The following is a 55,749-nucleotide window of genomic DNA, read 5'->3' on the forward strand; positions in this document are numbered from 1 at the left end:
CCCCGGGCGCCCCCCGCTAAGCGGTGTTTGTGGCCCCCTGGGCCAACCGGGGGGGGATCCGAGGATCCTTTGGGGGGGTGGGGGGGGGCGGGGCGGGGGGGGGGGGGGGCCCCCGGGGGGGGGCGCCCCACACCGGCAGGCTGGGTGGTTGGCTCAGTGAAGGGTGGAGCTCGCGAGGTGCTCGAGGGTGCTGAGGAAGTGCTCGCCGATGCTGAGGGTGCCCAGGGCGACGACGTGGATGGCGATGGTGTGGGCGACCTCGGTGGAGGGGCGGGTGATGTAGCGGGTGGCGAGGCGGTGCAGGCGGCCGTGGGTGGTGGGGTTCTCGTTGGTGCCGTCGTCGGTGGTGCGGTTCATGGCGTTGCCTCCGGGGTGGTGCGGTGGTGCGGCGTGTGCGCCGGGTTCGTTGTCCGGGGCTGCCGCGGTGACGGGGCCATGAGGGGACGGGCGCGGCGGCGGCGGGCAAGCCAGAATTTCGGGTCAAAAGATATTGGAAGCGCGGCAGTCCGAAGCGTTCGTGGTGGGGGTGGCTGTCGCGCTTCCAAGATGTTTTGCCGGCTTGCCGGTCGTGGCCGGGTCGGTCATCTCTGAGAGCTGGCGAACGCGGTGCCCGGATTCGTCACCGCGTTCGCTGGCATGGCCCGTGTGGAGGAGGGCGGGTGCCGCAGCCGGTGGTCGGAGAACCCGAGTGCACACACCGTGTGGACGGTCGCGTCGGCCTACCCCGGGCCGCGGCGGCCGGGCCTTCTGAGTTCCGGATGGGCGTCGACCGCGCGGGTATGACGGTTTAGCGCCTGGACAGGGCGCCTCGGCTGGTGCTGAGGCGCCCTCGCGTTGTGGCGGGTCAGCCGTGGTGGACGAACTCCAGGTCGGTGACGACTTCGGGCCAGGCGGCGGCGTCGATGCGTTCGCCGTGCGGGGTGACGACGGTGTGTCCGTCGCGCTGCCTGGCCGGGGAGAACTCCGGTTCGGCCAGAATCCGGACGAACTGCGGGGTGAGGTTGTACAGGTCCCGGCCGCCGCCGGCGTCGCTGAGGATGTTGAGCCGGTCGGCGGCCACGAGCACCCGCTGTCCTTTGCCGATGCCGCGCAGCGACGGCATGAGGTCCTCGTCGAAACAGGCGACCTCGAACGGCACCCGCTGGGTGTCTTTCCACCGGTTGCGGTTGTCGTAGTAGCCCTGCTGGTGCTCGATGCCGAAGGTGACCATCGGCCGCTGGTCGTTCCCGATCTTCAAGGATCGGGCGGTGGCGGTGACCCAGCCGCTGACCAGGCAGCGCAGCATGTGCGGATCCCTGGAGGTGGACACCGTGTGCACGAGGTCAGGAGTCAGGTCGAAGCGCGGCTCACCGGTGTCGAAGGCCTCCCGGATCTTGAAGCGGGTGGCGTGCACGAGGACCCGCTGGCCCTTGCGGATGTTCGCCAGTGAGGGCATGAGGCGTTTGTCCCAGCAGGTGACGTCGAACGGCACCCGAACCGTGTTCCTGGTGGCGCCGCTGTCGCGGTGGACCTGCTGGTGGTCGAGGCTGAAGGTGACAAATGGCCGGCCGCTCTGGGTGGCGCGCGATTCGGCGTCGGTGGTGACGGTGCCTTCGACGAGGAAGTCGAACTGCATCATGATGGATCTGCTCCTTGACAAGGTGTCGGCGGGGAACCGGAAGAGACAGGGGGTGGGGCCGGCAGCGACCTGCCGGCCCCACCTGCGGGAGTCAGCCGGCCATGGCCAGCTCGCGCTCCTGGTCTTGGTCCCGCGGTTCCTCGTCGTCGAAGCTCCACTTGTCCGGGTCCGGGGTCTGCTTGGGCAGTGCCTTGGCCCCGGTGAAGCGCATGGACAGCGCGACGTTGCTGGCGTTGGCCTGCAAAATGGCGCCGGGGGTGCCGTCCTGGCGCAGGAAGGGCCACACGTCGACGTCGCGGGCGTCGATGTTGACGGTGTTGCCCTTCTCGAGCTCGGCGCACCGTTCGGCCAGGTCGCCCCAGGCGGACACGGCGACGAACATGGGCGCCGCGTCCTCCCACTGGCCCTCGGCGTTGCGGCGGCGCCGGTTGTGTACGACCCGCAGGCGGCAGACCGCCTTGCCGGACTTCGTGAAGTCCAGCTCGGGGTCGAACGCGAGGTTGCCCTCGAACTGGAAGATGAACTGAGACATAGCAGTGGCTCCGATCAGCCTGGATGCTGATGCGGCACCGGCCGGAGCCGGGGATCGGGTGACCCGGGCGCCGTGGTGCCGCGCTGACGGGCCGGTCAGAGCCCGCCCATGGGCCGGGGCGCCCAACCCTGTCTGAGTCAGGAGATCTTGGCGTTGAGCGCAGCGAGACACGGGCGCCAAGATGTTCTGCCGGGGTTGGGCAGGCCCGGCCCGGGTGGGCTGACCTTCGGGTCCTCAGCAGCGGCTCCCACGGCCGTCCTGGGCCACCAGCCCACGCTCGGGTGGCGCCGTCACCAATTCAGGCCGAGACCGCCGCTGGCGGGCGTCCCGGTTCGACCGGACGCCCCGCGAAAACGGGAACCGGCAGCGACGATGTCCACCGCCGCCGGAAATCGGCCGCACCACCTCACCGGGGCAGGGAAGCGGACGGCGGCTGGGAACGACCGCGAACCCATCAATACCGGACGGTCGCCGCCGGCAACCAACCGAACGTCGACGGTGGACGAGGCTCTGGCGTTTCGGCCTAAGCGGCGCGCCGAGTGGTGCCGCCCGCCGGTGCCGGACGGGGCCGCGCGAGTCCAGCGCGCCAGCCGGAATCGATGGTGCGGCGCGTCTCGGTCCGGCCGAGCCCGGCAGCGTGCGAAGCCTCGGCGAGCTGCCGGCGGACTGCGGCTTCGTCAACACCGCCGCGAGCGGCGAGCTGCCCCAGCCGAAAGGCCGCGCGGTTGAGAGCGTCGTTGCGGCCGCCACCGGCCACGCGTTCACCGGCATGGAACACCGGCCGTGGCGCCTGCAGAATGCGCTGCACCTCGCCGGCGAGCGCGGCCCGGGTGTACCGGTCCAGGTCGACGACCCCACGTGGGGCGGGCGGTAGTGCGGCGGCCGGTAGGACCAGGCGGCGCAGCACGTCCGGGCACGCGGGCAGGACCGACTGCGGTGTCCAGGGCTGCTGGAAGCGGTAGCGGGCACCGCTGGCGTGCAGTGAGGGCGCCGCGACCACCAGGCCGCCGCGGCCGCGCCAGTCGACGCCGGGAAGCAGGCCGACGCGGCTGGGTAGATCGCCGGCGGCGAACCACAGATGCCAGCCGGACCCGGTACGCGCGAGCGGCCCGGCCGGGCGTATCACGTCGAGCAGGCCGAGCACGGCGCGCAGCCCGGCGTCGGTGTCGATGTCGCAGACGTCGAGGACCGTGCCGGTGGCCAGGCCGATGTTCGCGTGCGGCCACCGCCGCCACCAGGCCCGCACCACCGGCAGCCGGGTGGAGGCATCGTGCAGGCCGTGCCGCAGCCGCGGATGTTTGCCCGGCGACTCGCAGGCCACGCTGCTGCGGCAGCTGCACCTGCCGTCCGGTCCCGGAGTGTGCAGCGGGATCACGGGGATTCCTGCCTTGGCGTAGCGCAACGCGGCGGCGAGCAGAGCCGCCCGCAGCGGCGGGCCGTCCGGCCGCAGGCCCGGCGCGGTCGGCGCCTGATGCTCATGGGGGCGGTCCGGCTCGGAAGTTAAGACGGCTGTGTGGTGGCCGGCGGGGCCGGTGTCTGCCACGTTGGAGCGGCTGATCGCGGCAGCGGCTGGACGAGCAGACGACGGCGCCGTTGCGGGATCACAGATGCCAGGGCTGCGTGCGCTGGGAGAACGGTCGGACATCGAGACCTCCTGGACAGGTGGCGCACCGGCGGTGCGCAGACAGCGTGATGCGGGCGGCAAGACGTGGCAGCGGTGCCGTCGCTGCGGGTTGTGCGTAGGTCACGGTCACGGTTCCGGTGGTGGCCTCGAAACGAGGTGCACGGTCCGGGCCACGCCGGGGCCACGGGGTATGGCCCCGGCGTGGCGGTCACAGCTGCGGTGACCGGTCGGGCGGTTGGCCGGTAGAAGGCCGCTGGTATGCCTGGACGCCAGCGGCCTTCTACCGGGTAGGACGCTTTCCTGCGAGCTCAGGCGGCCTTCTGCTTGCTGGCGAGGCGCCGGTCCGGCTGGCTGAGCTTCGCGCGGAGCTCTCGTTCCGCGTCGTCGATGCCGCCGCCTTCGATCGCCTCGTAGTGAGCGCTTGCATCGGCGAGTTCGGTCGTGGGAAGACCGGCGGTCTTCCACATGCGGGCGTACAGGCCGGCGGCTGTGGTGTTCAGCGGTACACGCAGGCTGGTTTCGCAGAGGGCGACGCAGCATTCGGCGGCGGTTGCGGGGCGCGTGTCAGCGCCGGCGGCGACGCGGTCGAGAAGCTCGCGGCAGTGCGAGCGATACGTCAGCTCGTTTTTGATCAGCAGGCTGGTCGACGGGAGCAGCAGCATGAAGCTGCGCCAGATCTGGTCCTTGGCGCTGGGGTGGCGGTTTTGAGCGGCGCTGATCTCTTCTTCAGCGATTTGCATCGCCTCGAAGTACGGCGTGAGCTCATTCTTGGTCTCGGTGTACAGGTCGGTCGGGTTCACGGCGTCGGAACTCCTTGTCAGACGGTGGGCCGCCGGCCGCTGCGCGGGAAGCGGCGACCGGGGCCGCGGTGCCGGACCAGTCGGGTCACGGCAGCCGGAAAAGGGCACAAAAAGGCCCGGCCCTCAAGGGCCGGGCCGGGCTGGTGGCTCTGCTCCGCGGCGGCCGATTCGGGGCCGAGGCGAGCGGGGCGGTGGGCTAGGGGTGCGGTGGCGGAATCGAGTCCGCAGTTCAGCCGTCGAGTTCGACCTCGAAATCGTCGCTGTCGTCGGGCCAGGCCGTGACGCCCTCCATAGCGTCGAGAGTGCCTTCGGCGGCTTTGACACAGTCTCGGCCCAGCTCGCGGGCGTGACTGTCGCTGATAGCGCTCACGGTGATCTCGAGCCGGACCATGGCGCTCACCTTGAAGGCGCGTTCGCGTAGCGGCAGCGGGATCTGCAGATAGCGGTTCAGGTCGTCGACGAAGTCGTCGAAGTCCTTGCACCATTGCCGGTCGTTGGCCTCGTCGAGCAGCTGCCCGCCGATCATGGCGATGTCGTGGTGATGCTCCGCCTTGATCCGAGTGGCACGCTGCCGCTGTCGGTCGGCGTCATCGCGCGCTGCGGACAGCTGCGCGCGCATCGCGCGCATCTGCTCGGCCTGGGCCTCGCTGTAGGCGGCGATCATGAGGGTCATGACAGGTCGGTGGCCTTTCGTGAAGGGAACACGCGCGGGCAGAACCGGCGTGCACCACGGGAGGAGGTGGCAGAGGCCGGTGAACGTCGCGACCGGTCGATCGGCAGGTCTGTCGAGGGATCCGGCCGGATCGGCCTGCGTAGATGTGGCGGTGCGACGGCCGGTTTCATCACCGGCGCGGCAGCGTGCGGCGGCGCTGGTGCCGTCCGCGGGGGAACGCGGTCGTGGGAGCAGGCCGCGTGGCGAGTTGGGGCAGCGGCTGCAGGTCCGGTGCCGGCACGGCCGGGTCTTCGTAGGATCCCGGCAGCAAGGCGGCCAGATCCATGCCGACCGGGACGGCGGCGTCCCAGACGTGGGCGCGGCCGGTTACCGCGGCGGCGATCACGACCCACTGACTGTTCGGGATGGCGTACCGGCCGCGTTCAAAGCTGCCATCGCCGGCGCGGGCGTCGTAGGTTTCGCCGAGGTCGGCCAGAAGCGCGGTGAAGACGGCGGCGACCACAGTGTCGACCAGCTCGCGCGGGCCCGCGGCGTCGGCGTGGATCCGGTCGCGGATGACACCCAGTTCGCCGGCCGTCAGCGCACGGCGGACGAGATAGGCGCCGGAACTGGGCGCGGCGGGAAAGTAGATGCTCAAGCGGATGCCTCCAAACACACAAACAAGGGCCGGCTCCAGCGACTCGGTGGTGTCGCAGGAGCCGGCCGGGGCGGGAGATTGAGACGAGGAGAGCTGCTGCGGCCGCAGGTCAGGGCTGGGCGCGGCGGAAGACCGCTACCCGGCTGTCGGGCAGGGTGAGACTGCGAACGTGGTCGGTGAACAGATCCGCGGTGAACCGGGTCAGGTCGAACAACCGCAGCGGAATCCCGGCCTGGTCGAACACGTGGGCCCATCCGCGCTGGTCGCGTTCCTGTTCGGCGAAGGCCCGCCGATGCGGATGCACGCCGAGATAGCTTCGGGTGAACCCGTCGGTGACCTGCTTCGCGTCGGGGCGGGTCCGGGGCGCGCCTTCCGCGTCGAGCCAGTCCCCGATCACCGACGCCGGCAGGTCATGACCGGCGGCGAGCGCCTCGATTGCGCACAGCACTGGCACTGTCAATGGGTGGCTGCCGCGCTGGAAGGTGCCGTAGCCGTAGGCCTCGACGACCAGCGCCTCGCCGGGGCCGCGGGTCAGGGCGGCCAGATGGGCCCGGCTCGCGGGCAGGTCACCGCTGATCGTGGTCCACCAGGTCAAAGTCGGATCATGCGGGTTGGCCACCAGCACCCGGGTTGCTGGGTCACGCACGTCCGGTGGGGTCCCGGGACTGCGGCCTTCGCGCAGGTCCCGCAGCCGGGCCAGGCGTCCGATCGCCCCGCGGGTCAGGTCCGACAGGGCCGTGACCGCCTGGCGCTGATGGTTGAGCTGGTACTCGGTCAGCTCGGCGGGAGGAACGATGACCTGCGCGTGGTAGGTCAGCCACGCGATGCTGGTCCGATCGCTGCAGACCACGTAGCAGATGCTGTTGCTGTGCGGCTCGGTTCCCGGCTCCGGGTACAGGTTGGCGTACAGGACCGCTGCCGCGTCCGAGTCCAGCGTCCCGGCGGGGATGTGCGGCACGTGGTCGATGAGGCTGTGCGCGCTGAGGCGGCCGGCGTCGACCGGGCCGAGCGCGCGGATCAACCGCCACGCCTGTTCCTGCGTGCGATGGCTCACCAGAGGTTCTCCTTCCCCAGGTAGGGGTACGCGGAGCCGGCTGGTGCCGGCCCGAGAGGTGATCGGTGACATCCGGCGCCGCGAAGCTTCGTGCGGGTTGAGCGCCGCCGGAGTTCGGCAACGGCAAACGGCGCAGAACCCGGCCACGCTGGGTCCTGCGCCGTGCCGGTCATCACGGCTGAGACGCCGGCTCAGGACAGCGCGGGCTCCGGCGCCGTGTCCTGAGCGCCGTGACCGGCGGCCTCGTCGCCGCCGGGCTCGGAGGTCAGCCCACCGTTGTCCGAGTCGGCCTGCGGGGCCGGTCCGTCATCGCTGCCCAGGGCGTCCGCCTCGTCAGGAACCCGGGTCGGCTCCTCGGCGGCGGCGTCCACCTCACTGGTGGCGGCGTCCGCTTCGTCGTCGTCCCAGTCCACCTCGTCGTCCTCGTCCTCGTCGGCGGAGTCGGACTCGGGCTCGGCGGTGAGGGCCTCGTAATTGGCGGCCTCGGCGTCGGTGAGGGGGTAGCCGGCGCCGGTCAGCATGTCGTAGAAAGCGACCGCCCGCGGCTTGTCGAGGCTCCACGAGTATTCCTCGGCCGCGAGTTCCAGGTTGTACTCCATGGCGCAGAGCCAGCGAGCGACCACAGTGCGGCGCAGCTTGTCCTCACCGGCGGTGAGCAGGGCGTCGTTGTCGGCGCCACCGAGCGCGGTGAACAGGTCGCCGAGCTTCATGCCGCGGCTCATGCTCTGCCCGAGCAGGCTCGCCCGAAGGGCCGGCTGGAACAGCGTCCGTGCCGCCTTGGCGGTGCCCCAGGTGGCCCGGATGAAGTCGCGGCGCACCTCGAAAGCCAGGCGCAGCTGCTCCCGGGCTTCGGCCTGAGCACGCTTTTCCGCCTCGCGGGCCGCGGCCTGTTCGCTGTTACCAGATCCGGTGCGGCGGGTGTAGCCGTACTTGTCGGGGTCCGCGCAGTAGACGACCGTGTTGGCGTCATCGCCGTTGCGTTCGATGAACGCGGCGATCCCGGGCAGCGTGGTGGCCTGCTCGGGGTCGAGCGGGTTGCCGTCGGCGTCGGCCAGATTCCGCACGTCGACGGCCTGGCCGCCGTAGCCGAACTCCTTCGGCCGGGGGGTGACCTTCACCCCGGCGATGACCAGGTTCGCCTTCGCCAGGTCCTTCGCGGCGGTGTACTTGCGGCTGGCGCGGGCGTTGGTCAGCATCTGCCGGAAGCGCCACTCGTTCCCGATCTCAGCCACGAGCTTGTTATATACGCTCGGGGTTTCCTCGAACTCGGCCAGGGCCTGGGCCTGGTCGAAGGTGATGGAACCCGCGTCGATGGCCTGCTTGGCCTCTGCGGGCAGGGTGCGGACCTGCATGGTCTTGCGGACCTTGTTGGCGGAGATCGCGCGCACCTGGCCGATCTGCTCGGCAGTCCAGCCCTCGAGGGTCAGCTGGTGGAAGCTGTCGGCCTCCTCGCTGACCGTCAAACCGCGGCGGTGGGTGTTTTCCAGCAGTTGGGCGAGGATGTGGTGCGCGTTGCCGTAGTCGTCGATGACCCAGCACGGCACCTGCGGCAGGCCGACCTCGATGGCGGCGTACTTACGCCGGTGCCCCATGAGCAGCATGAACTTATAGACCGTTTCGGTGCCGTCGTCGTCCTTGACGGTCACAGGGCCGTCGAGCGCGACGATGACCAGCGGTTCGAGCGCACCGACCAACGGCATCGAGTGGGTCAGATCGGACAGGTCACCGATGGCGCTGCGCGGGTTACGCGGGTTGTCCATCAGCTCGTTCGGGTCGAGCAGTTCCATGCGCACCGACGGCGGCTGCTCGACGACCGCCAACGGCAGCGACGGCGGGACCGGCTCGTCGTCATCGACGATCTCGCCCTGGACAACGTCCTCATAGACGATCTCGCCCTCGACGACACCCTCGTCGACGTGCGGCGCGGCCAGTTCAAGCTCGGTGGTAGGCGTGGCGAGATCCTCGGCGAGGTCCTCCGGGGTGGACACGACAGCGGTCACGACAGGCACTCCTAAACAGAGAAAGACAGACGGCGGGCGATGCCCGCCATCCCGCCCGGACGGGGTGACGCCCCGTGGGCGGTGCTGGCCCGGTCCGCCCGGCCGGCCGATCGGCGCGGGCCCGCCAAGACCCGCTCGGACCAGGCAATCGACGCCCGGCGGCAGGTGCCAGCCGGGCGGGTCCTGGCGGGGCAAGCCGCGGACGGCCAGGATCCGGTGGCCAGCACCCACACCGGGGCGGCCCCGCCGGTGGCCAGCCCGACCACACGACACAGCAACCGCGCAGCAGAAGCGCGTGTAGGAATCGGTTACGCGCTCAGCGCTGGCACCGGCTGCCAGTGCTGGTAGGCACGCAGCAACGCTTGTCCGTGGCTGTCGCTGGAGTTGGCACAGGCCAGGCACAAGCCCACCCGCGGGCCGTGCATCTCGTACTCCTCGGCGACCAGGCTCAGGCCCGCGCTGAACGCGCTCAGCGGGCCTCCCGGGTCGTTCTGCCGGTCGTCGAAGCCCCACAGCAGCCAGCCACACAGCACGCACCGGCCGTGGTAGCGCACTACCCGCTGCCCGCCATGCCACCCGCCGGAAACGCTCTGGGCCGGCAGGCGGAGCACGGCCGCCCCGGTCAACACCAGCGCCGGCATCGGCACCGGCCGCAGAGCCCGGTCGGGCGCGAGCAGATACTCGGTGCCGACGACGCCGATCGGTTTGGTCATCCGGACCACCCGCCCTGCCACCGGCACACCGGATTCGGTGAACGCGTCATCCGGCAAAGCCACGTGGGTGCCGTGATGCTCCACGAACGCGCGCGCGTCGGCCTGCACACCGGCGCTGCGATAGGCGAACCCGTTCGGGATGACCGCGACCAGCCGGCCGCCGGGCCGCAGCAGATGCCACGCGGCGCGCAGATGATCGAGCCACACATCGGCCTGCCCGGCGACCGCGAACGGCGGATTCATCACCACCGCGTCGAAGCGCACCTGCTCGCGGCCGGCGGTCGCGGCATACCGCTCGAACGTCGTGGCGTGCACGGTGACGCCGGAATGGCCCCTGTGCCGTTCGGCGCAGGCCGCGGCCCGCACCGGATCCCGCTCGACGGCGCTCACCCGCAGACCTGGGTTGGCCCGCAGGATCGCCGCGACCAGCGCGCCGTCGCCGGCCGACGGCTCCAGCACCCGCGCCCCGGCCGGCAGCCAGCGCAGATCGTGGTGCGGCCACGCGCACAACTGGTCGGCGAGCCAGTCGGGGGTGCGCACGAACCCGGCGCGCTGCCGTACCGGAATCACCATCGGGCCGCTGCGCAGCTGCGTAGGTCGTTGGTTCCTGTCGGCCGGGTCGGTGGCTGGGCGGCCAGGCGCAGCGACGATGCCACCTGGACGAGGCGAAGACGTGAATGCGAACAAATTGCCCTCCTAAGGCGAAAGGCCGCCCGCCGTGCGGGCCGGTGAGGGCAGCGGCGCGGCGGGTGGCGCGAGAATCGAGGAAAAGGGGTTCGTGCTGTCGGCCGGCCGGAGAGGATGAGGTGGCCGCGAGCCGGGTTGGTTATGGCTGTTCCCGGCGCCGGTTCGCGTGCAGCCTTGCGACGAAGGACGGCAGGAGCCGGCGGTAGTTGAAGCTGACGCCGTAGCCGTCATGCACGGGTTCGACGCCCAGGTCGTCGGCGGTGGCCCACCACAGGTCTTCGCCGACGCTGTTGTCGAGCGTGTCGAACAGCCGCCGCGTGTCGTCGTCGAGCAGCGCCCGGACGGTGGCGGCGACCCCGTGCTCCCAGCTCACGCCGACGTCGTCGTCTTCCAACGCGCTGTGGTCGTCGGCGTCCAGCAGCGGATCGCCGTTGAGGGCGAGCAGCTGGTAGATGGCGGCCGGGGGTAGGTGAGCGGCGAAGGCCCCGAGCACGGTCACGATGCTGTGCACCGTGTTGGTCCACACGCCGGGGAAGCGGCGGTGCGCGACGCGGAAGTTGCTGCGCTGGGCGCTGCTGGACTGCCCAGGGACCCCGTCGTCGCGGGCGGCCGTGCCGAATGACAGGTACGACGCGTTCGCTCTCATGTGCGGTTGGTCGCTGATTTGCGCGGCGGTGAGGTAGCCGGGATCAGCGGCGGTGCGCGGATCGGCGTAGCCGAGGTGATAGCCGGCATCGGCGAGCCGGCCCAGCGTCACGCGGGCGGCCGAGGCGAGCCGGGCGATCAACCAGCCCGCCCCGGTACTGACGGGCACGATCTTCTCGGGCTCGAGCCGGTCCGCACCGGCGGTTCGCATCCACCCGTCGGTGAGCACCACCAGCGTGGCCGGGCGGGGCAGGCGCAGGCGGCCGGCAGCAGGTCGGCACCGAGCAAGATCAGCGGCACCCGATTCCAGCGCCGCTGCGCCGCAGCGGTGAAACGCTGATGTTCGTCGAGCCAGACACCGGCACACACCGCACATCGCTGGGCCTGCGCCCGTAGGCCGGCGTCGCTGGTGAGCAGCAGCACCATGACGATCACCGCCGGCCGCGGCCGGAATCGCCGGCGGCCGGGCTCCTGCCGGTGTCGCCCGACGGCCGCGCGCTGCGGGTGCGCAGCGTGATCAGGCCGTGGGTTTCCTCGGCGGTCAATGGCCACGGCAGGCCGGCCGGGTCGATGCGGGCGGTGACCAGCGTACTGACGATCAGCGTGAGGGTGATCGGCGCGCTGTGGGTGAAGACGCGTACCAGGGCCTGCCGGGCGTGCATGTCGTGCCCGGTGCGCCAGCACCACCAAGCGGCGAGCGTGGCCACCGCCGCGACGTGGGCGTCGGGAACCCTGCGGGTCAGGTCGAACCACAACTGCCGCTGCCACGGCTGGTCATTGGTGGCCCGCCAGGCCTGCTCGCGGACCTGCGGCGTGCGTAGGGCGATGACCAGCGCCGCGACCTGCGCGTCGGTCAGGCGCTGGCCCTTTTCGGCCAGGCGCAGCGCGTCGTCCAGGGTGAACACGATGCGCGTGTCCTGGTGCTCCAGTAGTGCTTGAACGCGCTGCTGGGCGGCCGGATCGGGCACCAGTTCGGCGAGAAGTTCTCCGCGCGAGGCCAGCGCGACGTTGCCCTGTGCGGTGAGCGTGGCCGCGGACACGGTGGCGCGCGGCTCGAAGCGGACACCGTGGCGTGCCGAGCAGTCGCAACCGTCGGTGACGCAGTAGTACTCGTCGGCGGTGACCCACCAGCCGTCGGCGACCACGACATCGCGGCGCAGCGCACGGATGAGCTCGTTGAGCCGCTCCGGATCCGGCACGTGGCCGTAGCCCAGCACCATGACGGCGTGGGTGCCCGGCCCGCATTGCTTGCGCAGCCCGGCCGCCAGCTCGCCGATCGGGGTGTCCAAGTCGGCGCGGGCACCGGCGTACAGGCCGCCCTGAGCGTCGAGCAGGAGCACGACGAACGAGTCCTCGGGGTGAAAGCCGAGCACGTACGGTACGGCCCCAAGCAGGTCCTCGGGAGATCTGATGGAGCAACGGAACTCGTTGGTACTCAAGGGGATGTGTCCCTTCGCGGCAGGGCCTCGCCGCCGCGGAATTGCGGGCGGCGAGGTCACCGCGACCCCGGTCTGCCGGCGCCCGCGAGACTCGCAGGTCTCAGTGCCGGGTGCCGGCGCGCACCGAGCCGCGCTGACACCCCCGCGCGCACCGGCCGTGCCGAGGCGACGGGCAAGGGACCCGATCGGACCCGGCACCATCACCATGTGCTCGCCGTGATCAGGTGCGAGGGTGCCCGGGGTCGGACGGCATGCCCTTGCCGCCGACTGGGCAGGCCGGTACCTGGGCGCCGGGGCAGCGCGCCGGTGCGTGACCGCCCCGCCGAGAGGCATCCGATCCGGGGCATCAGCAGGGACCTGCGGAAGGGACGGCTAGCGGCGCAGGAAACCGCGCACTACCAGCACCGTGGCCGCGCCGGCGCACCGCGGGAACAGGCTCAGCACGTCGCCGAGCTGGGCGCAGCCGGCGGTGTGCGGCAACAACCGGGCCACCAGCAGCGGCACGGCCGGGACGAAGATCCACGCTAAGGCGATCAGCAGGCCCGCGGCTACGACGCGGGCTGTGTCACGGGGCGGGTTACGGGGGTCAGGGTCTGACATGACGGTGGTTCTCCCAAGGCGAGGCGGGACGGGGAGCGGCAGGCGCGACCCGTTTGGCGAGGAGATCGGTGCTCCTACGACGCCGCGTCGCGGGGCTTGTTGTGGCCGGACGCTGCTCCCTGGACCGGTGGGCCCGTCCAGGGAGCAGCGGATGTCAGCCGCGCGGCGTGCCGGGGCGAGGGCCGGGCGGGATGGGCAGCGACGCCCAGATCACGTCCTCGGCGATCTGCCGCCAGCGCAGCAACCTGGTGATCATCACCGAGAGGTCGTTGTCGGGTGCGAGATCGCTGGCTCGGCGGGCGGCGAGGGTGGCCAGCAGCCTTTCGCCGCGTTGCCATGCTGCCCAGGCCAGCAGGCTGGCCGGTGCGGCGAGATGCGCCTGGTCGACGCGCCGGACCATCTCGACCCACAGGTTCCGGTGCCACAGCTCGTCGCGGGTGGCCATCCAGGCCCTCTTCTGCAGGCTCGGGTCGAGCAAAGCGACGGCCAGCCGCGCCGCATCGACGTCGGATAGCGGCAGCCCGGCCCGCGCCTCGCGCATAACGCGTACGAGCAACCCGAGTTGCGGGCGAGCCGTGGGCCGCAACGCCGCGACCAGCTCTGCGGTGCGGGCTCGGACCCGCCGGTCCGGGTCCGGTTCCTGCGGTCCGCGAATCAGCGCGGCCGACGGGGGCACGGGAGCGCCTCGGGGGGTCATCGCGGCGGTGATCGCCGTTGACGACAGGTCGAACGGCGTCGGCTGACGATGGGGACAGTCCTGGCCGCCGCACAGGCACACGTAGTGGGCTCCGGTGACCAGTACGGCGGCTTCGACGTGCAGGTTGGTCAGCAGGAGTCTGATGACCGCCGTGACGCTGGGACGAGCGGAGTCCGGCCCGTATCCGATGACGACGACCCGGTCAGCGTCGTAGACGTTGGCCAGTTGCAGTAGGTCGGCGCGTAAGGCGACGGGGTTGGTGTCGAGGGTGAAGTCCTGGAACGTTCGGACCCGGTTCTGGCTGGTGAGCAGGACGACGACTAGACCGTCATCGGGCTGGTGGCCAACGGAGTAGCTGGCGGCGGCGAGCAGCTCGACGATGTCGAACTGACCACGCGGCGAGGAGATGAGCATCAACGGGTGTTTCCTCTTTCGGAAGGCCAAGGGGTTCGGCCGGGCAGGCGGGGGCAGGCGCGCGGCCGGGCTGAGACGTTGCGGGCGCGCAGACGACTGCAGGGGCCAACGGCGGTTGCCGCAGGCCCCTGCAGTGATCGAAGGGTTTACTGACGTGGTCGTGGCGCCGACCGGAGACGGCCGCAGCTGTCGCCGGGCCGGGCAAGGGCGCTGATGGCCGCGGCGCCGTTAGTGGCGCGGCTGGCCGGGCGGCCGGGCGATGCCGTCGTCGCGTCGGGTGATGTGGTCGGAGCCTTCGAGCAGTGTCAGTCGGCGCAACACGATGCGAAGGTCCAGTCCGCTGACCTCGGCCAGCGACTCGGGCGTGATCGTGCCCTGCGCTGGTACGGCAGCCAGGATGCGGGCGGACTCGTGGTCGAGCGCGGCGGGGTCATGGTGCCGCGGCGCCGCGGCAGGTGCGGGATCGCCGAGGACGTCGAGGACCTGCGACGGCCCGGTCACCAGCGTCGACTCCGGATGCTCGCGCAGCAGCTCGTGGCCGCCGGTGGACATGGCCGAGGTGACCGGCCCCGGCACGACCATGGCCGGTCGCCGCAACTGCAGCGCTCGGCACATCATTTGGAGGCTGCCGCTGCCGGCGGCGGCCTCGATGAGAACCGTCCCCGCGGTGACCGCCGCGATTGTCCGGTTCCGGGCCAGGAACCTGTGCCGCAGCGGCTCAGCCCTGGGCGGCCATTCGCTGATTAGCAGCCCCGTCTCGGCGATCTGCGCAAACAACAGGGCATTGGCGGCCGGATGGGGCCGGTCCACTCCACAGGCCAGGACGACGACGGTACAGCCGCCGGTGGCCAGGGTGGCCCGGTTCGCGGCCGCATCGACGCCGAACGCGCCACCGGTGACAACCGTCCAACCTCGCCCGGCGAGCCCGGCCGCCATCTGCGAGGCGACGTGCACGCCGTATGGCGTCGCCGCCCGAGCCCCCACCACCGCGACCGAACGACGCAGGACCTCGCCCAGCGGCCAATCGCCGCGCACCCACAAACCGAGCGGCGGCATCAGATGGCGATCTCGGCGGCCCGGCAGATCGCTGGCGAGGCGAGCCAGGTCGCCGATACGTTCCGGCCACTCCTGATCAGCGGGCACGACGAGGCGCGCCCCGCCCCGCTCAGCCAGCCCCAGCGTCACCTCCGCGTGCGGACGCGGGTCACCGCCGGCCGTAAGGGCCGCGTTCACCGATCTGCGCAGAGCCGGGTCAGCGATGTCATCGTGCAGGAGCCGCTGTAGGGCCTGCTCGGCCCCGCCGGCCTGCACCATCTCCCACAGCGCCTGATCGCCCGGCTCGGCAAGAAACGACAACGCTGCCCGCGCGACACGATCGTCGCTGTGCTGGTCGGTCATCGGTTTTGTCCCATCTGCATCTGCATCTGCAACTGCAAATGCTGTTGGACAGTGACCACGACCGGTGTCTCGACCGGCTGCGCCGCGCGACGGATCGTGCGCCAGGCGGCGGGGTCGCAGGTTAGCCAGCGCGTGCGATCGTCAAGGGTGATCGCGACGACGTCACCGACGGCGAGGGAGCGAAGTTTCATCAGCCGGTAGGTGCAGGCAAGGAGGAACGCCGATTCGCCTCCCGCGTTCGAGCGGGCCGCCTCGAGACTGTCCAGGTCGGCGTTGAGGACGTGGAAGACCCATTCCGCGATCTGCCGCGGGTCGGTGCCCTCGGGCAACTGCCGGTGGTGAGAGATCACCGGCGTCAGCGTGTGCCCGGCGGTGTACGGCGTGAACCAGCCGCTGGTGTTGTGATAGACGGTGATGACGTGCAATTTCATCACGATGACCTCTCCGGCGTGAGTTCCATGCCCGCCTGCCGCGAGCATTGACAGCCGAGCTGCCCGAGGCCGTCGCGCGCTGTGCTGCCGGCGTGCGACGCGGCCCAGGGGGCGCTGGCCTGATCCGCCGGGCCGGCCGATCGGCGCTGGCCCGGCAAGACCCACCCACAACGGCCTGGCGCAGGCGAGCAGTCGCCGGGTGGGTCTTGCGGGCTGCGCCGGGGCCGGCCAGGATCTGGGGCCAGCGCCCCTGCCGCGGCGTACCCGCGGCACGCCAGCCCAGGCAGACGGGCGCGGGCAGGGCGGCACGATGCCGGTTTCCCGGACCTGCGACGGACTCGCGTGCCGTCACCGGCAAGTGGAGGTGCTGATGGCGAAGCCCTTGCTTATCCGGCCTGCGTAGCCGGCCCCCGGTGAGCGACCCGGCTCAGCATCGCTTCGCGCCAGCGCAGCGCGAAGCGCCGGCAGTTGCCGCAGCGGCCGCGATGCCCGCATCCGGGCAACGGCGGTTGAAACCGTGCCGCCCACGACCAGGCCATCGAATGAGTGGATGTCGCGCGGTCGGCGAACCGCAACAGCCCCAGGGTTTTGACCCCGTACAGATGAAGCCGTCTGAGGCCGGCCCGGTGCAGCAGGTCCACGATGGTCTCGGCCTGCGCACTGGCCTGCCGGTGACACAGGGACCCGACCGCGACCAGGGGTAGCGTGCGCAGGTCGACCCCGTAACGTGCGTACAGCTCGACACATTCGATGTAGTCGTCGGGCTGCTCACCCTGCACCGCCGGCACGACCGGCAGGTCCGCATCGATCGTCTTGAGGTCGAGGAAGTTGCGCACGGTCAAGTGCAGGTGGCGGCCGACACCGAGCCCGGTGCGGGCGAGAGTGCCGGGGTCACACATCCAGTCCTGCGCGGACGCCCACTCCAGACCGGCTATCTCGGTGGCATACCGGCGGATCCGGGCGGCGTACTCGCGCGGCGTAGGCCCCTCGGCCCAGCTACCGCTACGCCGAAGTTGGCTGTAGCCGCCCGAGTCCAGCGCCCACCGGCAGGCCGCGCGGGGCAGGCGGCGCCGTTGCCGCAGGGTGGTGTCCGAGACGAACAGCGGCACCGGGCTGTCGGTGAGCCAGCCGGGGCGGTGGGTGCCCAGATAGAAGACGTCCATCAGGCGGTGAACCCGCAGCCAGCCGGTGCTGTCAAGGCCGTCCATTGCGGTTCGAAGCTGCGCCGCTGTTTGTTGAGCACTCCGGCAGGAGCGGCGACCAGCAGGTGCTCGACGCGGGGATAGCCAGGGCGCGGCCGATGGCGCCAGACGCGGCGGATGCCGTGTTCGTCGACGGTGACCGGGCCAAGCCGTGCCAGCTCGGCGCACATGCTGTTCCTGCTGCCCTGGGCGAGGAGGCGGACCGAGCGCATCGCGGCGGCCGGCCCGGTGTAGGTGCGGCGGACGTCGTAGAGCGCCCACGGCAGCGTGGCGAGACGCTCATCGGCGCGCGCGATGAGCGGGCCGAGGCCGTGCAGGTTGCCGAGTTCGCGGGCGCTGTGCGCGCCGAACAGCCGCATCCGCGGGTTGAGCGCCATCGCCGTGTACTCCAACCGCAGGGCCAGGATCGCCGCGTTCGGGTGCTGCTGCCATCGGACGGCCCAGCGGTCACGGTTCGCAACGGCTGCTTGGAACGGGCAGTGCGCGCAGCAGCTGCGCTCGAATCGCCGGCCGGTGGCATCGAGCAGGAATCGGCTGGTGGTGGCCCGGTCCCAGTTCCACCGTTGCAGTGGATAGTCGGGGCGGCGGCCATTGCGGGTGATGGCCCGGTCGCGGTCGATACGGCGGGTTTCGTTGGCCGCGTAGACGAGCACGTGCCGGTGCCCGGCCGGCATGTGCTCGGCGACCCAGGCGTCGATGGGTTCGCCTTTCCACCGCAAACTGCACCGCCGGTTGGAGACCTGGGCGATCGTGCCGTTGACCGTCAACTCGTCGGACAATCGCACAGGCCCTGAGCGAACCAGCCGGGCCGGGCCTGCGGAGTCGTCGAGGACCACGTATTTTGGCCGGCCCCGGCTGAGGGTCAGCGCGGGTCGGGCCAACTGCACGAGCCGGACCCGATGGTGGGCGAGCATCGGCAGAACGTCGGTTCCGATGGCCTCGTAGGTGTCGGGGTATTCGTCGCCGACCTGGCTGATCACTACCGTCAACGCCGAGAGGGGAAAGTCGCGGCTGGCCGGATCGGTCAGCCAGCGCACCAGAATTCCTGTCGAATCGACGCCCATGCCCAGGCTGAGCAGGACCGGTGACATCAGGCAGAGCCCCTTCGGGTGGAAGCGGCACCCGGCCGAAAGTCGGCTCGACAGAGCCGGGCGGGGAGCTTCGTCGCGGTGGTCATCGCGTCGCCTCGCGAGCCAGCAGCATCCGGTAGTCGTCGGTGAGTTCGCTGATGGTGTCGGCTACCACGCCGAGCAGCATCTCCGCGGGGTCGACGTCGGGATGGGCCAGCTCCGTGGCCTTGATGCGCGCTGAACTCAGGGTGACAGCCCCGGCAAAGGTCAGCAGAACGCGGAAGGCTCCGTCGAGGTGCTCACCGTCGCAGCTCGATTCGATCTGGACGTTTGTCACCGGGCCGGCGACGCTGAGCACGCCGTTGGCGAGGCACCGGTCGACGAGTTCGGCCGCGACTGCGCCGAACTCGTAAGCCCGAGGATTAAGCATGGTCAGCAGCTCGGCCAGGCGCACATCGGGACTCGTGCGACCGCTGGGCTGCGGGCCGGCGGTGAGCCAGCGCAACTGTTCGATGTCGACCATCACGGCCGGTGGGCTGCCTGGCAGGTCCCGCAGGCGGGGGCCGTGTCGCTGCTCGGCGGCAGGGAACACCATTCCGGGTTGGTAGGTGGTGTGCGGCAGACGGTAGTGCCGGGCGTGGTGCAGGGCGATGTCCGCTGTCCGGAAGGGCTGCTCAGCGGGCGCCGTGGTGGGCGGGGCCGCGCCGATGACCGCCGCGACCTGGACGAAGCCGGCGGCGTACGGCAAAGCCACTGGCACGCGCAAGGCCTGTTCGATCTCCGTGATGGTGTCGTGCAGCGTGGTGGTGTCGGCGTCGGGCAGTAGCAGCGCGAACTCGTCACCCCCGAGTCGGCCAGCGACACCACCGCACCGACGAGCGATCGTGCGCAGGCGGTCGGCGATCTGCCGCAGCAGGACGTCACCGGCGCCGTACCCGTGCTGGTCGTTGATGGCCTTGAACCGGCGCAGATCCAGCAGGATCACCGCCGGCGGCTGTCGCCGCGCGAACTGGGCGTACTGGTGCAGCAGGCCGCGCCGGTTCGCCAGACCGGTCAAGCCATCAGAGTGGGCCTGCACGCGTAGTACGGCAGTGCGGCGGCGGAGCCGGCCGATCACCGTAGTGCCCACGCTGATCTGTATCAGTTCGAGCAGGCACAACAGTGCGCCGAGGAGTAGGTACGTGGAAGGCATCGGGTGAACCTCCGAGAATGTGCAGAGTGGGGCCCGCCTGATGTCGAGGCCCCACTCAGAAGTGCGAACGGAAGAAGGAGGGCGGCCGCCGCCGGATCCGCCCTGGCGCCCCCGGCACGCCGAGCCAGCCCTGTGGCGCGGCGTGCCGATACCGCAGGGGTTCGGCGGCGACGCTTGCCGGGAATCGGGCCGCAGGTTTAGGCGGCGGCGAGCCGGATCGTGAGGGATTCGTCGGCGCCGGTCGCGGGTCGAATCAGCAGGTGCAGCTCCGCCGAGCCGAGCTGACCACCTGCGATGATGTCGACCGCCGCGTTCGCGGCGTACGCCGGCGACGCCGCGATGACCTGGAACGGTGGGACCACCCGGATACACGGGTCACTGTTGTGGCGGACCTCGGCGCTGATCGTGAACCGGTCCGGACCGGCCCCGCCGGTCCGGCTTGTGGCGGCGGCGATCTCCTCGGCGCTGGTCACGGGCACGGCGACGCCTTCGCGGATCAGCTGATGGCAGCCGGCCGACGTCACTGACGTGACGGGGCCCGGCATCGCGCACACCGTCCAGCCGGCCTGCGCCGCGCGCCGGGCCACGGGCAACGACTCGCTGTGCATCGACGCCTCCACCAGCGCGGTCGCGGCGCCGAGGCGATACAGCAGATGCGAGCGGACCGCCGATCGGGGCAGGGACCGATTCGCGCCAGGCGGGAACGGGCTGATTACCGCACCGCAGGCGCTCGTCTGCTCTACGGCCCAGGCGGTCGACGGGCCAAGGCCCTGGTCCAGACCTGCGCCGGCGACCAGCAGCGGCGACGCGGCGGGTACAGCCAGTGCGCCGCCGATCGCCGCGTGGTCGATGCCCAGCCCAGCCGCGGTCACTATCGTCCATCCGGCGTCGGTCAGCTGGCCGGAAACGTCCTCGGCGACGTGGGCGCCGTACGTGGTGCAGGCACGTGAGCCTGTCATCGTGATCGCCTTGTCCAACATCTCGGCGACATCGGCGGCCCCGCGCACCCACAGGCACGGCAAGCCGTCGCACCCCGTGCCAGCTGGCCAGCCCGGACTGCCCGGAGCGAGCATGGTCATGCCCGCCGCGGTGCCACGCTCGCGGAGCTGGCGGCCCAACACCGACAGCCGCTGCTCGGCGGGCTCGGTGGTCATCAGCGGGTCGGCGGTGACCTCTGGGTACACCCAGCTGCCGACTAACGGTTCCAGATCCGGGGGAAGGCCGAGGAACTCCGCCGGGAGCGGGCGCCCCACATACAGGGACAGTCCAGCCCGCACGTCGAGGTTGCGATGGTTGTCAGGCATGGTCATGGCAGCTCCGATGAGGGAAGCCGATCCGGCGTCCGTTGCGGTGCGCGCCGGTTGGACGGCACGACCAGGCCCGCGCGGCGCGCGGACGGCGTCAAGGCCCCGGCGCCACCCACTGATATGGACCGCTGATCGGGCCCACGGCCCACCTGGGGCCGGAGAGGCCGGGCCGCCTTGACGACGGTCCGGCCCGAGCGGGACCGTGTCCGGCCCCATCCGGCGGCCGCAGCACGTGAGCCCGCACGACAACGAGGCCACACCGCAAACGCCGATCCGCGCCCGCAGCATGGCCTCGCACGGCGTTGACCGGTCTACCGGTAGATTTGATCGACGGTGCTCACCAGATCGCATCGGCCCAGCCGTACCGCCCCCGGCCCGGGGAACGTGAGACACTTGTGCTGGTTCCAGGAACGGAACGCGCCGAACGACTTGAGCACGTAGTGGCCCGAGGACGTTTTGAAGACTTCCCACACGTTGCGGGCGTACGCCGCCTGGCAGTACATGTACAAGTAGTTGCTGCTGGCGTCGCCGAGCACGCCCAGGCAGTCGTTGCTGCTGCCCTGCCGTTTGAGCGTCCACAGCGGGTGGCCGTTGTAGTAGCCGACCAAGGTCGTCTGCCAGTTGCCGAACTTCGCCGGCTTGGCCGTGCACGAGTACAGGTAGATGTCTTCCAGGGCGTCACCGACGGCGTACACGCACCGCCCGTACCGCACGGATTTGATGTCGCGGTAGGAGACGGCCTGGGCCGGGCTGGCCGCGACCAGCGTCGCCCCGGCGAGCAGCATCAGCACCGTGGCGATCTGCGCGAAGATTGTCAGCCGCCGGCGCGGTGAACCCGCGGGTGGCTCCGACGACCGTGTCGTGTCAGCGTAGGCGGGCATGAAACGCGCGGCGGGCAGGACTGCAGTGCCGGTGGTATTGGTTTCTCGCATGTCGTCGAGCGTGTGCAATGGCAATCGGGAAAGGGAGTTGTCTGAGGTTGTCTGCGGTTGTCCCTTCGGCTTTGAGATGCCAATCCTGAAAGTATTTACGAGACAACCCCAGACAATGGGAGACAACTGTTCAACCGCCGATTCTCCAGGCAAGGTCGACACGACCGGTACGTGGGGCCGTCCATCTTGACGAGCCGCGACGCCCAGCACCACCGGACGTCGCTGACGTGCCCGAACTGTGGAGAGATACATTCCCGATGGCGCTGCCATACTCGATCTCACCCGCCCGCGATTTGCATCTGGGCCGACGGCTGATACTGCTACACCGCATTTGGTGACCGACCTTTCGGTCGTGCGGCGGCGATACGAAAAATTCCGTCAGGCGCTGCCCGAGGTGGCCACGTTCTATGCCATGAAATGCCATCCGGCGCCGGAGATTTTGGTAGAGCTCGCCGGGCGGGGTGCGAGCTTCGAGATTGCCTCGGCAGCCGAACTGTGCACCTTGCAGCAGCTCGGGGTCGACTCGGCCGCGGTGTTGTACAGCAACCCGGTGAAACCGTGTGCCGAGCGGTCGAGGGGTCGCTTACTGCGCGGTGGGTGGTGCCGCGTTGGTGGCGGTGATCGCCGCTGCGGTGGCCCAGCGCGCGGCGGCCGTGTGGGCGGTCGCTGCGACGCTGAAAGTGCCGACAGCGAATACGACGGGGATCCAGCACAGGACGAGGAAGTCCGGCGCGACTAGCCAGAGCAGGACGATGCCGGCGACCGAGGTGGGTAACCCGACGACCGCCGCTACGCGCGCGGCCCGCACGAGCCGGAAACCACGCGCCGATCGCAAGCTGAGTAGCAGGCCGGCAGCGACCGCGAGCAGGATGATCGCGTCGGCGGTGGTGTAACAGGCGAACGTCGCGTGCACGCGGGAGATCTGTGGGGGCTGCCAGTGGGATCCGGTCGCGGCTTGCCACCACCACCCGACGGCGATCCCGCCCACCAGCAGGCAGGCGAAGCCGGCGGCGGCCACCTGCGCCCACAGGTGCACCCGGGCCCGGCGCCACTCGCTCGGGCCGGCCGAGGACGCCTCGGTCGGCGTGGCAGGGCGCCCGTGGTTGTTGAGCCGGCGGCCCACTCCGTCGTGGTCAGGCATCGGGTTCTTCCTCGTCGCTGGGGGTGGTCAAAGCCGTGGGGTCGAGCTCGATGAGGACGGGCAGGTGGTCGGACAGCTGTTGCGGGTCGAGCCCGCGCGTATGCAGCCGGTCGTTTGACAGCCCGGAGAGGTTTTGGAAGGTCTCGGTGTTGATGACCTGGTAGTCGCGTAGTGCTGCCGGGCGGGTGGTCCAGAAAACGTCTTCGCGGCGGCTCCACATGCTGCGGTGCCCGCCGGTTGCCTGCCACGCGATGCCGAGTGTCGGTGCGGCGTCGTGGAAGCCGCTGCGCCGCATCAGCTGGGCGGGGCGCCGGTCGGCTTCACGCGGCGCTCCGGGGTCGTCGTTCCATCGGACGTGCCGCTCGACCCACTCGGGTGGGAGGGCGGCCCAGTCGGGGTCGCGGTCGTAATCGGGGTCGGCGCCGAAGGAGTTCCAGTCGGCGCCGAGCAGGACCGGCTGCGACAGCGGCAGTTTCCCGGTGAGGGTGTACGTGTCGTCGAGTTGTTTGGCCGGGTTCCACGGGCTGAGGTGGGTGACGGCGACGGTCAGGGGGCTGGGGGCGCCGATGTCGAGGCGGACGATGCCCAGGCCGTGCCACATCAACAGGTCGTACGACCTTGTCGAGATCGCGCGGTAGGTGGGCCGCCAGAGGATCGCGAGGTGGCAGTCCGAGTGCACTGCCGGGACGGCGAACGCGTTCATCGCGAGCGCGCCGTCGATGGCGGCCACGAGCCGGTCGAGCTCCGCCAGGTCGGCGCCGCGCGCGTAGATTTCTTGCAGGCACAGCACGTCGGCGCGCAGCAGGCGCAGAAGTTCGTGTTGGCGTTCCCGGGTCCGCGCGCCGGTTTTGCGGTACGCGCCGAGGTTGTAGCTGACGGCCCGGATCCTCGCCGCGCTCGTGCCATCCAGGTCCTGCGGTGGGAACGGCGCACCGGCGGGCTTCATGGCGTGTCCTGTTGCGCCGGGCCCGTTGGCGCTTCGGCGGGCGAGGCGGCCGGCTGTTTAGGGGCCTCAGCGGGTGGTGCCGGCGCTGGGCCGAACGCGGCGATGAACAGCTTGCGCCACTGATTCATCGTCGACGGGCGTGGACCGTAGTGGCGTTCGTGCCGGAATTGGCAGACCTGTTGGTGGTCGTCGACCAGCTCAGCCAGGCCGAAGGTGGTCATGAACAGCAGGCCTTCGTTGACGGCGCCGTACAGGTGGCGGTAGCCGGGCAGCAAATGCCGGGCCAGGCCGGCGCGGCGGCAGCAGGCCAGCTGTTGCAGAAAACTACGCAGAACAGCGGCGGTGGGCATGGCGGACGGATCGGTGCAGGCGTCTAGCGCGTCGCCGATCTCGCCGAAGGCGGCGGCGCATTGGCCGTCGTCGCGCAGCTGGACGGCGATGTTGCGCCGGGCAAGCGCAGCGCGATCGCGGTGGCCGAGTTGGTGGTGCGCGCGGTGCAGGGCGCGGTAGACGCCGACTGCTTGCCCGTGTAGGCCGTGCTCGGACAGGACTTCGGCGTGCCGGTCGGCGGCGTGCTGCCAGAGACGCTGCCGGCCCAGCCGGCTGGCGGCATGGTAGGCGTACCGCGACCAGGCGAGTACCCGCTCGTCCCGGACCGACGGGCCTGCTGGCTCGGGAAGGTAGCCGTCCAGGAGCAGGCCGACGTAGAGCACGCTGGCGTGGGCCAGATGCCGTGAGCAGGGCACGGTGACCGGGTCGAACTCGGCGAGCACGCGAGTCAGTAGCCGCCAGGCCGCGTCCTCATCGCGGTGGATCAGGCGCCGGGCGCGGCATACCACCGCGGCCAGCTCACGCGGCGAGAGGTGTGCCGGAGTGGGCTCGGCCGCGGCTGTCCTGCGGTGTCCACGGGCGGGATGGCCGGCGATCGCTGTGAGCGTCGTTCCTGACGGTGGATGATCGTGGATTGCGGGTCACCGCCGCCCACGGCGCAGGAGTCCTTGCGGTCGAGCCTGCAGTCGTGGACCGGGGCGGTATGCGGCTCGTTGATGTTGGCGGCGGGTTGATCCGGGCGGTGACCGTTGTCGGCGCTCATGCCGGAACCGTCGGCCGTGGCAGGTGCTGGCCGCTGCGCGTTGCGCCGAGCTCGGCTGGGCTGTTGCCGAGGCGGGGCGAGGCCGTCGTGTTCGCGCCGGCTCGTCTGTCTGGTGCGGGTGTCGGGATAGGCCGCACGGCGGGTTTGCCGTGGGCGCCGCCGCGCGATCGCATCTGCACGCCGGCGTTGCTCAGGTAGCGGTGCACGGTTCCGTAGGAGCATCCGTGCTGGTCAGCGATCGTCTGTAGAGAGTGTCCCTGGTTGTAGAGGTCGGTGAAGGCTGCGGTCATCGCGACCTGTTCGGCCTCGGTGAAGCGGCGCCAGGGACGGCGTGCGCCACCCTCGTATGGCTGGGCACGGCGCGACGACCGCGGCCCGGGCCGGTGTTTATCTGCTGGCATCAGGTCTTTCCTGTTCTGATCGGGACGCCCGTGCCGGCGGCCGCGAGACTTGACGGTGGAATCGGTCACCGCGGGCCCGGCGGTGGTGCGGTGACCTGCATGTGTGGGTGCTCGGCGAGCCAGGCCATCGCGATGCCAGCGGCGACCCGTTCCACCCGGCCACCCGCGTCGCGACCTGCGGGCTCGGCGACGACCACCAGGTCGCCGTGTTCCTCGGCAATCCGGCGGTGGCCCTGGCCGCCCAGTGCACCGCCGGTGGCGTGCCCACCCGCTGGCCGGGGCGCAACGTAGAGCCCCTCGCTGTCCAGCTCAGCCATTGCTGCCGCGCTCTGCGCCGCCGCGGGCAACGGCTGTCGCCAGCGGCTGGCTCTCACGCAACAGCTGATGCTGGCGGCGGATTTTCCGCTCGCCGACCGACTGTTCGCCGTCGAGACCGCGTCGCCGGTCGCGTTCGATGCACTCCTCGACGTCCACGGCAGTCAGGTCCCACACGACCAGTTCCGCGCCGCACCGCGCCGCGAGCTCCCGTACCGTCTCGAGATAGTGCGGCTCCAGGAAAGGGTCATCGCATACGACATCGAGCCCGGAACACAGCAGCACCTCGATGACGGCATTGACCACGAGCTGCTCGCGCCCGGCGTAGAGCGGGCCGTAGGTCGCCCCGTCTCCGGCCAGGGCCTGCGGGTGCAGCATGGCCGCGATCTGGTCCGAGCCGACCCGTGCCCGGCGCTGCGGGTCTTCGGCAACCCACCGCAACGCCCGTGTGCTCTTGCCGCTGGCCGGCAAACCCCGCGTGACGAACAGCCGTCTCTTAGTCATGCGCCGGGCTCGCCTTGGCCGTGGTCCCGGCGAGGTCGTGGCCCGGCAGCGCCGGTCTCGGCTCGACGTTCATCGCGGACGGCTTGTCGTGCTGGTGGAGGTGTCGAAGGCGGTGAGGGCGCGGGTGGCGCCGGTATGGGTGTTGGGAAAGAACTGTTGCAGGATGCCGGTGATGGCGTTCCGGTAGAGGCGCAGCCGGGTCGCGGCGATCAGGTCGCGGTGCTCGGAGGTGGTGCCGATGCTGTTGAGCCAGGCGAGTTTGCCGGTCAGGTCGGCCGGGTCTCGGGGCGCGTGCAGGGCTGTCGGAATCAGGGCGGCGAGCGGGCTGTCGGGGTCTGTCACGGGCAGGCAGCCGGCGGTGACGGCGGTGATCAGGTGGATGGTCGACGCATGGGTGGTGGCTGGGTTGCCGGTGTCGGCGGGGAGGTACACGGTCAGCGCGTTGCGGTAGCCGGCCAGGTCCGGCGGTTGCCGGATGGGGTTGGTGACGGTGAGGTGCCGGCCGGTGCGGCGCCGGGCGATGAGGGTGCGCGGCTGGTGGCGGTCGAGGTAGGTGTGCGGGATAGGCAGGGCGGGCGCGTCGATGCTGTACCGGCTGCTGGTGCGCGCGTCGAGTACGCGTACCTGGGGCCGGTGGTGGAGCGGGTGGGTGTCGGGCAGTTGATTGAGGGGGTCCCAGAGTAGGACCGGGATCGGGCTGTCGGCGAGGTGCTGCCACCAGACGGTGTCGGCGTGCCGCTGGGGTGGGGGTTGCCAGCAGAGCACGAGCAGGGCGCCGAGCCCGTGGGGGTGAAACGTGCTGGGGGCGGGGGCCAGCGGGGTCGGGTAGTGGCCGAGCTCACGCAGGGCGTGCCGTATCGACGTGTCGTAGTCCTCGCTGCTCGGTCCGGTCGGTGGGCGGCCGGTGCTGAGGTAGCCGATGCGGGCGGCGAGGGTGCTGTCGCGGCGGGCCTGCCCGGGGCTGCGGAAGGTGACGTCGGCGGCGGTGAGCATCTTCTGGACGACCGTGTAGGAGTAGCCGGCCTCACCGGCGAGGGTGCCGATGCTGATCTGGCTGGTGGTGTAGCGGGCGGCAAGTTCGGTTTGCAGGATCTGCCGGGCCGGCGAGACGGGGGCGGTCCCGGGCCGGTGGCGGGCGGTTACAGTGAGTAGGCCGAGCAGGTGAGCGCGCACGTCGAGCGCGATGCGCCGCTGTCGGGCGGTGCCGCCGCGCCGGGTGGTGGTGTCCGGGCCGAGCGTGCAGACGCGGCGGTGCCGTTCACTGGCGGCGAGGTTGCCCAGGACGGTGCCGGCGAAGTCGACCGCCAGGCCGTGCCACGGCTGGGCCGGGCTCGGCAGCAGATGCCGGTGTTCGTCGAGCAGGCTGATGGCGGGACCGGTGCGGCCGCAGACGGTCAGCAGCTGCGCCGCCCGGACCAGCAATAGCGCGGTGGCCAGGGTCGGCTGCGGGTCGCCACTGACCCGCTGGCGCAGGGCGGCGGTGGCTTCCCGCACGGCAGGCAGGCAGAACCCCTGGGTTTGCAGGAGCTCCGCGACCGTGTACCGGGCGGCGGCGAGCGCGTCGGGCCCGGCGGCCAGTTGATCGGCGTCCAAGGCCGGGGTGGCGACCAGATGGGCGGCCGCTGGTCGTCTACCGTGGTCCCGCAGGAGAGTGGTCAGCATGTCGGCGCAGGTGATGGTGCGCCGGTCGGGTCCACCGTAGAGCTGCAGGGCGGCTCGGTAGGCGTAGACGGCGCGGTCGAGGTCCCTGGCATCGGCCACTTGTCCGCCGGGGTCGGGGCGCCAGGCGACCTCGGCTTGAACTGCGGGGTCCGCGGGCGCGGTGTAGTAGTCGATACCCGTCGGGTCGGGTGGTGTTGCGTCGCCGGTGGGCCGGTCGGTGGCTGTCAGCATGTGCGGCCTATCAGGTACAGGGTAGGCGCGGTGAGTGCGGCGGAGTTGGGGTGCGGCTGGGCCGGGGCCGCGGCTCCGGCAGGATGCCCGGCAAGGCCGCCGGGATCGGCCGCAGCTTCGGCGGAGTTCGTCACGGTGTGCGCCGTCTCCAAGGTCGTCATTCGGTTAGGGGCCTGCGCATAGCGGTGGGCCCGCCGGGCGAGCAGATGCCGGCCGCCCGGTCTCATGGCGCACTCGCGGCGTCGTGAGAGCTGATCGCGGCATGGCGAAGCGGCGACGCGCCCGAACTCGGCCAGCTCCCGCCGGAACCTGGGGCCGGGCAGCCACGCCGACGCCGCACCGCGCGCGTAAGGTGAGCGGCCCGGCGTCGCGGCGGATGAGCGCCACCTGCCGGCCGGTCGGGCGCCTGACGTAGGCGAGGCCGGTGATCTGCGGCCGGTCGATGCAGGCGCCGATGGGACCGAAATCGACATCGGCGTCGGTTGGTGTCGCGCGCCCCGGTCTCGAAGGTCACGGCGCTGCACCGACCGGCGCCACCGCCGGCGACGCACCTGCAGCGGGGCAGCCCCGATCGCGGATCGCGGAATCCCCGTCATCGCACGGCCCGGGTGGCAGGTGCGCCGGTCGGCGGCTCGGTGGTTCGGGCACGGTCGGTGCCTGATGCCCCGAGTGAGGTCTGCGGGTCGGCGGTGCCGGTGTTGGCGAGGGTTTGCAGAGCGTCGAGCACTCGGGAGGTGTAATCGCTGAGCCGGTGGCGGTGCAGATACAGCAGGCAGGCGGTGAGCAGGTCCCGGTGCAGCTCGGTCCCGGCGATCGCGGCGAGCATTTTGAGAGTGTCGGCGTGCTGGTGGTTGTGGATGCGCAGCGGGGCCGGGACGAGTTCGGCGGCGCCGTGCAGGCCGGCGGGCAGCAGCGGCAGACAGCCGTGGGCGACGGCCAGGATGAGCCGTCCGGTGTGATGCCCGAGCCCGTCCTGCCCGGCGGGCGGATACAGCTGCACGGCCAGGCTGTTGCGGTACGCGGCGATGAGCTCGGCGACAGTCTTCGGCGGTTCGGGTCCGGCGGAGTGATCCAGCGTCAGGGTCCGTCCGCGCTGGACAGTGATCGCGTCGCGGGGGTTGGCCTGGTCGAGGAGCCAGTCGGGGGCCAGGTACGGCAGGAGCAGCTTGCCGGGTTGTTCGGTGACCGCGGTGACGCGCACGTTCGGCATCCGGGTAAGCCGGTGATGGGTGGAGAGTTGGTGGTCGGCGTCCCAGATCAGTGTGGGGAGCCGCCGGTGGACGGCGACGTGGTGCAGCAGCGATCCCGGATCGTCGGGTGCCGGGCTCGCCCGGCGGGGGTGGGCACGGACGAGTTCGCAGACCAGGGCGGTCAGCCGGTACCGATCAACGGCAGGCGGCTCGGCGTCGGCGGGCAGGGCGATGACGGTGTGCCCGGCGGCCGCGAGGGCGGCGGCGAGGGCCGGTTTTCCCGGCTCTTGGTCGGTGATGGCGGCACACGCGCTGGTGGCGGTGCGTAGGTAGCCGATGCGCAGCAGGGTTCGCACGCTCGGCTGGCGGCGCCGGTTGCCGTCGAGCGTGCGGCCGGTGCGCAGCGGCGTGCCGGAGGCGACGATCAGGTCGCGGATGTGTCCGTTGCCGCGCTGGGTTTCCACGGCGATCTGCGACAGGGTTCGCTGGTCGGCGATGTAGCGCCGCTCGAGCGCGGCGGTCAGGGCGGATTCGACGAGCAGACGGTAGAGGGCGCGGTCGGCCGCGGTGGTCACCATGCGCCGGCTCCCGCCCGCGCAGGATCGTCGAGATCGGGGCTGGTGCCGGCGGGGGTGAGCAGCCACATGACCGGCAGCGACACCACGCCGAGGGTGATCGGCGCGCCGAGGGTGTGGTAGCCGGCGCGGGAGGCGATCGTGAACATCGGGCCGGGCGCGAGCAGGTGATAGGGCAGCCCGGCCGGGCGCAGGTGCTGCTGCCAGTCGGTGAGCAGGGCGGCGCCGATGCCCTGGCGGTGCCGGCCGGCCTGCACGCCAAGAGCGAGTAGGTGCTGGTGCGCTCGCCGGGGATGCCGCTGCCCGATCTGGTCGCGGCTGGTGTGCCACCGCGGTTCGTGACCCGGGGCGGGCTGCAGGCGAGCCAGCGGGGTGGGCAGGGCGGGTGCGTTGTCGGGGCAGGTGGCCCAGACGCTGGCGCCGATGATGGTGCCGCCGTCGTCGGCCACCCGGATCGCGCGGGCGCGCAGGCGTTCGGCGGTCAGCGCGTCGGCCCAGGCGGCCAACTGCCGGCTGCGGACGTCGGCGGGCAGGATCAGCCAGCGGGAGAGGGCAGGGTGCAGCAGCGTGGCGGCGAGCAGGCCGGCGACGACGGGCGCGTCCCACGTCCCGGCCGGGCGGATGTGCAGGTCAAGGTCGGCTGGCATGAGAGAGGTTTCTTTCGACGGCGGCGCAAGGCGCCTGTGGTGGGCGGGTCAGGACGCACACCTTGCGGTGGGCACGTCGGTTGAACACGCTGGGCTCGTCCGACTGGACGGCGGCGACCAGCAGCCGGGCGGGGCGGTCCGGGATCGTCTGCGGGTCGGCGCGGAATCGGCGGTCGTCGCGGCGGCCGCGCCCACACAGGACCCGTACGCTCGCCCGGGCCGCACCGTCGGCTTGGGCGTCGGTGAGCGCGACCCGGTCCGAGATCTGGCCGTCAGCGAGGTGGGATTGCTTCGCGGCCAGAGCCAGCGCGGTGTGGCAGTCGCCGAGCGCGTAGCGGGCGGCGGCCAGCCACAGCCGCACCGGCGGCCCAGGCCACGATGGATCAGGCCCGCGGCTGGTGGCCAGCGCCGACCAGATGGCGGCGGCCGGCCCGAAGCGCCGGGCCCGGTAGTGCGTTCGTGCCACCAGATGCAGCGCCGTGCCCACGGGGGTGCCGCCGCCGCGGCTGGCCGCGACGGCGATGTGCTGGGCCCAATGGTTGTTCGACCAGCCGCGGGTGGCGGCAAGGTAGATCCGGGCGATCTCGGCGGGAGTGACCGGCGGGTCGCTGTCGGGCAGGGGCAGCCCGGCCAGCACGCGGCTGGCGAGCACGAACGCGTGGTGTTCGCCGTGGTGCGCGACCGCCAGCGCGGCGTCGGCGACTGTGACCGTGGTGTTCATGCCGGCCGCCGCGGGTTGGCGAGGGCGTCGGCGATCGCCTTGCGGTGCCGGCGGGCCCAGTCGTCGGCACCGCGCCGCTGGTCGTGTCCTGAGTTGACGATCAGGGGCGGAGCCGGTGTGCTGGCCCCGAGTTCGGTGAGCACGGCGTCCAGCGCCGGGCCGGCGTGTGAGTGCGAGCGTGACGGCATCGCCACGGCGGCGGCGATCGCGACGGTGCCGGGCAGCCCGGCTATCTCGTCGAGGAACGCCTTGAGCAGTCCGGTGAACGTGCCCGCGACGCTCGGGGTGGCCACGACCACCAGGTCCGCGGTACGGACGGTCTCGAACGGGTCGGCCACCGCCGGGTACTGGTGGCGGCGGGCCGGGCGGCCGGCCACGGTGATCGTCACGAGTTCGCCGAGCTCCAGGGTGTCCCGGCGGCGCGGTTGGATGATCTGGTGTCGGATGAGCGCGTCCACGGCCTCGTCCGCCAGCGCCCGCGTGCGGGAGGCCGGTTGTGGGCTGCCCACGAGGATCGCCACCGTGACCGGCTGAGGCCGCCCGTTCTGCGCGTCGGCGCTGTGGCCGGTCATGACGGGCATCCGGTGGGCGGGCAGGGGCAGTGGGCGCCGGTGCTGTCGTGTCCGGCCGGGAGCGGCAGTGCACAGCGCGGGGTGTCGCTGTAGCCGGGCGTCCAGCAGCGGGTTGCGACCAGCTCGATGGGCCACCATTCGGTCACCCAGGCCGGCCCCGATTCCGGGGACTGCGGGGTGCCATGGTGCTCAGGCAGGGCGGCGACGTCGTCGAGGTATCCGCGGGCCCACCGCAGGGCACGTTCGAGGTCGGTGCGATCGAGGTGCTGGTTCTGGGGTCCTTCGTGCAGCCGCTGGTGGGCGTCGCCGGGCTCGTAGATGACCCACCGGCGGGCGTGCGGTTCGTAGCAGAGCACGGCACGCAGCCAGCGCCGGGCGCTGGTGAGACTCGGCACGAAAAGGCCGTGCTCGGGTGTCGGCAGGCGGTGGTGACGGATCCGGCGCAGCGGAAGGACCGGCCCGCGTCCAGGCGGCCACATGATCATCCGCGGGTCTCCGTCCGAGCCGCAGTGGCCTGCGGGTGGCTTCGGGCTGGCCCCGACCCGGCCGGCGCGCTGCGGCGCTTAGCTCGGATGCGGGCGGTCGAGATGGTCATGGGCGGGCCTGCTCAAGGTGCAGCAGCTGCCACCAGCCAGCTCGGCGTTGCGCCCAGGGAAGGCCGTCGTCGCCGTCCGCGGCGAGTGTGGCCATGGCCGGGTAGAGGGCGGCCGGGCAGACCAGGTGATGGCGTTGGCTGGTCAGGTCGAGTTGGGACAGCGTGTAGCGGGCGAAGGTGTGCCGCTCGGGGCTGCCCGGGGCGGGGAGTCGGCGGGCGTGTTCGGCCAGCACGGTGCGGGCGTCGGTGTCGCGGCCGCAGGCGGACAGCATCGCGATCAGGCCGATCATCAGGGTGAGCCCGCGTAAGGTCCGCGGTGGTGCCGGGTTGCGGGTCCAGGCGCTCAGGGCGCGGGTGGCGGCGCGGACGGCTTCGCCGCACCGGCCGAGCTGGTGCAGGCGTTCGGCGGCGTCGAGGTCGACGCTCCAGGCCCGGTGCCCGAGGTGGGGCCGGTCGGTGAACCCGGCCGCGGGAAGCTCGTGGCCCATCGGCTCCCCGACGATGGCACCGGCGGCTGGGGTGATTTCGGCGGTGGCGAGCTGGTGCAGCGCACGGTCGAGGTAGCGGCTCCAGCCGGGGTCGGGCCGCAGGCTGGTGTAGAGGACGGCGGCTTCGATGACCGCGGGGCAGGCGGGTTCCCGGTCCGGGTCGAGCTGGCGGAGGTTGACGGCGACCAGCCGGACCGCCGCGTCCGCGGCGCCGGCGGTGATCAGCCGGTGGGCCGATTCGACGCAGCGGCGCAGCTCCTCGTAGTTCATCAGTGGTCGGGTCCTCGGTCCATGGGCAGGGGGCGCAGCCGGGCGGTCATCGCGGCGGACGGTGCGAGCCGGGCGGAGGGTGACGGTCATGACGCCGCCCGCTCGGCGCGAACCTCGCCCACGGGGGCGCTGCCCGTGGGCGATGCGGGGGTGTGGCTGGTGATCGCGGCGGCCCAGCGGGCCTGCTCACATGGAGCCGGTTTGAGTTGCCCGTACTGGGTCAGGCAGGCCGAGCACATGCCGCTGCCGTCGTCGCAATGTCCGGTGGTCACGGCACGAGCCGCCTGCACCGTGTCGTCCTCGCCGGCGGTGTCCGCCCGCCCGGCGGTGGTGGGGGGCGCCGGGCGCCGGACCGTGGGGGTGCTCATGCCGGCTCGCTTACGGCCGCGACGCCGAGCAGCTCGCCGAGCCGGTGGTGCGTGCCGGAGTCGGCGAGGCTGCGGGTGCTCAGGGCGATGCGGCCGTGGTGCAGGACGCTGACCCGGTCGGCGACGGCGGCGGCGAGGTGCTGGTTCTGCTCGGCGAGCAGCACGGCGGTGCCGGCTGCGGCGATGCGGGCGATGGCGGCGGCGAGCTGGTCGACGATGCGCGGGGCGAGGCCTTCGCTGGGCTCGTCCAGTAGCAGCAACCGGGGCCGTTGCAGCAGGGCGCGGGCCACGGCGAGCATCTGCTGTTCCCCGCCGGACAGCTGGCCCGGGTACCGGTGGTGTTTGCCGTGCAGGCCCGGCAGCAGCTCGAGAACGGCCTGCTGGTCCCACGCCTGGCCGCCGCCGGGGCGGGCGGCGGCCAGGCGCAGGTGTTCACCGACGGTGAGGTGCGGCCACAGTCGGCGTCCTTGCGGCACGAGCGCAATGTCCCGCCGCCTCGCGGGGGTCAGCTCGGCGCCGTGCAGTCTGATCTGGGTGCCGGGCTGGGCGGGGTGTAGCCCGGTGAGGACGTTGAGCACAGTGGATTTCCCGGCGCCGTTGCGGCCGAGCAACGCGTAGACCGTTGCCGCGTCGACGCTCAGGTCCAGGCTGTCCAGTACGGGCGCGCCGTCGTAGCCGGCCCGCAGCCCTTCGACGGTGAGTACCGCCTTCCGGGCGCCGGGCGGGTCGGTGGGGAGACCGTCGGTGGTCGCTGGTGTGGCTGCCGGGAGGTAGGCGTCGAGGACGTCGGGGTGCTCGCGGATCTCGTCGGTGGGACCGGTGGCGATGTGCCGGCCGGACGCGAGGACGGTGACGGTGCCGGCGAGCCGCCAGATCAGCGGCAGGTGGTGGTCGACCAGCACGACACCGGTGGTCGAGGGCAGCGCGGTGATGACGGCGGTCAGCTGTTCGATCTCGGCGGGGTCGAGCCCGGCGGAGGGTTCATCGAGCAGCAGCAGCTGTGGCCGGCCGGCCATCGCCATGGCGATCTCGAGCAGGCGCCGCCGCCCGTAGGGCAGGCTCGCGGCCACGGTGGTCGCGTCGCCGGCCAGCCCGGCGTATTCCAAAGCGGCCCGAACCTGCCCCGCCCGGCCGCCGACGCCCGGCCGAGGACGGCGGATGGCCAGGGCGATGTTGTCGGCGGCGGTGAGCTCGCCGACAACCGCGGGGTGCTGGAAAGTCCGGCCGATACCTGCCCGTGCTCGCCGGGCCGGGCCGTGCCGGGTGATGTCGCCGCTGTTGAAAAGGATGCGCCCGCTGGTGGGCCGGGCACTTCCGGCGATCACGTTCAGCAGGGTCGACTTCCCGGCGCCGTTCGGGCCGATGATCGCGTGCCGGGTTCCCGTGTGGACGGCCAGGTCGATCGGCTGTAGGGCGGTGACGGCGCCGTAGCCGTAGAGGACGAGCCCGACTCGGCAGGCCATGCAGACCAGCACGACCCGGACGGGAAACCCATCTTCGCGGCCGCGGCCGCGGCCGCGGTCGGGGATGGGGCTCATGCGCTCGCCTGCCCTGGGCGCGGTGTGCCGGCGAGGTCTGCGGTGATGGCGACGCCGAGGTAGGTGTGCAGCCGGTCGAGTACGGCCGGGTCGGCGAGCTCGGTCGTGGTCACGGTGTGCACGAGGCGGCCGTCGTGCAGGACGCTGATCCGGTCGGCGACAGCGCGGGCGAAGGCGAGGTTCTGCTCGGCGAGCAGCACCGTGACCCCGGACAGTCCAGTCAGGATGGTACGTAGCCGGTCGATGATGAGCGGGGCGAGGCCTTCGGTGGGTTCGTCGAGCAGCAGCAGCCGGGGCCCACTGCTGACCGCACGGGCCAAAGCGAGCAGTTGTTGCTGGCCGCCGGACAGCTGCCCCGGGAGCCGGTCCAGGTGCCCGTCCAGCGCGGTGGTGAGGGCGTCGAACGTGTCGAGGTCGATCGGCGCGGCCCCGCGCAGGCGGGCGGCCAGGGTGAGGTGTTCGCGGCCGGTCAGGGCGGCGAACAGCCGCCGGCCCTGCGGGACCACCGCCACCCGGGACTCGCAGGGCCGGGCGTGACCGAGGGTGGTTCCGTCGAGGATGAGGTGGCCGCCGCGGGCCGGGTGCAGCCCGGCCATGGTGTTGATCAGGGTGGTTTTCCCGGCGCCGTTGCGGCCGAGGACCGCGTGGACCTCCCCCGGGGCGAGGGTGAGGTCAATGCCGGCGAGCACGTCCGCGCCGTGGTAGCCGGCCCGCAGCTCGTGCACCCGCACGGCCGCGCCCGTGCCGGTGCTGGGCGTGGCGGTGGGTGCCGGGTCGTGGGTGCTGGTGGTGGGTGGGTTGAGGTAGGCGTCGCGGACGCCGGGATCCTGGCGGATCTGCTGCGGGCTGCCGGTGGCCAAATGTTGGCCGTGGTGCAGCACGGTGATGGTGTCGGCGACCGCCATGACCAGGTCGAGGTGATGGTCGACCAGCAGCACGGTGACCTCGCCGGGCAGCCCCGCGAGCAGCTGGTGCAGAACGAAAATGTCGGCGGGGTCGAGTCCGGCGGACGGTTCGTCGAGCAGCAGCAGCCGGGGCCGCCCGGTCAGGGCCATGCCGAGTTCGAGGAACCGCCGCTGGCCGTAGGAGAGCCGGGCGGCCGGGGTGTCGGCGTGCTCGGTCAGGCCGAGGCGCTCCAGCATCCGATCGGGGCCCGCGCTGTGGCGGCCGTCGGCGAGGGTGAGGTTGTCGCGGACGGTCAACGCGTCGATGGTGGCGGGATGCTGAAAGGTGCGGCCGATGCCGTGCCGGGCCCGCCAGCCAGGCGAGCGGCGGGTGATGTCGCGGTCGTCGAACCTGATTCGGCCGCTGGCGGGCCGCAGGGTCCCAGCGATCAAGTGCAGCAGGGTGGATTTGCCGGCACCGTTCGGGCCGATGATCGCCTGCCGGGCCCCGGCCGTGATGTCGAGGGTGAGCGGGTGCACGGCGGTCACAGCGCCGTACCGGCCGCATGCCTGGTCCAGGCGCAGCAGGGCGGTCACAGGCGTCTCCGAGCGAAGGTGCGGATGAGCATGGCGTGGGTGGGGCGTCGGTAGGCGACGGCGATGAACAGCAGCCCGAGCAGCAGCGGGCCGTGCCCGGCGGTGCCGACCCCGAGCCCGTCGCGGACCGCGATGATCAGCAGGGCGCCGAGGGCGGCGCCGGTCAGGCTGGTGCCGCCCATCGCGGCGGCGAGCAGGGCGAGGGAGGCGATCTCGAAGCCGAAGTCGGCCGGGGCGACGTACTGGTTGAGGGCGACCAGCAGCGCGCCGCCGGCGCCGGCCAGGCCGGCGGCGATCGTGTAGACGGCGGTCAGCCGGCCGGCGACTCGGTGCCCGAGGGCGGTCATGCGCGGCTCGTGCCCGGCGATCCCACGCACGATGAGGATCAGCCGGGTGCGCATCAGCACGAGCATGGCGACCGTGAGGAGTCCGGTGACCGCCGAGAGGTACCAGTAGGTGGCGGCGGGACCGGTGAGGGCGGGCCCATCCGGCCAGAGAATCACGGGTGGGGTGCGCATGCCTTCGTCGCCGCCGGTCAGCGTCCGCCATTGGCTGGCGGCGGTCACGGTCAGCGCCTGCAGGGCGAGGGTGGCCATCAGGAACGGGGTGCCGCGGGTGCGCAGCACCAGCGGCGCGGTCGCCGCCCCCGCCACGGCGGCGACGGCGGTGGCGGCGGCGAGCTGGCCGAGCGCGAGGGTGTGCCCGGCCGTGCCGAGCAGGGCGGCGGTGTAGGCGCCGATCCCGAAGTAGCCGGCCTGGCCCATGCTTGCCAGCCCGGCGATGCCGGACAGCAGTTGGGTGCTGGCGGCGAGGACCGCGAACACCAGCGCGACCGAGGCGACGGTGACCGGATATGGGCCGGCCAGCGCGGGCCACGCCACCGCGAGCCCGGCGGCGACAACCAGGGTGGGCAATCGCAGCCGCGCCCAGCCGCCGACCACGGCCGGGTGGAGGCCGAGCACAGTTCGCGAGCCTGACACGGGAGCTTCGGCGGTCTGCGGGGTTTTGTAGCTCATGCGCGTCTCACCGCCGTTGCGGCGCGGCCGCGGGTGACGAACACGGCCAGGACGGCGCCGAACAGCAGGAACGGGGCGAGGGCGGGCAGGGCGGCGGTGAAGGCCTGGACCTGCCCGACCAGCAGGGCGGCGGTCAGGGTGTGCGGGATGGAGCCGGCGCCGCCGAGCACGACCACGATCAGCGACAGCGTCAGGATGTGCGTGTCGACGCCGGGGGCCGGGCCGATCAGCGGTGCGCCGAGCACTCCGGCCCCGACCGCCAGACTCGCGCCGACCGCGAGGGCGACGGTGCGGACGCGGCCGGTGCGGATCCCGGCCGCGGCGGCCATGGCGGGGTCGCTGACTGTCGCCCGTAACACCATGCCGGCCGGGGTGCGCCGCACCACCACGTGCAGGGCGACCGCGATCGCGGCGGCCACACCGATGAACAGCAGCCGGTACAGCGGATACCCGCGTCCCAGCACCGTGACGCTGCCGGCGAGCAGGCCGGGAGGGTCAGCCGGTTGCGGATCGGCACCGGCCAGCTGGGTGAACGCCCACCCGGCGACGAACGCGATCCCGAGAGTGAGCAGCGCCTGCTCGAGCTGACCCGCCTCACGCAGAGGCCGCAGCAGCGCGGTCAGCAGGCCTCCGGCCAGGGCGCCGCAGGCGGCGCCGGCGAGCACGGCGGTGAGGAAGCCGAGCAGGCCGGTGCCGGTGAACAGCGCGGCGACGTACGCGCCGGCGAGGTAGAGGGTGCCGTGGGCCAGGTTGAGCACGTCCATGACGCCGAAGATCAGCGCCAGGCCGGCGCCGACGGTGAACAGCAACAGCCCGTAGGCGATCCCGTCGAGCAGGTTGACGACCGTCGTGGCCACCGCACCCGTCTCCCTTCGTTCCGTGGGGGTTGGGTTAGCGGGGGCGGCGGCCGACCGCGGTGTACATCGGGTAGGAGTAGCCGGTGACGGTCGGGTCTTCCATGCCGGCGCGTAGGAAGTCGAGCTGGGTTCGGGTGAGTCCGGCGTCGAGTAGGGCCTTCTCCTTTTGGTGGCTGTTGCAGGCGTGCAGTTGCATGCCGGGCTGCCCGCCGGTCCAGAACCCGTTGTAGACCTGCCCGGTGACGTCGGCCAGCCCGGCGGTGCGGAACGCGGCGGGCAGCCGGCGGGCCCAGCCGGGGGCCATGCCTACGGCTTCGCCGAGGCCGATCAGGGTGTGTTGGAAGGCGGTGAACGCGTCGTGGACCTCGTCGTCGGCGGTGAGCAGCATGTCGTCGAGGTGGGTGCAGTCCCAGTCGGAGATGACCAGGTAGCCGCCGGGCTTCAAGGCTCGGGCGGCGCGGGCCAGCAGCTCCTCGCGGCGGGGCAGGTGCATATACAGCAGCCGGGCGTGGATCAGGTCGTACTCGCCGTCGCCGAGATCGGCGTCGAGCAGGTCCTGTTGCCGGGGTTCGATGACGTCGGTGGCGGTGATGTAGCGGGTGTCGCGGTCCATGGCCACGACGTGGGCGATGCCGTTGGCCTCGAGCCAGCGGGCGACGGAGCCGCCGCCGGAGCCCAGATCGAGGCATCGCCAGTCGTCGTCCATGAAGATGTTGCCCAGCACGGCTTGGGTGTGCGGGTCGAGGATGTCGGCGAGCAGGCGGACCTGTTGGGCGGCGTCTTTGGTGGAGTTGTCGAACATGTACGTGCTGCTGGTGACGGTCATGAGGCAGGAACTCCTTGACAGAGTGACGGGACAGCGGACGGGGTTTGGTGGTGCGGCGGGGCGCCGGAGGCGATGCCCCGCCGCACCAGGTGGTCGCCGGCCGCGGATCAGGGGGTGCCGCGTGATCCGCTCGGGGTGGCCGGGCGACCGGTGCGGGCCGGGCGAGTTCACCGGGCTCGCCCGGCCCGCGGGGTTAGTTGCTCAGGGTGGTCAGGGTTTGCTGCACGACGTTGGCCTGGGTGCGGCCGTCGGGTTTGACCTGACGCAGGTAGTACGCCTGGATAGGCGAGTGCTGGCCGCCGAAGCGCCAGTCCCCGCGCGGGCTGGCCACGGTGCCGAGTTTCCCGATCGCGTCGTTGATCGCTTTCGGGGTCGGGTTCGGCCCGGCGGCGGTGATGGCCTGGTCGAGTACGAGCGCGGCGTCCCATCCGGCGACGGAGAAGATGGTGGGGGCGGTGCCGTGTTTCTGCTGGTAGGCGGGGGCGAAGGCCCGGTTGGCGGGGTTGTCGAGGTTCGCCGCGTAGTTCAGGACGGTGTAGACGCCGGTCGCCGCCGCGCCTTGGGCTTCGAGGACGGCGCCTTCGGTCAAGAAGCCGGCCGCGTACAGGGGCAGTTTCAGCCCGGACTGCTGGTACTGCTTGACGAAGTCGACCGCGGAAGTGCCGGCATAGAAGGTGTAGACGGCTTTCGCGTCGGTGTCGGCGATTTTCGACAGGAACGGCAGATAGTTTTTCGTGGCCGGCCACGGCGTCCAGGTGGTTTTGCCGTCGGAGTTGGCGAGTTTCCCGCCGGAGGCGATGAACTTGTCGGTGAAGCCGCCCATCTGGTCCCAGCCGCCCTGATAGTCCGGGCCGATCGCGTACACCGGCCCCTTCACTGTCTGAGCGATGTACGGGGCGACCGCGGCGCCCATCTCCTTGGACAACCAGCTGGTGTTCCACACCCAGGTGACGTCTTTGATGACCGAGGCGCGTCCGCCAGCGCCGACGAACGGCAGTTTCCGGTCGGTGGCGTACTGGGCGATCGCCGCGTTCGTCTCCCCACTGGCCGTGCCGACCAGGACGGTGGCCTGGTCGGCGTCGACGAGCTTCTTCGCCGCGGCCAAGGCAGTGGGAGCGCCGGACCCTTCGTCAGTGGCCGGGGTTTTGACGGTGAGGCCGCCGAGTTTTCCGCCGTGGCTGTCGAGGTAGAGCTGCCAGCCGCGGGCCTGGTCGACGCCGATCGTCTCGTACGGGCCGGACTGCGGCCACACCAGGCCGATGGTCAGCGTGCCGTCGCCGGCGTCGTCGGTGTCGAGGCTGGAGCCGGAACAGCCGCTGATCGCCGTCACTACGGCGAGGGCGGCGCCGAGTAGGAGACGGCGTTTGAGCCGGCGAGACGGTAGTGGGGTGGGCGGCGTGAGGGGCACGGCGATGTCCTTTCGACAGAGCGGGCGATGTGCGGGGGCACGGCGGCGGTGCAAGCGGGTGGCAGCCGAGAACGAGGTGCGGTGGGCGCTACGGTTGGTGCTCGTCGCGGCACGGTGATGGCGTACGGGGCGGCCGGTTAGGGGTGCCGGCGCCCGCCGGGGTCCAGGACGGGGCCGATGGCTTCGCCCAAGCGCATGAGCTCGTCGTCGATGAGGTCGAGCTGGGCGTTGTGGTTGGCCAGGACGATGAGTACGACGTGCGGGTTGGGCCGTTGGATGAGCACCCAGCCGGCGGCCATGTTGATGACGATGCGTTCGACGCCGCCGCCCTGCATGAATTCCGAGATGCCACCGGCCAGGGACATGTGCCCGCTGGCGGCGGCGGCCAGCTGGTCGCGGATCGCGGGTGTGAGCTGGCTGCTGGCGGCCATCGGGAGGCCGTCGACGGAGACCGCGATCGAGTGGGCGATGGCCGGGTCGGCTTCACCGAATCGGTCGAGCAGGAATCCGAGTTGCTGGCTCTGGGCGGGCGAGGTCTGGCTGGGGAATTCGGGGGCGTAGGACGGGGCAGTCATTTCCATCCGATCTGTCGAGGAGGGACACGGTTCTGCTGCTTGCGGGCGACCCGGGTCAAAGCGGCCATGCCTTGCCTGGTGGCGGCCGGGGTCCGCGGGACGGGAATCCGCGGCGCGGCCGGGGTGGGCATGGCGAACTGCCCGGGCCGGCGCATCGGAAGCCCGTTTCTGGTCTGCTGCTCGGTCGAGCCGGCGGTCAGGGCGGCGGTGTCACGGTGCGCGCGCTGCGCGGCGGCGGCACTGTCACGCCAGGTATCGGCAATCTGTGGCCCGGGACTGTCCGGGCCTTGGGCCGCGGTGAAGTAGGGGTTGTCGTCCAAGAGCGTTTCGTAGATCTCCAACCGCAGCGGGTTGACGTCGATCCCGGGCGCGGGCCGGCCGGCGACGGGCAGCAGCTCGCGGGTGGCGCCCGCCAGCGCCGCGGCGGCCGGAGCCATCAGTGCCGGTGCCGGCTGCGGTACAGGAGGGTGCGACGCAGTCGGCGCCACGGTGGCCGGGCGCGGGGGAACATCGCGAGCAGGCGGCGGCATGGTGGCGGGCAGCCCGCGTGTGGAATCCATGATCAGCAGCGCGGACGGCACGATCACGTCGACACCGGTGCCCTGCGTCGGGCGGGCCCTGAAGGTGATCTCGAGGCCGAATTCTCGTGCGAGCAGGCCGATCACCGGGATGCCCATGTGCCGGGCCGCTACGGCCAGGTCGAAGTGGGCCAGGCGGTGGTGGATCTGGTCGCGGGTGTCGTCGGGCAGGCCGATGCCCTCGTCGGCGATGTGCAGGTGCAGCCGGTCGCCCACGATGGCGCTGGAGACCGTGACCGCCGTGTCCTGGTGGGAGAAGGCCAGCGCGTTGGCCAGCAGCTCGGCCAGGATGTGCAGCAGCGCGTCGACCGCTTCCGGCACGATCAGGCAGTCACCGGTGACCTGGCCGTCGCGGACCCGCACGGATGCGCCTTCGGCCCAGCTGATGGCCGCTTTCACCACGTCGGGCACCGGGATCGGCCGTTCCACGGACTGCTGCGGGCGGCCACCGGCGATCACGAGCAGGTTGTTGACGGTCCGGTTCGCGCTGGTCACCTTTTGATCCGCGGCGAACAGCAACTCCAGCCGGCGTGGGTCTTCCTCGTTGCGTTCCAGGTCATCCAGGCTCGAGGTGACGTGGTTGACCATCAGCCGGAGCCGGTGGCCCAGCGTCCGAACGATCTGATAGTTCAGGCCGCGGGCCGCGGCCTGCTGCCCGGCCAGCCGTGCGGCGACCGCGGCGACGTTGTTGAACGCGGCCGCGACCGTGCCGACCTCGTCACGGCCGTGGACCCGCACCGCCTGCCCGGCACGCTGCACGGCCGCGGCGACCGCTGTTTCGTCCGCGCTGCCCTTGATCAGCTCGTCGACCATGGTCGGCAGCGTGGTGTCGGCCAGCGTGGCCGCTCCAGCGTGCAGGTCACGCAACGGCGCCGTCAGCGAGCGGGTGAGCCGCCAGGCCAACAAGCCCAGCAGGATCAGGAACACCACGACGGCGCTGCCGAGCAGAGCGGTCTGCTGCTGTTGGGCGTCGCGTTGCGCGGTCACCGCGTTCACTAGGCTCGCGTCCAGCTCCGCCTCGACCTGATGCAGCTGATCCATTCGCGCCGTGACCGCCGCCGCGAACTGCTCCGGCCCCACCCCCACCGCCAGGGGCCGGCCCGGCAGGCTACTAGCGGCCAGAGCCTGCAACCGTTCACCCGAGACCACCGCTTTGCTGCCCGTCCGAGCGGCCAGTCTGGCCTGCAACTGCGGGGCGGCCAGCTGCCGAACCGCTTCCAGCGCCTGCGCAAACCCTGCGTCCGCGGCCACAACCTGCTGCTGGGCCGCAGCCGAGTACTCCCCGGCCTGCAACGCCGGCAACACCGCGACCTGCAGAAGCCCCAACGATTCGATCGCCTGCGACAACGTGGCCGCCGCCCGCAGCCCGTCGGCAGTGTCCGCGTCGACACCAACCTGGCTCATCGCCGCCCGGTAGCCGCCCAGGTCAGCCAGCAGAGCCCGGTAGCGGAACACGATCACGCTGGCGGTCGCGTCCCGGCCGGCCCGGACCTGCTCACGCAGCAATGGCAAACCGTCGAGTTGCGTGCGTAGCCGCAGCACCAGAGGCTGTAAACCGCCCGGCACCCGCACACCGGCCAGGGCCTGACCGAACCGGTCGCGGACCTCGTCGGTCGAGCGGGCCTGCCGCTCGAACCCCGCGATCGATGGCGCGCTCGAACGCACCGCGAACACCAGCGCCGCGCCGGCACGTTCGCGCTGCAGCTGCCCGGCGAGCTCGCCCGCCACCGCACCCACCCCGACCAGACGCCGTGCCTGATCAGCCTGCGCCGCCGCCGACCGCGCGCCCAGCACCAACACCAAGGACAAACACACAATCGCCGCCACCGGCGCCACCAGCAGCAGCGCGAGTTTCGTGCGGATCGGCCGGTCCGCCAGCTTCAGCCACCGCCGCCTGGCCGTACCGTCGGGATGCTGTCCCCCTGTCATGCCGCGGCCTCGCACCACGCCTGCAGACCTTCGGAGCTGCGGCTCGCGGCCGTGTCGGCCAGCGCCGAGGCCGGTCCATCGGCGAATGACGGCCGGTCGGTGGAGACGCCAATCTCCACAGTAGACAGTGACGGCTGAAGGAGAGTCATCGGTTAGTCCTCGGTGACGGGATCGGACGCGTCAACTGTCGAGGCCGGGCACGGCCTCGACGGAAGGGGCCTAGCTGTCGCGGATGGTGTTGGAGTGTCGCGCGGTGGGCAGGGTCGCGGGGCCGCGGTTGTCAATGAACCCTGGCTGCCTGATCGCGGCACGGATGTCGCCGATCCAGGTGCCCATGTCGGCTGGCTTGTACGTCATGCAGCTGTGCAGCAGGAATATGGCCCGCTCCGGGGTATATCCCGGCCCCGTTCCCATATTTGCTAGGTACAGGTGATTGCCGAGCACCAGAGCAACCGCGAGCTGGATTTCTACCGGCCAGTCAGCATCCGGGTCGCCCCCGAAATGGTCCAGCGCCCATCGGCAGCGCGCGGCGACCTCACGGGCGAAGGGGTCCAGCTGGGGCCCAGTCGTGGCCGCTGGCGCGGTCGGCTCGGCTGTGTGGTCCTTCACGTGGCGGGCAACAACACCGACGATCCATGCGGCTGGCAGATTGCGGTGCTCGTCCAGCGGGTGAGTCTCGTCGAGCTCCGGATGATCTGAGCAGCGCAGGAAGGCCGTATCGGCGCTGACGTGCAGGTAGAGGTTCTCAGCGCCAGGCACCACGCCCTGTGACTCGGTCATCGGAGCCCCTTCTTCCTGCCGGCCGGAAAAACAGCGCTTTGCGGCGCGCGGGTTGGTAGGCGGCGGATGCCTGCAACCCCGGACGGTTGCTGACACCCGCCGCCGGCTCGATGGGCGCCGCTCGCGGTCATGCGAGCGCCGCCATTCGCGGGGCGTGCAGAGTCGACGTCGCCCAGGGATGCGTGGAAGGCCTCCTGGCCTCGCATGAGGCTGAGCACCGCCTGATCGCTTCAACGCTGACCAAGAGCTGAGCCCAGGCCATCGGGTAGCCGCCATCGGGATGGAGCTCGTGGCCCTCCAGCCAAAGCCAGCCGCCGCCGTACCACAGCGAGATGTCCTCACGGATGCGCTCGACTCTGAAGAGCAGCGGAGACTCGCGATAGCGAACATCTCCACTGCCCAGGTCAAGTATCTGGCCCACGGCCGGCCGATGCCGCGGGGCCTGAGCCGCGTCAAACCCGACCGTCACGACGACCTCCATCCGTTTACGACATGCGACCTGCGTGTAGCAGGTCCTGGGGATCTCTCGGGCCTACGACTACCGGGTGTGGCTTGATTGACGCCTGCGGCCGAGGTTCATGCGGCCCGGGATTTGGCGCCGAACCTCGATCGGCTGTTTGTGTGGTTCCACGATCACGCCTAACGAATAGGCGTGGAAGGAACGGAGGTGGGAATCGACTGGGAATCTTATGGGAATGTTCCTGGGGAAACTGTGCTTGACCTGCGGTGATGCTTTCCGTCGACGTTTTCGTGCGTTGATGGGGGCCTCGGGTTGTGGGTTACGATGCCGATGTCACGGCCGCTGACCACTTTAGGCGAGCGGCGGCGGTCGGCATCGGAGGTTAAGGCGTGAAGGTCAGCCCCTATGTGTCGAGGCTGGAACTTGCCGACGAATTACTCGATATTCGAACGCAGGCAGGACATTCCAGCGAGACGCTGTCACTGGCGACTGGAATTCAGCGGCAGAAGATCAGCCACATGGAGACGGCCAGGCGGAGAGTCGGTCCCGAGTCCGTCGAGGCTATTCTGACGTGTCTCAGCGTTGAGAGCTCACGTTTCGACTATGTGATGCGGCTTGCCCTTCGGGCGGCGGAGGCCGGCTGGTGGGAGCGGTTCGACGACGAGATGGGGCCACGTCAAGCCCGGACCGCGGACCTCGAACAGGGCGCTGACGACATCTTCCAATACCATCCCTTCCTCTTCCCGGGCCTCCTGCAGACTGAGGCCTTCGCGAAGGTACGGGCGGAGGCCGACCGGCCCGCGAGCAATCGGCGTTTCTCTACGGCGAGGATGCTGGAGGCGCGCATGCGGCGACAGGCGATCTTGTCCGGGCCGGACGCCACACCGCTCGAAGTCGTCCTGGACGAGGCCGTGCTCCTGCGCAGGTCGGCGCCGGCCGAAGTCATGCAGGAGCAACTGGAACATCTGGTCGGGTGCGCGCTGAACCAGCGGAGTGTGACCGTCCGCGTTCTTCCCTTCTCGGCGGACATGAACCGGCACGTGCAGGCACGAACCGCGTTCTCGCATTACACCTACACCGATCCCGATTCGATGGTTGTCGTTGTTGACACCAACGTCGACGACATGCTGTTCCATGATCGCGCTCGTAAGTGTCACGACAAGGTGGCCGTCTACAAAGACCTGGTGGCGCAGCTGCAGCGCTCGGCGCTGAGCCCTTCGGAATCCGTTGAGTTCCTCACCCGTGCGGCTGAGGATGATTTGAGTAGGAGATAGCAATTGAACGAGCAAACAGAAAGCGCCCGTCCCGCCCGGCCGCGCGGGCAATGGTTCAAATCGACACGCTCCGGCGGCGATTCCGACTGTGTGGAGGCCTGCTTCCTCGAGAGCGGTGACGTGGCCGTCAGGGACTCGAAGAACCCCGACGGTCCGAGGCTGATCTTTACCGCGTCGGAGTGGGGAGCGTTCATCGGCGGGGCTAAAGACGGCGAGTTTGATCAGTAGTACCCGTACTACACTCCGCTGAACGACAGGTGGGGAGCCGACATAGAGCAACGTGGGCTTCCCACCTGAGCCCGGGCTCGGCACGATGACCACTTCACAGGCTCGCGACGTCCTGCAGCGGGAGACGGCGATGGCAGAAGACGGCAAGCGAAACGACCTGTTAGCGAGCGCCCGCGAGCGGCTGGGCCTAACGCAGGAGGAACTCGCTGACGAGGTCAACAAGCTAGTTCCGCCCGCCTACGCGATGACCGCCAACGACATCAGCAAGCTCGAGCGCGGCAAAGTTGAGCGACCACGGGGGCCACGTCGGCAGGCGCTCAGAACCGTCCTTGGAATTTCCACCGACGCCGAACTGGGCCTTGTACGACGTGTAAAGCCAGGCGCAACATTACTGCCGGCGACCGGACGGCTCGAAGAACCCTCGCAGCTCCCAACGACGCTGGCCTCTAACCCGCCGTCAGACGAACTTGCGGTGCCTTCGAGCGTGGCCGGCATCAGTAACCGTGCCGCGGAGCGCGGTGGGCATACTGAGCGGTCCCACCCGGCAAGCAACATCGGCGATCTGGATCCGGACGCGGCGCTCGAGCTAAACCTCGAGCTCATGCAACCGGATCCAGAGCAATCGAAGCCCCGAGGGAAGGTGCTCCGGGCACCTTCGATCGTCGCGGTCACTGCCCCGATGGCAAGCGAGTGGACTGGTGTCCATGTGGATCAGTTGACGGGCTCCTTGGACACCGACGCTGTTCCGACGGACACTCGTCACGTGCTTCGTAGAACGATCCTCACGGCGTTATCCGCTGCGGCCACCAGCATGCTCTCCGGGCAGTCAACTCAGCCGGTGCGGTCAGCTGATGTCGGCGACCCGTCTCTCATGGCCGACGTCGATCACTGGCGAGAGGCAATTTGGGAGTACGGCTATGCCTATCACGTCGCGCCCCGTGAAGAGATGCTGGCGGACTTGCAGGCCGACCTTGCGGCGATAAAGGCTCAGCTGACGTCCCATATGGCGTCCGGGGCTCCGGAAACCAAGCCGATCGCGGCTATCACTGCGCAGTTTGTGGCGCTTGCGGCTATGATCAGCGTGGACCTTGGATACGCTCGTGAGGGGCGGCACCTTTGGCGATTCGCGCGCCGATATGGGTCGATTTCTGAGGATCCCGGGGTTCAGTCATGGGTTAGAGGCCACGAAGTTACGTCTGGTATATATCAACAACGTCCGATTGAGGTTCTAGAGAATCTCGCCAGGCATGCGTTTAGCGATCAGGTGAAGTCAAGTATTACCGCTGGAGGCGCCGAACTGCTCGGGGGCTATGCGCAAGTCCTGTCGCTACAGGGGAGGACGCGGGAGTCGCATATTGCCCTGATGCAGTTGAGGGAAACGTATGAGCGACTTCCTTCCAGCGTTACTAGTTTGCGTGACTCAATCTTCGGCTGGCCAGAGCAGCGGCTGAGGCACGTTGAGTCATTCACGGCATCGATGGCAGGTCCCACGGCTGACGCGTACAGTGCGCAAGATTCCGCGCTGCGCTTGTATGCCCCAACCCGGCCTATCAGCCGATGCCAGATTGAACTTCACCGGGCGAGATGCCTCCTGCGGGACGGCTACGTTGGCGAAGGGCTTCGCCACGCTCGCGATGCGGTCGCGACTGTCGAAATGCCGCGGCGGAAAGAGTTCGTTCTTGCTGTTGCTGACCGAGTGTCCGAAGTAGTTCCGACCCAGGAGCGCCGAAGGGTCGAGGCTCGAGAACTAAATGATTTACTCAGGATAGCGCGAATGATGCCGGGCGAATAGAGGAGAAATGGCGCAGCAGTTCACTCTTAACTTTTGGTCTGGTTCTGAGGTAGTGGCCAATATCCAGGAACTTGCTTCGATTTACACCGAGGTCTACGCCGAGCCGCCCTACAACTCGGGACCGCTTTGGTCTGCTCAAAGTTTTACTGCCCGTACCGTACGGCAAACGGCACGCGACGGGTTCTCTTTTGTTGCGGCTCAGCAGGATGGCGAGCTTGCCGGATTTTCGTTCGGATTGACTTTCGGGAAGGGAAAGTGGTGGTCCGGAACCGCTAGCCAGCCGCCGGAGGGGATCCTTAATGCTGAGAAATTCGCAGTGATCGAGTTAGTCGTCCGAAAGGATTGGCGAGGTAGCGGAATTGGTCGTAGTTTACTGCGCCAGCTACTTGCCGGGCGGAGTGAGGAATACGCAATTCTGACCGCAGTTCCCGAAGCCCCCGCTCGGAAAATCTACAGCCGCTGGGGATGGCTCCGGACCGGAACCGCGCACCATGCCCCTGATGCGCCAATCATGGACGCGCTTCTCCTGCCCCTCGATAATGTCAAGGCGGCCTCTCCGGGCTTGGGCTGACTGTGGATCCGGTTGGTGTCGCGAAGCAACCTAAGAACGGGCCTTCCACGCATTCAGGAGTTCGTGCTCGCGCTCGCCAAGCAAGCCATGGTCAGCCGCGCGGGAGGCCTCACCTTCTCCGGCTACTGCTGTCCCTCCGCCCGTCATCCATTCCCGGGTCTCGGCCACTGTCTCTGGCAGCGGGCGACAGCGGGCCGGCCTGCTGAGCTCGTGAGCTATCGATGTTCCAAACACCGTCTTGGGTTCGCCATAGAGGTAGTTCTGTCCATTGCTCGATGCCCTGCTCGATTAGCCACTCGGGGTCAACCCAGAGCTGAGGCGGATCTCGCTGATGCTGAAGGCGACTCCGCGTGGGCCTACTTCTTCATTAGAGGTCAACTGGACAGTACTAAAAGCGTCTGCTTTCTTTCATTTGGACGGGCGCTTGACGCGTCGGATGTTGCTCAAGCAGCGTTAGAAGAAATCGAGCCATCCTTCGTGCGGAATTTGGGAATATGCTCGACCTATCTAGGTTTCGCGCACCTGAGTGTGGCGAAGGCGGAGGTCGCTGAAGGAGCGCGAGCATTCGAGGATGCCGTCAAACTGAGTGGCCACAATCACTCAATTGGACTCGCGCAATCGCTGCAAAGCGGCCTTCGAATGCTCACTCGCTGGTCGGATGAGCCTGCGGCACAAGCAACCCTCGCCCTGGCCCGCTCCTACCGCTTGATTTGACGAAGATCGTCCAGGCTGTCGCGTAACAGCACATCAAAGACCGGCGCAGCGGCAGAATCTCCGCCCTCCATCTGCCCCACGATGCGCCATCCCCAGTGTTGATATATTGCCTTCGTGTCTAAAGCGGTTGGTTGGACGGTCAGCGTTGCCCGGGCCTCCGAACGCGATCCAAGGAGTCCATGGTGAAGTGCCCTGCCGACTCCCTTACCGCGAGCATTCGGAGCGACGGCGAAGTCATACAACATAAAGGTGCGCCCGTTCCACTCTCTTGTCGTTTCCTCTGACAGTGGTTTGAGGAGATAGTCCCAGCGTTTGGTAGTTGCGGGAATAGTGAAACCGTATGCGAATCCAATGATGTCGGTTGCAGTACGACCCAAGACGACTCCGAAGGATGGGTCCCCGAGAAGCTGCATTAGACGCGCTCGGTGTAGAGCTGACTCGTCGCTTCGCCAATGGAACGGAGGCCGTGAAAAGGTGTCGTCGTACACCTCGCAAATCGCATCCAAGTGGGTTGCGGCTAGATCGGCTGCCCCTGCCTCCACTGCGTACCCCATATCCGGCATGGGGGACAGCCTACGACTGCAACAGGCGCCGAGTCACGGGCTAAGCGGCCAACGCGAGGGCGGCCTCTCCGGGCCTGGGCTGACGGCAAATTCCCCTCAAATTCCCATCGGCATGGCGTTCCCGGGCCAATCGATGAGTGTGACTGTGGAAACGGGCCCGGGTGAGGCAAGCGCGCTGTATCTCAAGGTGCGGCCCTCTATCGGCCTCTCCCGCCTGCCCGGCCTGACTGGCGCCTCGCTCCACTGGCTGAAGGGACTTCATCATCATGTCTGCAAATGGCGGCCGATCCCGGCTTCCCCTGCAACTCGCGCTCCAGCACGCCATGACCACGAAGCATCCCTTGCGTGCGCTGGGTGCGGCTAACGCCATCGCTGCCAGTGTGGCCGCTGAAGCCGGTTTCGACGCACTGTGGATTTCCGGGCTGGAGGTGTCGACGTCGATGGGGCTTCCCGACGAGAACGTCCTGACCGCCCAGGACCTCGCCGGCGTCGTGCTTGCCGTCGGCCGGGTCACGGACCTGCCGGCCATCGTCGACGTCGACAACGGCGGCGGTTCGCCCGCCTCGGCACGCCGGACCGCGACTGACCTCGCCAAATCTGGCGCGGCCGGACTCTGCGTGGAAGACAGCCTCTTCCCGAAGATCAATTCCTTCGCCACCCACCGCGACCAGCACCTCGCCTCGATCGATTCCATGTGCGGGCTGCTGACGGCGATGCGCGCAGCCGCAGGTGACTCGATGACGTTGATCGCTCGCACGGAAACGCTGATCTGCGGCGGTAGCGTCGGCGACGCCTTGCAGCGGGCGTCGCTGTATGTGGGTGCCGGCGCCGACGCGGTTCTGATCCATTCCAAGGACCGCGCTGGCAAGCAGGCGCGCGACGTTGCTGGCGCTTGGTCGGATGGCCGCACGCCGCTGGTGTCAATCCCCACGGCGTTTCCGCAACTCGGAGTTCAGGAGCTTGGCGCGGCCGGCTACTCGCTGGTGATCTACGCGAACCAGCTCACCCGGGCCGCGTACGCCGCCATGCGGGCTGCGGCGGACGCGTTCACCGCTACGGGAACGTTCACCGCGCAGGACGGCTCTGCGCTGCCGAGCGTGCAGGAGCTGTTGCAGATTTCGGACAGGAGCGCCAATGCCGTCATCTGACGCTGCGGAGGCCCCGGCCGTGTCCTCTCCTGTCGTGGCTGCTCTGCTGGCGATGAGCTTCGACCTAGCCGTTGGTGTGCCCGACTCACATCTCCAAGCGTTGATCGCCGAGTTGGAGACGGCGATGCCGGTGCACGTGGCACCTCGGGAGGACGCCGCGGTAGCGGTCGCGTGTGGGCTCACGCTCGCCGGCCGTATCCCCCTGCTGTACATGAAGAACGCCGGCTTGTTCACCTGTGGTGACGCGCTCGTCTCGCTGGCCACGGACATCGGTGTCGCAGTGACAATGCTGGTCGGCTGGGCCGGCACCGGCGCCGATATGTTGCCGCATCATGTGGTCAGCGGCGAGCGGACCGTCGGGCTGCTGGAAGCGCTCGGCGTGGCCTGGCGCGACACCACTGACCTCGGCGAAGACGGCGTCGCTTGGGTCCAGGACTGCCGTGAGCGCCGGCAGCACACGGCGATCTTGGTTCGTCCGGGAGGAAGCCATGGCTGACCGGTCTGTCATCGCCGGCGAGGCGGTACGGGCGGCTGACTTGCTGGGCTGGCCGCTGTTCGTCGGTAACGGCTTTCTTTGCCGTGAGGTAATGGCCTTGGCTGCTCCGGGCCAGCGGCCGGTGCTTCCTCTGCAAGGAGGGATGGGTTTGGCCACCGGTGTCGCAGCCGGTTACGCGTTGGCCGATCGGAACCAGGGCGCCGTGGTGCTGGAGGGCGACGGCAACCACGCGATGGGATGGGGCTGTGCTCAACTCGTCGGTGCTCTCGGCGTGCCAGTCTTGCACTTGGTGGGCTGTAACGGCGTCTTCCGCTCGACCGGCGGGCAGCAGGTACCCCATGCACCGTCGCTGGACCTGCTCGGCGCCGCCGCGGCGACGCTGCGATACCGGCACAATGTTCCTGTCTCCACCGACGACGACCTTGCGCGTCTGGTGGATCGGCTACCCAGTATCGACCTGCCCTGCCTGGTCTACATTGCCGAAGACACCAACGGCCAGGCCCCTCCGCGCCGTGATCTGCCCAGCGCCGCATACGCCGAACACCTGCTCAGCGGCGGAATCCGTCATCCTGCCGAGGGGAAACCATGCTGAAGCTTGCTGGCCTAGACGCCATTCAGGCGATCTCTATCCGCGGCGACCTCACCGGTTACGACTGCGACATCCGGCCGGGAACCGGCCGTGAAGGCGACGTGATCGCCGTCCGCGTCACCGACCCTGCCGGCACCACGAAACTCATCGACTCGGCCGAACACACGTGGCCGGTGGCCGCTGGCACGGTCATTCTGGGGGTACTCGCCACCCGAGACTCGACCACGCACACCTCAGGCGAGATTCCCGCGCAGGGCATCCCGATCGGCGGCGGAACCCCGCTGGCGTGGCTGGGCGGCCAGAGTGGTCTGATCGGCCCTGTGACCTGGACCCCGCAGCCGGGCAACACCATCGGCGCGCAGGCCTGCGGATACGTCGAAGCGCTCGGCCTGGCCTTTGCCGGCGACGAACCACTCAACATTGCAGCCCTTAGCCGTGAGCCGAAGAGCACGGCGGCGACGGCGCCGTTGCTGGTCATCGCCGGCACCGCCGCCGAGGTCGGCAAGACCACCGCCACGTGCCGGCTCATCGCCCACCTGACGGGAACCGTGGGGCTCACCGTTGCAGCGATCAAGCCCACCGGATCCGGTGGCATCGTCGACTCGCGCGATCACCGGCAAGCGGGAGCCGCCGCCACGTTCGACCTGGTGGACTGCGGCCTACCCACCTCCTACACCGACGCGGGTCGGTTCTGCGAACGCATCAGCCGGATCCTGCACTACGCGCAGGAGATCAACCCGGACGTCGTCGTGTGCGAACTAGGCGGCGACCTGGTCTGGGGCAACAACGACGCATTCTTGTCCCAAGCCGGGCTCTTGGATCGGACGCTCGGCGTTCTGTGCATCGGCAGCGACGCCCCGGCCGCCCTCGGCGCGGATACTTTCTGGTCGAGGGCCGGCCTCGATCGGGTGGCGTTGACCCACGCGCCGGCGTACTTCCGCAATCCGTACACCTTCGGCCAGCGGCTGCGGCAACTGCTGTCGGCCGACGTCCCGATACTTGCCGACATCAGCGCCGCAAACTTGCGGCGCTTCGCCGACGCGGCTCTCTCCAATCGCCCACGACCCCGCATCAACGATCAGGCCGAGGCGGCCACCTGCACCACGTGATGCACGACTGCCTGTAGGCCGGCCGACCGCGATCCTTTGACCAGGACGACATCGCCGGCCCGCAGCAGGTCGATGAGCAGATCCGAGGCAGCCTGCGCATCCGCCACCCGATGAACCACCACTCCTGCCGCCTCGGCGCCATCGGCAGTGCGCGCAGCAGCGTCCTGACCGACGGCCACGACCACATCGACGCCCAGCTGCCCAGCCAACGCGCCGACGGCGTGGTGCTCTTGGCTGGCAGTGATACCGAGCTCGGCCATCTCACCGAGCACGGCAATGGTGCGTCGACTGCCGCGCATCGCCGCCAAGGCCTGAAGTCCGGCGCGCATCGAGTCCGGGTTGGCGTTGTACGAGTCGTCAATGATCGTGCTGCCGTCAGGAAGATCGTGTCGCTGCATCCGGCCGGCGGACGTGGCGTGGGCCATCGACAACGCCGACGCGACCGCGTCCGCCGGCATGCCTTGCGCGTAGGCGAGAGCCGCAGCGGCCAGAGCGTTGTGGACATGGTGCTCGCCGAACAGCTGAAGCGACACCGGCGCAGACCCCGAAGGAGTGACCAGCAGGAACGAGGCACGCCCGTCGCTGTCGAGCTTCACATTCTCGGCGCGGACGTGCGCCGCAGGACTCCGGCCGAACCACACGATCGTGGCTTCAGTACGCGACGCCATCTGCGCCACCAGCGGGTCGTCGGCGTTGAGCACCGCGGTGCCCGCAGGGGTGAGCGCCTCGACGAGCTCGCCTTTGGCTTGGGCAGTCGCTTCTTTGCTGCCGAACTCGCCCGCGTGCGCGGTCCCGACGTTCAGGACGACGGCTGCATCCAATGCAACGATCGAGGTCAGATGGGCCAGGTGCCCGATCCCCCGGGCGCCCATCTCGAGGACCAGGTAGCGGGTGTCTTCAGTGGCGCTCAGGACGGTCACCGGAACACCCAACTCGTTGTTCCGGGATCCGATCGTGGCCGTCGTGGGACCTTGCCGGTCCAGGACCTGCGCTACGAGGTCCTTGGTCGACGTTTTTCCGCTCGATCCGGTGATGCCGATCTTCACGGTGCCGTTCATGCGACGGGCCGACCACCCCGCCAGAGTCGTCAACGCGTCACCGACATCGGGTACCACCACGGCAGGCGCAAAAACGGGCCGCGACGCCAGCACGCCGACGGCACCGGCCGCCATGGCATCGGGAACGAACCGGTGGCCATCATCGTGCGCTCCGACGAACGCGGCAAACAGATCGCCCGGCTGAACTGCGCGAGAGTCGAACACGACGTTGCCGGTGACGGTCTGATCGGGGCTTGCGTCGTGCACCGTTCCGCCAGTCACCTCGGCGATCTGGCTGAGGGTAAGGGGCAACATGATGCCCTCCGTCTCTGTCCGGGGGTAGATCCGAGGCAGGCGATTGGTGCCGTGAAACTCCGCGTATTCGGGCACAGGCAAAGCATCTTAGCGAGACGCTCAACCACCCGGCGTCCCAACCAACGTACGGACATATGCGATCAAACCACACGGCACGACAGGCCGTATGCCGACCTCGACCGTCGGGAAGTCGGACAGCAACCCGCTGGGTTCCCGCTGCGGCTCGTCGACGGGGTTCCCCCGGTCAGGGGACAACGAGATCCAGCGACCGCTTGCCTGACATAGTGCCGCTACCACCGATCGCAGCCAAGGCCGGATGCCGAGCTGTCCGGGATGACCGTCTCTGGCCCCGAGGACCCGGTCCGGGGGTTCCCCAGGCCTTGCACACCCCCACAGAGGTGATCTGCGCGGCTGGGCCAGGCGGCGGTAACCTACCGGCGATGCCCTCACCGTGGCTGGAGGAGTACCGAGGATGAGCGATACGGCCGGAACCAGCAGGATGAGGCAGACCAGCTTCCGCAGTGCGGACGGTCTGCTGCTGCGAGGATCCGTCGACTCGCCGGCTGGATTGCCGGCGCAGTGCATCGTGTTCGTCCACGGCGGTGGCGTCACCCGCGAGGAAGGCGGTTTCTTCACTCGGCTCGCCGCCGGACTTGCCCAACGCGGCGTCGCGTCGCTGCGCTTCGACCTTCGCGGGCACGGCGAGAGCGAAGGCAGGCAGGAAGACCTGACCTTGTCTGCCGTGGTCAACGACATCCACGCGGCGACCGCTCACCTGCGCCAGCTTTCGGGCGACGTCCCGATGAACGTCTTGGGCGCCAGCTTCGGCGGCGGGATCAGCGCCTACTTCACCGCTTCCTACCCGGATGAAGTCGCCAAACTTGTCTTGATCAATCCGCTGATCAACTACAAGAAACGGTTCATCGACGATAAACCGTACTGGTCGCACGACCAGATCAGCGACGACGCCGGACGCGAGCTCAGCGAGAACGGGTATCTACCGCACTCACCCACGTTCAAGCTGGGACGCCCGCTGCTCAACGAAGTCTTCTATCTGCGCCCGGAGCGGGTCATCGATCAA

General features: G+C 70.0%; 55 protein-coding genes and 1 pseudogene (1 of these 56 only partly in view). 10 read left to right on the top strand and 46 right to left on the bottom strand.

What is annotated here, in order from left to right; all coding sequences use genetic code 11:
• Window positions 1-153: 153 nt before the first annotated feature.
• The 21 genes from ACFY36_RS51010 to ACFY36_RS51110 form a co-directional block, all read right to left on the bottom strand.
• Complete coding sequence (locus tag ACFY36_RS51010) at window positions 154-357, bottom strand: hypothetical protein (RefSeq protein ID WP_499753183.1); 204 nt, start codon at window positions 355-357, stop codon at window positions 154-156.
• Window positions 358-844: 487 nt separating this feature from the next.
• Window positions 845-1,618: a single-stranded DNA-binding protein gene (locus tag ACFY36_RS51015; protein WP_499753184.1), complete on the bottom strand. Its 774-nt coding sequence runs from the start codon at window positions 1,616-1,618 to the stop codon at window positions 845-847.
• A 91-nt stretch (window positions 1,619-1,709) separates the two neighbouring features.
• A complete protein-coding gene (locus ACFY36_RS51020; protein ID WP_499753185.1) occupies window positions 1,710-2,150 on the bottom strand; it encodes a single-stranded DNA-binding protein in 441 nt (146 codons plus the stop codon).
• Between the two features lie 523 nt (window positions 2,151-2,673).
• Window positions 2,674-3,693, bottom strand: a complete 1,020-nt coding sequence (locus ACFY36_RS51025) for a bifunctional DNA primase/polymerase (protein WP_499753186.1) — start codon at window positions 3,691-3,693, stop codon at window positions 2,674-2,676.
• Window positions 3,694-4,082: 389 nt separating this feature from the next.
• Window positions 4,083-4,574: a hypothetical protein gene (locus ACFY36_RS51030; protein WP_499753187.1), complete on the bottom strand. Its 492-nt coding sequence runs from the start codon at window positions 4,572-4,574 to the stop codon at window positions 4,083-4,085.
• Between the two features lie 229 nt (window positions 4,575-4,803).
• A complete protein-coding gene (locus ACFY36_RS51035) occupies window positions 4,804-5,247 on the bottom strand; it encodes a hypothetical protein (RefSeq protein ID WP_499753188.1) in 444 nt (147 codons plus the stop codon).
• Between the two features lie 169 nt (window positions 5,248-5,416).
• On the bottom strand, window positions 5,417-5,884 hold the full coding sequence (locus ACFY36_RS51040; RefSeq protein ID WP_499753189.1) for a hypothetical protein: 468 nt from the start codon (window positions 5,882-5,884) through the stop codon (window positions 5,417-5,419).
• A 109-nt stretch (window positions 5,885-5,993) separates the two neighbouring features.
• Entirely contained in the window at window positions 5,994-6,938 is a 945-nt protein-coding gene (locus ACFY36_RS51045) for a hypothetical protein (protein ID WP_499753190.1), read from the bottom strand.
• 191 nt (window positions 6,939-7,129) lie between these two features.
• Window positions 7,130-8,938, bottom strand: coding sequence for a ParB/RepB/Spo0J family partition protein (locus ACFY36_RS51050; protein ID WP_499753191.1), 1,809 nt, complete (start codon window positions 8,936-8,938; stop codon window positions 7,130-7,132).
• Window positions 8,939-9,246: 308 nt separating this feature from the next.
• Window positions 9,247-10,224 carry a methyltransferase gene (locus tag ACFY36_RS51055; RefSeq protein WP_499753192.1) on the bottom strand — a complete coding sequence of 326 codons (978 nt, stop codon included), beginning with the start codon at window positions 10,222-10,224 and terminating at the stop codon, window positions 9,247-9,249.
• Window positions 10,225-10,477: 253 nt separating this feature from the next.
• Complete coding sequence (locus ACFY36_RS51060) at window positions 10,478-11,194, bottom strand: hypothetical protein (protein WP_499753193.1); 717 nt, start codon at window positions 11,192-11,194, stop codon at window positions 10,478-10,480.
• Between the two features lie 220 nt (window positions 11,195-11,414).
• Window positions 11,415-12,755 carry a DUF4192 domain-containing protein gene (locus ACFY36_RS51065; RefSeq protein WP_499753194.1) on the bottom strand — a complete coding sequence of 447 codons (1,341 nt, stop codon included), beginning with the start codon at window positions 12,753-12,755 and terminating at the stop codon, window positions 11,415-11,417.
• Window positions 12,756-12,794: 39 nt separating this feature from the next.
• Window positions 12,795-13,022 (bottom strand): hypothetical protein, encoded by a 228-nt coding sequence (locus ACFY36_RS51070; RefSeq protein WP_499753195.1) that lies wholly within the window; start codon window positions 13,020-13,022, stop codon window positions 12,795-12,797.
• Window positions 13,023-13,176: 154 nt separating this feature from the next.
• Complete coding sequence (locus ACFY36_RS51075; protein WP_499753196.1) at window positions 13,177-14,133, bottom strand: DUF4192 domain-containing protein; 957 nt, start codon at window positions 14,131-14,133, stop codon at window positions 13,177-13,179.
• 228 nt (window positions 14,134-14,361) lie between these two features.
• Window positions 14,362-15,531: a DNA-processing protein DprA gene (locus ACFY36_RS51080; RefSeq protein WP_499753197.1), complete on the bottom strand. Its 1,170-nt coding sequence runs from the start codon at window positions 15,529-15,531 to the stop codon at window positions 14,362-14,364.
• A complete protein-coding gene (locus ACFY36_RS51085) occupies window positions 15,528-15,962 on the bottom strand; it encodes a hypothetical protein (RefSeq protein WP_499753198.1) in 435 nt (144 codons plus the stop codon). The genes ACFY36_RS51080 and ACFY36_RS51085 overlap by 4 nt, the downstream gene beginning before the upstream one ends.
• A gap of 386 nt (window positions 15,963-16,348) precedes the next feature.
• A complete protein-coding gene (locus ACFY36_RS51090; RefSeq protein WP_499753199.1) occupies window positions 16,349-17,170 on the bottom strand; it encodes a deazapurine DNA modification protein DpdA family protein in 822 nt (273 codons plus the stop codon).
• The gene (locus ACFY36_RS51095) at window positions 17,125-18,255 is read right to left on the bottom strand and encodes an adenine nucleotide alpha hydrolase family protein (RefSeq protein WP_499753200.1); all 1,131 of its coding nucleotides are present in this window, start codon (window positions 18,253-18,255) and stop codon (window positions 17,125-17,127) included. Before ACFY36_RS51095 ends, ACFY36_RS51090 begins: the two co-directional genes overlap by 46 nt.
• Before the next feature lie 82 nt (window positions 18,256-18,337).
• The gene (locus tag ACFY36_RS51100) at window positions 18,338-19,426 is read right to left on the bottom strand and encodes a GGDEF domain-containing protein (RefSeq protein WP_499753201.1); all 1,089 of its coding nucleotides are present in this window, start codon (window positions 19,424-19,426) and stop codon (window positions 18,338-18,340) included.
• Between the two features lie 197 nt (window positions 19,427-19,623).
• Entirely contained in the window at window positions 19,624-20,736 is a 1,113-nt protein-coding gene (locus ACFY36_RS51105; protein WP_499753202.1) for a DNA-processing protein DprA, read from the bottom strand.
• A gap of 308 nt (window positions 20,737-21,044) precedes the next feature.
• Window positions 21,045-21,665 carry a hypothetical protein gene (locus ACFY36_RS51110; protein WP_499753203.1) on the bottom strand — a complete coding sequence of 207 codons (621 nt, stop codon included), beginning with the start codon at window positions 21,663-21,665 and terminating at the stop codon, window positions 21,045-21,047.
• Between the two features lie 352 nt (window positions 21,666-22,017).
• Here ACFY36_RS51110 and ACFY36_RS51115 point away from each other — a divergent pair.
• Window positions 22,018-22,215 (top strand): annotated as a pseudogene (locus tag ACFY36_RS51115) (type III PLP-dependent enzyme); the annotation flags it as partial.
• A gap of 33 nt (window positions 22,216-22,248) precedes the next feature.
• Here the strand turns inward: ACFY36_RS51115 and ACFY36_RS51120 are convergent.
• From ACFY36_RS51120 to ACFY36_RS51230, 23 genes are all read right to left on the bottom strand, one after another.
• Window positions 22,249-22,806 (bottom strand): hypothetical protein, encoded by a 558-nt coding sequence (locus tag ACFY36_RS51120; protein ID WP_499753251.1) that lies wholly within the window; start codon window positions 22,804-22,806, stop codon window positions 22,249-22,251.
• Window positions 22,799-23,752 (bottom strand): endonuclease/exonuclease/phosphatase family protein, encoded by a 954-nt coding sequence (locus ACFY36_RS51125; protein ID WP_499753204.1) that lies wholly within the window; start codon window positions 23,750-23,752, stop codon window positions 22,799-22,801. Before ACFY36_RS51125 ends, ACFY36_RS51120 begins: the two co-directional genes overlap by 8 nt.
• Window positions 23,749-24,525: a hypothetical protein gene (locus ACFY36_RS51130; protein ID WP_499753205.1), complete on the bottom strand. Its 777-nt coding sequence runs from the start codon at window positions 24,523-24,525 to the stop codon at window positions 23,749-23,751. The genes ACFY36_RS51125 and ACFY36_RS51130 overlap by 4 nt, the downstream gene beginning before the upstream one ends.
• Before the next feature lie 316 nt (window positions 24,526-24,841).
• Window positions 24,842-25,315: a helix-turn-helix domain-containing protein gene (locus ACFY36_RS51135; RefSeq protein WP_499753206.1), complete on the bottom strand. Its 474-nt coding sequence runs from the start codon at window positions 25,313-25,315 to the stop codon at window positions 24,842-24,844.
• Entirely contained in the window at window positions 25,312-25,563 is a 252-nt protein-coding gene (locus ACFY36_RS51140) for a hypothetical protein (RefSeq protein ID WP_499753207.1), read from the bottom strand. Before ACFY36_RS51140 ends, ACFY36_RS51135 begins: the two co-directional genes overlap by 4 nt.
• Window positions 25,556-26,065 carry an AAA family ATPase gene (locus ACFY36_RS51145; RefSeq protein WP_499753208.1) on the bottom strand — a complete coding sequence of 170 codons (510 nt, stop codon included), beginning with the start codon at window positions 26,063-26,065 and terminating at the stop codon, window positions 25,556-25,558. Before ACFY36_RS51145 ends, ACFY36_RS51140 begins: the two co-directional genes overlap by 8 nt.
• 69 nt (window positions 26,066-26,134) lie before the next feature.
• Entirely contained in the window at window positions 26,135-27,958 is a 1,824-nt protein-coding gene (locus tag ACFY36_RS51150) for a helix-turn-helix domain-containing protein (protein ID WP_499753209.1), read from the bottom strand.
• Between the two features lie 592 nt (window positions 27,959-28,550).
• Window positions 28,551-29,726: a hypothetical protein gene (locus ACFY36_RS51155; RefSeq protein ID WP_499753210.1), complete on the bottom strand. Its 1,176-nt coding sequence runs from the start codon at window positions 29,724-29,726 to the stop codon at window positions 28,551-28,553.
• On the bottom strand, window positions 29,720-30,370 hold the full coding sequence (locus tag ACFY36_RS51160) for a GNAT family N-acetyltransferase (protein ID WP_499753211.1): 651 nt from the start codon (window positions 30,368-30,370) through the stop codon (window positions 29,720-29,722). The genes ACFY36_RS51155 and ACFY36_RS51160 overlap by 7 nt, the downstream gene beginning before the upstream one ends.
• A complete protein-coding gene (locus ACFY36_RS51165; protein WP_499753212.1) occupies window positions 30,354-31,091 on the bottom strand; it encodes a hypothetical protein in 738 nt (245 codons plus the stop codon). The genes ACFY36_RS51160 and ACFY36_RS51165 overlap by 17 nt, the downstream gene beginning before the upstream one ends.
• A complete protein-coding gene (locus ACFY36_RS51170) occupies window positions 31,088-31,663 on the bottom strand; it encodes an NADPH-dependent FMN reductase (protein WP_499753213.1) in 576 nt (191 codons plus the stop codon). The genes ACFY36_RS51165 and ACFY36_RS51170 overlap by 4 nt, the downstream gene beginning before the upstream one ends.
• Window positions 31,660-32,148 carry a hypothetical protein gene (locus ACFY36_RS51175; protein ID WP_499753214.1) on the bottom strand — a complete coding sequence of 163 codons (489 nt, stop codon included), beginning with the start codon at window positions 32,146-32,148 and terminating at the stop codon, window positions 31,660-31,662. The genes ACFY36_RS51170 and ACFY36_RS51175 overlap by 4 nt, the downstream gene beginning before the upstream one ends.
• A 106-nt stretch (window positions 32,149-32,254) precedes the next feature.
• The gene (locus tag ACFY36_RS51180) at window positions 32,255-33,016 is read right to left on the bottom strand and encodes a hypothetical protein (protein WP_499753215.1); all 762 of its coding nucleotides are present in this window, start codon (window positions 33,014-33,016) and stop codon (window positions 32,255-32,257) included.
• Window positions 33,017-33,102: 86 nt separating this feature from the next.
• On the bottom strand, window positions 33,103-33,384 hold the full coding sequence (locus ACFY36_RS51185; protein ID WP_499753216.1) for a hypothetical protein: 282 nt from the start codon (window positions 33,382-33,384) through the stop codon (window positions 33,103-33,105).
• The gene (locus ACFY36_RS51190; protein WP_499753217.1) at window positions 33,381-34,922 is read right to left on the bottom strand and encodes an ATP-binding cassette domain-containing protein; all 1,542 of its coding nucleotides are present in this window, start codon (window positions 34,920-34,922) and stop codon (window positions 33,381-33,383) included. The genes ACFY36_RS51185 and ACFY36_RS51190 overlap by 4 nt, the downstream gene beginning before the upstream one ends.
• A complete protein-coding gene (locus ACFY36_RS51195) occupies window positions 34,919-36,403 on the bottom strand; it encodes an ATP-binding cassette domain-containing protein (protein WP_499753218.1) in 1,485 nt (494 codons plus the stop codon). The genes ACFY36_RS51190 and ACFY36_RS51195 overlap by 4 nt, the downstream gene beginning before the upstream one ends.
• Complete coding sequence (locus tag ACFY36_RS51200; RefSeq protein ID WP_499753219.1) at window positions 36,400-37,419, bottom strand: branched-chain amino acid ABC transporter permease; 1,020 nt, start codon at window positions 37,417-37,419, stop codon at window positions 36,400-36,402. Before ACFY36_RS51200 ends, ACFY36_RS51195 begins: the two co-directional genes overlap by 4 nt.
• Window positions 37,416-38,276, bottom strand: a complete 861-nt coding sequence (locus ACFY36_RS51205; RefSeq protein ID WP_499753220.1) for a branched-chain amino acid ABC transporter permease — start codon at window positions 38,274-38,276, stop codon at window positions 37,416-37,418. Before ACFY36_RS51205 ends, ACFY36_RS51200 begins: the two co-directional genes overlap by 4 nt.
• Window positions 38,277-38,310: 34 nt before the next feature.
• A complete protein-coding gene (locus ACFY36_RS51210) occupies window positions 38,311-39,102 on the bottom strand; it encodes a class I SAM-dependent methyltransferase (protein WP_499753221.1) in 792 nt (263 codons plus the stop codon).
• A gap of 193 nt (window positions 39,103-39,295) precedes the next feature.
• A complete protein-coding gene (locus ACFY36_RS51215) occupies window positions 39,296-40,510 on the bottom strand; it encodes an ABC transporter substrate-binding protein (protein WP_499753222.1) in 1,215 nt (404 codons plus the stop codon).
• Window positions 40,511-40,647: 137 nt separating this feature from the next.
• Window positions 40,648-41,085: a roadblock/LC7 domain-containing protein gene (locus ACFY36_RS51220; protein ID WP_499753223.1), complete on the bottom strand. Its 438-nt coding sequence runs from the start codon at window positions 41,083-41,085 to the stop codon at window positions 40,648-40,650.
• A complete protein-coding gene (locus ACFY36_RS51225; RefSeq protein ID WP_499753224.1) occupies window positions 41,082-43,592 on the bottom strand; it encodes a sensor histidine kinase in 2,511 nt (836 codons plus the stop codon). The genes ACFY36_RS51220 and ACFY36_RS51225 overlap by 4 nt, the downstream gene beginning before the upstream one ends.
• A 219-nt stretch (window positions 43,593-43,811) precedes the next feature.
• Window positions 43,812-44,372, bottom strand: coding sequence for a hypothetical protein (locus ACFY36_RS51230; protein ID WP_499753225.1), 561 nt, complete (start codon window positions 44,370-44,372; stop codon window positions 43,812-43,814).
• 849 nt (window positions 44,373-45,221) lie between these two features.
• On the opposite strand from ACFY36_RS51230, the gene ACFY36_RS51235 reads away from it, so the two are divergent.
• From ACFY36_RS51235 to ACFY36_RS51250, 4 genes are all read left to right on the top strand, one after another.
• The gene (locus ACFY36_RS51235; RefSeq protein ID WP_499753226.1) at window positions 45,222-46,106 is read left to right on the top strand and encodes a helix-turn-helix domain-containing protein; all 885 of its coding nucleotides are present in this window, start codon (window positions 45,222-45,224) and stop codon (window positions 46,104-46,106) included.
• A gap of 3 nt (window positions 46,107-46,109) precedes the next feature.
• The gene (locus ACFY36_RS51240) at window positions 46,110-46,334 is read left to right on the top strand and encodes a DUF397 domain-containing protein (protein ID WP_499753227.1); all 225 of its coding nucleotides are present in this window, start codon (window positions 46,110-46,112) and stop codon (window positions 46,332-46,334) included.
• A gap of 85 nt (window positions 46,335-46,419) precedes the next feature.
• Window positions 46,420-48,126 (top strand): helix-turn-helix domain-containing protein, encoded by a 1,707-nt coding sequence (locus ACFY36_RS51245; protein WP_499753228.1) that lies wholly within the window; start codon window positions 46,420-46,422, stop codon window positions 48,124-48,126.
• 7 nt (window positions 48,127-48,133) lie between these two features.
• Window positions 48,134-48,697: a GNAT family N-acetyltransferase gene (locus tag ACFY36_RS51250; RefSeq protein WP_499753229.1), complete on the top strand. Its 564-nt coding sequence runs from the start codon at window positions 48,134-48,136 to the stop codon at window positions 48,695-48,697.
• Between the two features lie 698 nt (window positions 48,698-49,395).
• On the opposite strand, the gene ACFY36_RS51255 is transcribed toward ACFY36_RS51250, so the two are convergent.
• Window positions 49,396-49,974, bottom strand: coding sequence for a GNAT family N-acetyltransferase (locus ACFY36_RS51255; protein ID WP_499753230.1), 579 nt, complete (start codon window positions 49,972-49,974; stop codon window positions 49,396-49,398).
• A gap of 323 nt (window positions 49,975-50,297) precedes the next feature.
• Between ACFY36_RS51255 and ACFY36_RS51260 the strand changes: the two genes are divergently transcribed.
• Genes ACFY36_RS51260 through ACFY36_RS51275 form a run of 4 tightly spaced genes read left to right on the top strand, consistent with a single transcriptional unit; the run spans window position 50,298 to window position 53,316 of the window.
• Window positions 50,298-51,122, top strand: a complete 825-nt coding sequence (locus ACFY36_RS51260; protein ID WP_499753231.1) for an isocitrate lyase/phosphoenolpyruvate mutase family protein — start codon at window positions 50,298-50,300, stop codon at window positions 51,120-51,122.
• Between the two features lie 34 nt (window positions 51,123-51,156).
• A complete protein-coding gene (locus ACFY36_RS51265) occupies window positions 51,157-51,618 on the top strand; it encodes a hypothetical protein (protein WP_499753232.1) in 462 nt (153 codons plus the stop codon).
• Complete coding sequence (locus ACFY36_RS51270) at window positions 51,611-52,210, top strand: thiamine pyrophosphate-dependent enzyme (protein ID WP_499753233.1); 600 nt, start codon at window positions 51,611-51,613, stop codon at window positions 52,208-52,210. The genes ACFY36_RS51265 and ACFY36_RS51270 overlap by 8 nt, the downstream gene beginning before the upstream one ends.
• Window positions 52,204-53,316 carry a hypothetical protein gene (locus ACFY36_RS51275; RefSeq protein ID WP_499753234.1) on the top strand — a complete coding sequence of 371 codons (1,113 nt, stop codon included), beginning with the start codon at window positions 52,204-52,206 and terminating at the stop codon, window positions 53,314-53,316. The genes ACFY36_RS51270 and ACFY36_RS51275 overlap by 7 nt, the downstream gene beginning before the upstream one ends.
• On the opposite strand, the gene ACFY36_RS51280 is transcribed toward ACFY36_RS51275, so the two are convergent.
• Window positions 53,286-54,668: a UDP-N-acetylmuramoyl-tripeptide--D-alanyl-D-alanine ligase gene (locus tag ACFY36_RS51280; protein ID WP_499753235.1), complete on the bottom strand. Its 1,383-nt coding sequence runs from the start codon at window positions 54,666-54,668 to the stop codon at window positions 53,286-53,288. The genes ACFY36_RS51275 and ACFY36_RS51280 overlap by 31 nt on opposite strands.
• 472 nt (window positions 54,669-55,140) lie before the next feature.
• On the opposite strand from ACFY36_RS51280, the gene ACFY36_RS51285 reads away from it, so the two are divergent.
• Window positions 55,141-55,749: the 5' portion of an alpha/beta hydrolase gene (locus ACFY36_RS51285; RefSeq protein ID WP_499753236.1), read on the top strand. 222 nt of this gene lie beyond the right edge of the window; the window shows 609 of its 831 coding nt (coding positions 1-609); it begins with the start codon at window positions 55,141-55,143; its stop codon lies beyond the right edge, outside the window.

The sequence above is a fragment of the Actinoplanes sp. NPDC000266 genome, assembly GCF_042899005.1.
Taxonomy (GTDB): domain Bacteria; phylum Actinomycetota; class Actinomycetes; order Mycobacteriales; family Micromonosporaceae; genus Actinoplanes.

What these genes read in the sequence shown, in the direction of transcription:
- ACFY36_RS51175 (WP_499753214.1), bottom strand. Translation starts at nt 32,148, where the DNA reads ATGATCATGTGGCCGCCTGGACGCGGGCCGGTCCTTCCGCTGCGCCGG.
- ACFY36_RS51255 (WP_499753230.1), bottom strand. Translation starts at nt 49,974, where the DNA reads ATGCCGGATATGGGGTACGCAGTGGAGGCAGGGGCAGCCGATCTAGCC.
- ACFY36_RS51100 (WP_499753201.1), bottom strand. Translation starts at nt 19,426, where the DNA reads ATGCCTTCCACGTACCTACTCCTCGGCGCACTGTTGTGCCTGCTCGAA.
- ACFY36_RS51230 (WP_499753225.1), bottom strand. Translation starts at nt 44,372, where the DNA reads ATGACCGAGTCACAGGGCGTGGTGCCTGGCGCTGAGAACCTCTACCTG.
- ACFY36_RS51010 (WP_499753183.1), bottom strand. Translation starts at nt 357, where the DNA reads ATGAACCGCACCACCGACGACGGCACCAACGAGAACCCCACCACCCAC.
- ACFY36_RS51090 (WP_499753199.1), bottom strand. Translation starts at nt 17,170, where the DNA reads ATGGACGGCCTTGACAGCACCGGCTGGCTGCGGGTTCACCGCCTGATG.
- ACFY36_RS51170 (WP_499753213.1), bottom strand. Translation starts at nt 31,663, where the DNA reads ATGACCGGCCACAGCGCCGACGCGCAGAACGGGCGGCCTCAGCCGGTC.
- ACFY36_RS51060 (WP_499753193.1), bottom strand. Translation starts at nt 11,194, where the DNA reads ATGCGAACCGCCGGTGCGGACCGGCTCGAGCCCGAGAAGATCGTGCCC.
- ACFY36_RS51080 (WP_499753197.1), bottom strand. Translation starts at nt 15,531, where the DNA reads ATGACCGACCAGCACAGCGACGATCGTGTCGCGCGGGCAGCGTTGTCG.
- ACFY36_RS51200 (WP_499753219.1), bottom strand. Translation starts at nt 37,419, where the DNA reads ATGAGCTACAAAACCCCGCAGACCGCCGAAGCTCCCGTGTCAGGCTCG.
- ACFY36_RS51160 (WP_499753211.1), bottom strand. Translation starts at nt 30,370, where the DNA reads ATGCCAGCCGACCTTGACCTGCACATCCGCCCGGCCGGGACGTGGGAC.
- ACFY36_RS51270 (WP_499753233.1), top strand. Translation starts at nt 51,611, where the DNA reads ATGGCTGACCGGTCTGTCATCGCCGGCGAGGCGGTACGGGCGGCTGAC.
- ACFY36_RS51185 (WP_499753216.1), bottom strand. Translation starts at nt 33,384, where the DNA reads ATGAGCACCCCCACGGTCCGGCGCCCGGCGCCCCCCACCACCGCCGGG.
- ACFY36_RS51260 (WP_499753231.1), top strand. Translation starts at nt 50,298, where the DNA reads ATGACCACGAAGCATCCCTTGCGTGCGCTGGGTGCGGCTAACGCCATC.
- ACFY36_RS51125 (WP_499753204.1), bottom strand. Translation starts at nt 23,752, where the DNA reads ATGAAGCCCGCCGGTGCGCCGTTCCCACCGCAGGACCTGGATGGCACG.
- ACFY36_RS51245 (WP_499753228.1), top strand. Translation starts at nt 46,420, where the DNA reads ATGACCACTTCACAGGCTCGCGACGTCCTGCAGCGGGAGACGGCGATG.
- ACFY36_RS51035 (WP_499753188.1), bottom strand. Translation starts at nt 5,247, where the DNA reads ATGACCCTCATGATCGCCGCCTACAGCGAGGCCCAGGCCGAGCAGATG.
- ACFY36_RS51140 (WP_499753207.1), bottom strand. Translation starts at nt 25,563, where the DNA reads ATGGCTGAGCTGGACAGCGAGGGGCTCTACGTTGCGCCCCGGCCAGCG.
- ACFY36_RS51280 (WP_499753235.1), bottom strand. Translation starts at nt 54,668, where the DNA reads ATGTTGCCCCTTACCCTCAGCCAGATCGCCGAGGTGACTGGCGGAACG.
- ACFY36_RS51070 (WP_499753195.1), bottom strand. Translation starts at nt 13,022, where the DNA reads ATGTCAGACCCTGACCCCCGTAACCCGCCCCGTGACACAGCCCGCGTC.
- ACFY36_RS51180 (WP_499753215.1), bottom strand. Translation starts at nt 33,016, where the DNA reads ATGAACTACGAGGAGCTGCGCCGCTGCGTCGAATCGGCCCACCGGCTG.
- ACFY36_RS51095 (WP_499753200.1), bottom strand. Translation starts at nt 18,255, where the DNA reads ATGTCACCGGTCCTGCTCAGCCTGGGCATGGGCGTCGATTCGACAGGA.
- ACFY36_RS51225 (WP_499753224.1), bottom strand. Translation starts at nt 43,592, where the DNA reads ATGACAGGGGGACAGCATCCCGACGGTACGGCCAGGCGGCGGTGGCTG.
- ACFY36_RS51250 (WP_499753229.1), top strand. Translation starts at nt 48,134, where the DNA reads ATGGCGCAGCAGTTCACTCTTAACTTTTGGTCTGGTTCTGAGGTAGTG.
- ACFY36_RS51065 (WP_499753194.1), bottom strand. Translation starts at nt 12,755, where the DNA reads ATGCCTCTCGGCGGGGCGGTCACGCACCGGCGCGCTGCCCCGGCGCCC.
- ACFY36_RS51275 (WP_499753234.1), top strand. Translation starts at nt 52,204, where the DNA reads ATGCTGAAGCTTGCTGGCCTAGACGCCATTCAGGCGATCTCTATCCGC.
- ACFY36_RS51150 (WP_499753209.1), bottom strand. Translation starts at nt 27,958, where the DNA reads ATGCTGACAGCCACCGACCGGCCCACCGGCGACGCAACACCACCCGAC.
- ACFY36_RS51110 (WP_499753203.1), bottom strand. Translation starts at nt 21,665, where the DNA reads ATGCGAGAAACCAATACCACCGGCACTGCAGTCCTGCCCGCCGCGCGT.
- ACFY36_RS51105 (WP_499753202.1), bottom strand. Translation starts at nt 20,736, where the DNA reads ATGACCATGCCTGACAACCATCGCAACCTCGACGTGCGGGCTGGACTG.
- ACFY36_RS51120 (WP_499753251.1), bottom strand. Translation starts at nt 22,806, where the DNA reads ATGCCTGACCACGACGGAGTGGGCCGCCGGCTCAACAACCACGGGCGC.
- ACFY36_RS51165 (WP_499753212.1), bottom strand. Translation starts at nt 31,091, where the DNA reads ATGAACACCACGGTCACAGTCGCCGACGCCGCGCTGGCGGTCGCGCAC.
- ACFY36_RS51055 (WP_499753192.1), bottom strand. Translation starts at nt 10,224, where the DNA reads ATGGTGATTCCGGTACGGCAGCGCGCCGGGTTCGTGCGCACCCCCGAC.
- ACFY36_RS51190 (WP_499753217.1), bottom strand. Translation starts at nt 34,922, where the DNA reads ATGAGCCCCATCCCCGACCGCGGCCGCGGCCGCGGCCGCGAAGATGGG.
- ACFY36_RS51020 (WP_499753185.1), bottom strand. Translation starts at nt 2,150, where the DNA reads ATGTCTCAGTTCATCTTCCAGTTCGAGGGCAACCTCGCGTTCGACCCC.
- ACFY36_RS51145 (WP_499753208.1), bottom strand. Translation starts at nt 26,065, where the DNA reads ATGACTAAGAGACGGCTGTTCGTCACGCGGGGTTTGCCGGCCAGCGGC.
- ACFY36_RS51085 (WP_499753198.1), bottom strand. Translation starts at nt 15,962, where the DNA reads ATGAAATTGCACGTCATCACCGTCTATCACAACACCAGCGGCTGGTTC.
- ACFY36_RS51220 (WP_499753223.1), bottom strand. Translation starts at nt 41,085, where the DNA reads ATGACTGCCCCGTCCTACGCCCCCGAATTCCCCAGCCAGACCTCGCCC.
- ACFY36_RS51155 (WP_499753210.1), bottom strand. Translation starts at nt 29,726, where the DNA reads ATGGTGACCACCGCGGCCGACCGCGCCCTCTACCGTCTGCTCGTCGAA.
- ACFY36_RS51075 (WP_499753196.1), bottom strand. Translation starts at nt 14,133, where the DNA reads ATGCTCATCTCCTCGCCGCGTGGTCAGTTCGACATCGTCGAGCTGCTC.
- ACFY36_RS51210 (WP_499753221.1), bottom strand. Translation starts at nt 39,102, where the DNA reads ATGACCGTCACCAGCAGCACGTACATGTTCGACAACTCCACCAAAGAC.
- ACFY36_RS51015 (WP_499753184.1), bottom strand. Translation starts at nt 1,618, where the DNA reads ATGATGCAGTTCGACTTCCTCGTCGAAGGCACCGTCACCACCGACGCC.